Raw genomic sequence first — 57,671 nt, forward strand, 5'->3', positions numbered from 1 at the left:
GTAAACGTCCGAGGAACCCATATCGGACTATTTGGGAGCGTCCCTGTAGTTAGCCCAGTTATTTGGCAGAAGCTGATAGAGGTCCTTTTGCTTATGGGACTGGATTCGCCCGAAGACGTCAGTGAGCCATTCGAGTTCGTTGACATTGTTCTTTTTGCATGTGGCCATAAAGGAGTACATCGCAGCAGTAGCTTCTGCTGCATCATGTGAGCCGGCGAAAAGGTAGTTCTTCCTGCCGATGGCAAGCGGTCGTATCGCGTTTTCCACAAGATTATTGTCGATTTCCAGCTGGCCGTGCTGCACATAAGCGCTTAGCCCCTTCCACCGCGGTAAGGTGTAGTCGATAGCTTTACCCAAGGGACTGCCCGGGAGAGTTTTGAGGGCATGTTCCTTCAGCCAGGTTTCCAGGCGATCTAAAACAGGCGTAGCTTCTTGCTGCCTTCTTTGGGTCCGCGCTTCCCAGCCCAGTCCTTCTTCTCGCATATCTTCCTCCAGTTTGTAAAGCAATTGCATCTCTGAGAGCACATGGTGCGCTTTGGCTTTATCATCCTTGAGTGCATCCACAAACTTTCTTCTGGCATGGGCCATGCAATAGACTAAAGCTACAGAAGGATGATCACCATATAAGGACTCATAGACGCTGTACCCATCGGTTTGGAGGATCCCTTCATACCCTTTGAGCATCTCTCGGGGGCCACTCCTATCACGGCCCTTCCGGTAGTCGAACAGCACCAGCTTGTCAACAGGGGCATGATACACCCACATGTAGCCTTTATGGATCTTGTTGGCCTTTCCCTTATCCTGGACTTTGATCGGGGATTCATCGACTTGCACGTAAGTTTGGTTAGCGATCAACAGGTTGAGTAGTTCCCATAAAGGAACCAGGTGTTTCCATCCTTTAATGATCCAATCTGATGCAGTAGAAGCCGGTAGATTCTCGCCCAACCTGCGATACTTGCTTATTTGACGATGTAATGGTAAACCATATACATATTTGTCCAGTATCATCTGGGCGATCAACCCATCAGAAGGAATCCCTTTGTCAATGACCCGCTCGGGGAGCTGGCCAATGAGGATACCCCCACCGTTGGGACGAGCATACTTCGGGCGTACATAGCGCTTGACATAAAACTCAGCAGGGGTCAGCTCCAATACTTCGGTGACTTCTTCACCGATACAAATACAGTCACTCACATCTTCGGTAGGCTCTATGAGGATGGTCTCCCTTCTCAGATGTTCAGGAAGCTTCATACGCCCGGTACCTTTGGCTCGGGGCTTGGGTGTCTTTTGAGGAGCAGTAGATGCTGCCTGCTCAGAAAGGTCTTCTTGTAGCTGTTGAGGAGTACCCAAGTCGAAGAGACTCATCTGAGAGAGGTCTACCTCTTTGAGCGGGAGCTTTTCACTCTTGCTGCCAAAAATGTACTTCCGGAATTTGTCCAGCTCGAAATTGAGCTGATTGATTTGATCATCTTTCTGGGAAAGTTGCTGCTCTTTTTCCGCCAGGATCTCCTTGGCTTCAGCTAAGGTTTGTTCGGATGTTTCCCGTTCTTTTTCCAGGGTTTTCAGCGACTGCTCGTAGAGTTTTTTGTAGTCTGTCGCTGTGTTTTTCATGAGGTGAAGACACACATAAAAAGTGGCCTCAGGGCTATTTAAAGCCCGTTTTTAATGCCAAAACCACACTTTTTTTACGCCCGTTGTAAGGGGGTATAGCGCCGCCTCATGCGCACGGTTTTCAGCATGACCCCCTCCATGAGAAGGGTCAAATCCCGGCTGGTAAGTCGGCTCTGGTGGCCTGAGGGCCATTCAAAAGTGCCCGCCTCCAGCTTTTTGATGTAAAGCGCAAAACCGTCACGGTCCCACTGCAACAGACGCACCTGGTTGCGGCGCTTACCGATGAACACAAAAACATCGCCACTCAGGGGGTCTTCGCCTAACTGGTTGCGAACCAATCCGGATAAAGAATAGATCCCAAACCGCATATCGGTAGGCTCACGGTATATAAAGTAACGACAGGTCGGGGTTATGGACAGCATAACTTAGTGCAGTAGCGCTTTCATCAAATCAATCTCCAGCGTATCATACCACTCTATGCTCACCCCACTCGGAAAGCGGATGATCGCCGATGGTTGTACTGCGCTTGAATCCACACGGTCAACTTCCATCAAGGCAAAACTGTCCGATGGGTCTGCCGATTCAAAGAAAGGCTCAGCTTCCCGATCGAACTTCCTGGACCAATAGTAGAAGGTGCGGCGGCGGATGCCTTTTTCTGCCGCATAGTCGGCCTTACTCTGTCCTGAGGATCGCCAGCTGCTATACTGCTCACCCATCGTCTTCTCGTCATATCTTTTCATGATACAACGTTAGACCAACGCAACAAAAACTCAAATATGTACTCCCTCGGACGTTTACATACATATTCAGGATTATCCGCAAGTAATATTCAGAAACATAGATCACAACAAAAACAAGAGTCAACTGATGTGATGGTCGTGCACTTGAGCTTATCTTTAAACCTTCCTGATTCTCACTTATTTTCAAAAAAAATAACCCCCATGGCGCACCATGGGGGTTCAGCTGAAAAAATATTGCCATTACAGCACCGGCCAAAAAATTTACAACCAACAACCACTACGAATTTGGAATGTAAGCCGGTTTCAGTGCTGCAATGTCAATCAGTCTGTTTCTTTAATCCACGTTATCATGTAGAAATTTATTATTTCCCAGTATCTGGTTATCATCGTTCAAATTGTATTTAGATACATGCGACTCAGAAGAATGAGGCACATTTTGTAATCGCACATCTTTTCTCAGATAAGCAGGCACATCGAGTTTTTCTTTGAATTCATCTGTATTCATTTCCACCTTGTTCAATCCCCTTAACTTGTTCAGACGCTCTTGTGCTTTCTGCTGTAAACGATCCCGGGTAGTAGTAATATCTCTTGTACTTTCATCCTCCACAGCCTCATTGGTTCTGTCCTCGTTCATTATTTCAAACTCCTCCTCCAGTTCCGAAAACAAGCCGTCCTCACCCTTATCATCTCCATCATTTGCCTGATTCACAGGGCTGGCAAAGGAATAGCCACGATCAGGGCCCATGGGAGATTCTTCTACTTTGGTATCGGCATCACGCGTAGTGATCTCAGAAGATTGATTGACAGAATTATCAATTTCAAAAAGGTCAATTTGCTGATTAGAAGACTCCAGGTTATAAACCTTACGATCATTATCTTCCTTCATCATCGACTGCCTTTTATCATTATCAAAACCAGTGGCTATTACCGTTACCCGAATGCTGTCCTCTAAATTAGGATCCACACCATGGCCGAATATTACTTCAGCTTCATCTCCCGCCTGGTCCTGAATATATTCTGTGATCTCAGTAAGTTCATCCATTTGCAGTTCAGCCTTTTCACCGGAGATGATAGAAAGCAATATCTTTTGTGCCCCTAAAATATCACGGTTATCCAATAATGGTGATGCCAACGCCTCTTCAGCAGCCTTTCGGGCCCTGTTCTCCCCTTTGGTTTGAGAACACCCCATTACTGCAGCACCTGCGTTGTACATCACAGTACGAACGTCCTGAAAGTCTACATTCACATAACCTGCTACGGTGATGATCTCTGCTATTCCTTTGGCCGCTGTAGTTAATATATTGTCTGCCTGAGCAAAGGCACTGCCTATGGACAAGTTGCCATGTATTTCTCTCAGTTTATCATTAAGTATTACCAGTACCGTATCGCAATTGGCTTTGAGTTCACTTATCCCCTGCTCCGCCTGGGCCCTCTTCTTCTTTCCTTCAAAAACAAACGGTGCGGTAATAATGCCAACCGTAAGAATGTCCATTTCTTTGGCAATTTTCGCAATAACCGGTGCTGCTCCTGTACCGGTTCCACCCCCCATTCCTGCGGTGATAAACACCATCTTAGTATCATTTCCCAAGAGATCCCGAATATCTTCTCTGCTTTCCAGCGCAGCATCTTTTCCTACCTCCGGATTGGCACCTGCCCCCAGCCCTTCTGTTAGATTAACTCCTATTTGAAGTTTCCCAGGTACTGCATTAGATTTCAGCGCCTGTGAGTCCGTGTTACAAACAATGAACTCCACATCTTTAATACCTTGATTAAACATGTGGTTAACTGCATTACTTCCACCACCACCAACACCGATCACTTTAATGATCGATTTGTGATGGGTCGGTAAATCGAATTTATATGCATCTTCAGACATATTATGAATATTTAGTGGTTGTCTAATTTTTTGTCAGCTCTTCTTAATAATCGTTTTTCCCGTCAAGGTCATCAATCAGCAAACCTTTCGTCTTGTTAAGGATCTTAGAAAAGAAATCTCCTGTAGATTCTCTTTTTCTACCTGTATGGCTCTTTACGTGTTCTTTGGATTCGTTGTATCTGTTTTCACGTTCATCTAACGCTCTGAATCCTGAAAGCACCAATCCAACTGAAGTAGCATACATCGGACTTTTCACAGCGTCTACTTTACTTCTGCCCAGATGCTCATTAGGGTATCCTATACGAGCATCCATTCCTGTCATATATTCTACTAACTGTTTCAAACTATTTAATTGAGACCCACCGCCGGTAATTACTATTCCACCTGCCAGCCTGTTTTCAAAGCCCGAGGTAATGATCTCCATGTGAGCCAGTTCCACAATCTCTTCCATTCGGGCCTCAATGATATGCGCCAGGTTTTTGATCGATATCTCTTTAGGTGCACGGTTGCGAATGCCCGGAATAGAAACAATTTCATTCGGACTTGCTTCCTCTCCTATGGCCTTCCCAAACTTGGTCTTCAATAATTCCGCCTGGTGCTGCATCACCATACAGCCTTGCTTGATATCTGAAGTGATGATATTACCACCAAATGGAATGACGGCCGTATGACGTATGATATTATCGTGAAAAATGGCAATATCCGTAGTACCACCCCCAATATCGATCAAACATATACCTGCTTCCTTTTCTTCATCGCTGAGTACAGCCAGGCTGGACGCTAGTGGTTCAAGGATCAGGTTCTCTATTTCCAGTCCTGCTCTTCGTACACATTTATTGATATTATTGATGGCGTTTGTCTGAGCAGTGATCACGTGGAAATCCGCTTCCAGTTTTACTCCTGACATACCTACCGGATCTTTAATACCATCTTCATAATCTACCGTATAATCCTGTGGCATAACGTGAATAATTTCACTGCCCGGTGGGATCACAATACGATACATATCATTATTCAGACGATTGATATCTTCAATAGTAATTTCATCTTCGTTGGAATCACGTGTAATACTACCATGATGTATAGAGCTTTTAATATGCTGACCCGCTATACCTACATTTACGACACGAATGTCGATCCCTGCCTCATCTTCAGCCTGTCTGACAGCTTTTTCTATGGCCGCTACTGTTTTGTCAATATTGGTGACGATACCGCGAATCACACCATCGGATTCAGCTTTTCCCATCCCCAGGACCTCAAGTTTACCAAACTCATTTTTACGTCCTACAATCGCGCAGATCTTGGTGGTCCCAATATCAAGTCCGACGACGATTTTTTCATTTTCCATGGTTGCAAATTTTATAGTGTTAGTGGTTGTTAATTTTCTTAATCATTGGTCGTGAGTCTTCCATCAATAGTCCTTAGTACTTTCATTCTGCTATTATTTGATTTTTGTACTTCAGATTAACTCGCCGGTAGCCATTCCATCCTTTTCTGGGTAAGATCTGAGTGTAAAATGTTTTTAACCTTCTGAACTTATCCTCTACATTCTCCGGCTTACCGAACTCTACGATCTGTTTAGTCACCTGGGGATACATCGTTATCTCCAGGTTTTTATCAATGTCTATCTGTGCTACCTGAGCCTTCCAAAATTTATCTTTGTCAATGAAATTCATCAGCTTGAATAATGCTTTACCTTCCGGTGTTTCATTTAAGTCTTGCCTGATCAATTCAGGAACATAATCTCCGGAAACCAATAAGGTACGAGTAGCAAACTTGGAAGAAGGTGGTAAAATAGCGCCATCCAGTGCAATAAACTCACCTGGACGCCCCTCGCGGATCACACGGGCAAATGGTCTTCTCAGTGTCACATTTACCAATATATTTCCTTTCAGGTCTTTGTAGATCTCTGCCTTCTTTATAAAACGCTCTTCTTTGACACGCTGCTCCATTGCCTTTAGGTTTAGATCGTTGAAGCTGGCGCCAATCACTACATAAGCGCCCTGGTCTGTGATCAGATTTGTGACGTCCTGTTCGTCTACGAAAAAATTCTCATGCTGATTATCAATTCGGATCACGACTTCTTTACATAAATCGCTATCATTATCCCGCTCGGAGAAGGCAATTGTGATAATCATCACCGCAGCAATCACAGCCATGGTGATACTTTTATAATTTCTTATGCTACGCCACATGATACCTCCTTTCCAGGTTTTCTTTTAACGGAGCCACTAACTGATCAATATCACCGGCACCTATGGTAGCCACCACTTCCAGTTCTTTTGTATCGAGAAAGTCCATTAACCCGTCTTTTGAAATACATATTTTATTCTCAATCAGGATCTTATCTAAGATCATAGCAGATGTCACTCCTTCAATCTGCTCTTCTCTGGCCGGATAAATATCCAAAAGGATAATTTCATCTGCCAGGCCAAGGCTAACGGCAAATTCATCCACAAAGTCACGTGTTCTGGTAAACAGGTGGGGTTGGAAAATGACCGTTATCTTTTTGCCGGGGTAAAGCGCTTTTAACGACGTCAGGAATGATTCTATTTCGGTAGGGTGGTGTGCGTAGTCATCAATAAAAACGACTTTATCTGATCTAAGCACAAATTCAAATCGTCGCTTTACTCCACGGTAAGATGCGACGCCTGTTTTGATATCATCCGCTGAAACTCCTAATTCCAATGCCACGGCAATAGCTGCGGTAACATTCTCTACATTATGAAAACCGGGAACGCCAAGCGTAATTTTCTCAATTTTGCACTGCTCGTCACAATAGTTGAATATAAAAAATCCATCTGCGATGGTAATGTTGCTTGCAAAAAATTGTCCCCGGTTTAATCCATAAGTGCTTATTAATTTTGAGTTGGTATTATCTGTAATGGCAGAAGCCACTTTTTCGGTCACAAAAAGTCTTCCGTTATTTTTTATTTGACTGATAAACTGCTTAAAAGAGTTTTTCAGGCTGTCTTCATCTCCATAGATGTCCAAATGGTCCGCATCAACAGATGTGATCACGGCTATGTCGGGATGCAGCGTAAGAAATGAGCGATCAAACTCATCTGCTTCTACCACCGCTATGGCATTATTGTCCTTATTTTCTATGAAGTTAGAATCGTAGTTCGTGGCTATCCCTCCCAGAAATGCAGTGATGTCCTTACCTGCTGATTTCAAAATATGTGCCACCATAGAAGAAGTAGTAGTTTTACCATGTGTGCCTGCTACGGCTACCGTAGTAAAACTACTTGAGATCATCCCCAATACTTGTGAACGCTTATACATCGGAAGATCAGCGGCACTTAAATGATTTAACTCCTTATGATCTTTAGGAATGGCAGGAGTAATCACTATCAAACATTTTGTATTGAATACTGTTTTCGGAATCAAAGCAACATCGTCATCATAATGAATATCTATTCCCTCTGCAGTTAATTGTTGTGTCAAAGGTGTGGAGGTGCGGTCATAGCCTGCTACAAAATAGCCATTGGCATTAAACCAACGTGCCAGAGCGCTCATGCCTATGCCGCCAATCCCAATAAAATATGCGCTATCGTATTCTCTGATGTTCAAGCTACGAGTTCCATTAATTCATTTACAATCTCTTCTGTTGCCTTGGGCTTACCCAGCATTTTTATATTCTTTGATAACTCTGCCTTTTTATCTTCATCCTTTAGTAATTCCAATGCCCTGGTGATCATACACTCCCGGGCATTACTATCTTTTATCATTAAAGCCGCATTTTTTGATGTTAATGCACTGGCATTTTTAGTCTGATGATCTTCTGCTACGTTGGGAGAAGGTATAAAGATCACCGGCTTACCCACCAGGCACAGTTCGGAAATAGACAATGCTCCGGCCCTGGAGATGACTATGTCAGCAGCGGCATATGCCAAATCCATTTCCTTAATAAACTCCAGAACATGAATAGATGTCAGGTCAAAGTCTTTGGTCCTTTCTTTCATCTCCTGGTAATAAAATTTACCTGTCTGCCATAAAAGCTGTGTACCGGAGTCAACCACTTTTTGCAAGTGTTCAATGACACTGGCGTTAATCGTTCTTGCTCCCAGGCTACCACCTATCACCAGTAATACCGGTTTCGATGCGTCCAGTTTAAAATGATCATGTGCCGCAGCCTTTTTATCCGAAACGGAAAGAATATCGTTTCTTACCGGATTGCCTGTAAGGACTAGTTTTTCATTAGGAAAATATTTATCCATACCATCATATGCCACGCAAACTTTAGTTACTTTTTTGCCCAGGCGCTGGTTCGTGATACCGGCATGAGAGTTTTGCTCCTGGATCATAGTAGGAAGTTTTCTGGAACCGGCAGCGAGCATAATAGGCCCACTGGCATAGCCTCCAAAACCGATGATGGCATCTGGCTTAAACTTTTTTATTATACGCTTAGCAGATAATACACTCATAATTACTTTGAGTGGGAACAGCAAATTTTGTAAAGTGATCTTACGCTGAAGGCCACTGATCCACAGCCCTACGATCTCAAAGCCTGCTTCCGGAACCTTGGTCATTTCCATTTTACCCTGCGCTCCTACAAACAGTATTTCAGCCTCTTTAAGGCGCTTCTTTATCTCATTCGCCACCGCCAATGCAGGATAAATGTGACCACCGGTTCCACCGCCGCTAATGATAAATCGATATGGTTTTTGCTTTTCTATCGTTCTTTTATTTTATCCTGTTCATACTGCCGCCCGGGCTACATTTTTCATTTCTTTACCGGTTCCTGCCCAAGCCTGGTCTACTTCTCCACGACTTACACTTAATATTATACCAATGGAAATCCCTGTAAAAAGTAGTGAGGTACCTCCCATACTTATCAGAGGCAAGGGCAAACCGGTAATAGGCCCTAATCCTACTACCACCCCCATGTTGACCATGGCTTGCAGTACAATCGCAAAACTGAGCCCCGCCGACAGCAAACCGCCAAAAGCCCTTTCACTATTAACCACTCCCTTCATACCTCTGTAGAGTAGCAGTAAATACAGCATCAATACAATGGTGCCTCCTATTATTCCATACTCTTCAATGATAATGGCATATACAAAATCAGAATAAGGGTGTGGAAGAATGTTTCTTTGTTGACTTTGTCCGGGGCCCTTGCCCACCACACCTCCGGTAGCAATGGCTATACGCGCATGTTTGGCTTGAAAAGGAAGGTCTCTTCCCTGAATAAAGCTTTCTATCCTGTTCTTCGCCGTTTCTCCTCTTACACCAAATTTAATAGCGCCCGCACCGGCTATGGCGCCAACGAATACCAGCATCCCCAGGTATTTCAATGGCACACGACCAATGAACATGATGAGCATACAGGTCAGAAATAACAAGATGGCTGATGATAAATTCGTCAGAGCGATAAGGCCGCAAATAACTCCGCACCATATCAATATTGGGATCAAGGACTCTTTAAAATCAGCAATGTTTTGCTGGCGTTTAGAGAGCATGCTTGCCAAACTGGTGATCAATGCCAAACTAGCCAGGTCAGATGGCTGAAAGGATGCGTTAATCACAGGTATCTGTATCCAACGTGAGGCGTCATTTAAACTTACTCCACTGGTAAATGTGTAGAGAAGAAGCGGAACACTTACCCAAAGTGCTACCCTGGACAATTTGGAATAGTAGCGATAATCTATTCTATGCGCCAGCCACATGGCAAAAATACCGATACCAACCAGTAGCGTATGGCGAAGCAAGTAGATTTCGGGATGCTTCATATTCTTAAACGCAAGTGTGCCTGTAGCGCTATACACAACCAAAATACCAATAAGGGATAACGCCAGCACCACCATCCAGATGACAGGATCACCTTTCAGATTTTCATCCGCCCATATTTTCACCTTCTCCTTCATGACATCACCTGGTTTTCAAATTCTTTTTTCAATTCCCAAACAGCAGCTTTAAACTGCTCTCCCCGATCCTGGTAGTTCTTAAAAAGATCGAAACTGGCGCAGGCCGGTGACATTAGCACCACGTCATGCGCTGTGGCATATCCCATAGCTGATCGTACTGCATCCTTCATATTGTCTGTTTCTAACAGATTGATGATTTCCGTATGGAATGCATCACGAAGTTTCTGATTGTCTTTCCCAAGGCAAACAAGTGCCTTTACTTTCTCATTGACCGATTCCATGATCAGATCATACTCATTTCCTTTATCAACCCCTCCTGCTATCCATACCAGTTGTTCATCGAAGCTGTCCAAGGCGTAGTGCACCGCGTCCACATTCGTAGCTTTGGAGTCATTGACAAAGTCTACCTTATTGATAGAAGTGACATATTCAAGCCTGTGAGGAGCGTTTTCAAAGGTTCTTAAGCCCGCCTTGATCACCTCTTCAGGAATACCACAGAGCAACGCCGATTTCACAGAGGCCATCATATTAATAGCATTATGTTTGCCACGTAGTGTTGTTTCCGCAAGGAGAATGTTTAGTGTATCAGCCCCCTGATCAAAGACCATCTGATCTTTGTCAAGGTAAGCTGATGTTGTATGGTAAAGAGAAATTGAATGAATGTTCGCCTTAAATTCTCTGGATTCCAATTCTTCTCTGATCAGGTCATTATCCTGATAATAGATAAAATGGTCATCCCTACCCATGCTCTGTACAAGTCTGAATTTTGACTGAACATAGTTGCTTAATTTATAGTCATACCGGTCCATATGGTCCGGCGTGATATTCAGAAGCACGCCTATGAATGGTTTAAATGTATAGGTCCCATCCAGTTGAAAACTACTGATCTCTACTACATAGTAGTCAAATTCATCTTCGATAACCTGCTTGGCAAGACTATGTCCTATATTTCCGGCCAGCCCCACCTTACAACCTGCTACCTTAAGTAAGTGATAGGTAAGTAAGGCAGTGGTGGTCTTCCCATTGGTACCGGTTATGGCGATGATCTTAGCAGAGGTATAATGTGAAGCAAATTCAATTTCGTCTATCACACGGACACCCTGCTGAATGGCCTTTTGCACAATCGCCACTTTCTCAGATATTCCAGGACTTTTAATGATAAGTTGCGATTCCAGGACCTTACCTTCACTATGCTGTCCTTCTTCGAAAGGTATATTATGAGCTGTCAGCTCTTGCTTGTACTCATCAGCTATCTCAGAATAGTCAGAAACAAATACATCAAAGCCTTTGGCTTTCGCCAAGAGTGCCGCTCCTGTGCCGCTTTCGCCTGCACCCAATATGGTTAATCGATTGTTGATTTTAGATCCTGGATTTTATTGGTTGAAAAAATTCTTTTAAAAACATGAAAAAAGATACCTTCTGAGGTCTTTGCCACACCTCCAATACTTTTCCTTAAAAGCTCAAATAGACTAGTGTATATGTCACATATATTTATCATCTATCGATGTTTGATCATCTCAGTTTTAATGTTGCTAAACTCAGTATTGCCAAAAGCACTCCCACAATCCAAAAACGGGTCACGATCTTTGATTCATGTAATTCCATTTTTTGATAATGGTGATGAAGCGGAGCCATCTTAAAAATCCGCCTACCTTCTCCATATTTCTTTTTTGTGTATTTGAAGTATCCTACTTGCAGCATTACCGATAAGTTTTCTATCAAAAAAATACCGCATAGCAGAGGGATCATTAATTCTTTCCTTACCACCAACGCCAATACAGCTATGATACCCCCTAACGACAGGCTACCTGTATCGCCCATGAAAATCTGGGCAGGATAATTATTATACCATAGAAAGCCGATACATGCACCTACAAAGGCTGTGCAAAAAATAACGACCTCACTGAGATTCGGAATATGCAAGATATTCAGATATTCACTAAAGTCGACACGGCCTGATAAGTAGGCGAAAATCGCTAATGTAAGTCCTATGATGGCAGAAGTGCCGGCTGCCAGACCGTCAATGCCATCTGTAATATTGGCTCCGTTAGAGACGGACGTAATGATCAGTACCACCACCAGTACATAAATGATCCATGTAAAGTCATGACCAAGGAACGGGAATAGTTTATCATAGTCCAATTCATTGTCCTTCAGGAATGGAACAGTGGTTTTCGTGGATTTAACATCTTCATAAGTAGCTATTACCTCTCCGTCTTGTAACACATGCTCTTCACTATATTCCCTGATCACCACATCATCATTGAAGTAAAGTGTAAGCCCTACTACCAGCCCGATTGTGACCTGGCCTACCACCTTAAACTTACCGGCCAGCCCTTCTTTATTTTTTTTAAAAACTTTAATGTAGTCATCTGTAAACCCTATCAGCCCTAATCCAATGGTAGCTATGAGCAGCAGGACTACATAAACATTATCCAGTTTAGCGAGCAGTAATACAGGGACCAGTATGCCACTAAGTATCATTAACCCGCCCATAGTAGGCGTACCTTTTTTTTCCATTTGGCCCTCCAACCCCAGGTCACGAATGGTTTCTCCCACCTGCTTTCTACGTAAGATATCTATGATCTGCTTTCCTAATGAAATAGTGATGAATAAGGAAATAACAGCTGCCATACCCGCCCTGAAAGAGATATACTGAAATACCCCTGCACCTATCAGGTTAAATTCTTGCTCTAAATAGTCAAACAGATAATAAAGCATGTATTCAGTTGGCAAACAGGTTTAACATTCGTTCTAGTACTTCTTTGTCATCAAAAGGATGACGTACTCCTTTTATTTCCTGGTAGGTTTCATGGCCCTTACCGGCTACCAGTATGATATCCTTTTTATTGGCCAGTACGCAGGCGGTTTTAATCGCTTCCTCCCTATCGGCCAATACCAGTGTCTTTTTATAATCAGCAGGACTTACGCCTGTCTGCATTTCTTTAATGATCTCCAACGGATCCTCATCTCTTGGATTATCTGAGGTGAGCACTACTTTATCACTCATTTTACAAGCAATAGAAGCCATTAAAGGTCTTTTTGTCTTGTCCCTGCTTCCGCCACAGCCTACCACAGTGATCACTTGCTCATTTCCTGTTCGCAATTCCGCTATTGTATTCAACACATTTTTAAGTGCATCAGGTGTATGAGCATAATCCACTATGGCCGTAATATCTGATTCGGAGATAATTTGTTCAAACCTTCCAGGTGCACCATCCATTAAAGAAAGCTGTGTTAGCAACTCATCAGAATCTTCGCCGAGTAATACTCCGGTGGCATACACTGCCAATAAATTGTAAGCATTAAAATCACCGATCAGTTTAAACCATACATTTTTACCGTCTATCTCCATTTCCAGCCCCTGCAGCGTGTTTGCTACAAGTTTGGCTCTGAATTCAGCTACACTTTTCAGCGCATAGGTATTTTTAGATGCTTTCGTATTTTGAAGTATCACTCTGCCGCGCTTATCGTCTACATTGGACAATGCGAAACTCCCTGGCCTCAGATCATCAAAAAGTCTTTTTTTAGCTTTGATATAGGCATCAAAAGTTTTATGATAATCCAGGTGGTCATGTGAAATATTGGTGAATATGGCTCCTTTAAAATTCAAACCTGCCACTCGTCCTTGATCGATGGCATGAGAGCTTACTTCCATAAAGCAGAAATCGCAACCTTCCTCTACCATTTCTGCAATGAGTGCATTCAAACTAATAGCATCAGGTGTAGTATGGGTAGCTTTTATTACTTTGTTGTCAATACGATTATTGACAGTAGACAGAAGCCCTGCTGAGTAACCCATTTGGCGAAACAGATCAAAAAGCAACGTAGCAACTGTAGTTTTTCCGTTGGTACCGGTAACACCTACCAACTTGAGTTTTGTGCTCGGATTACCATAAAAATTTGCCGCAATAATGCCTAACGCATGAGCGCTGTTCTTTACGGCAATGTAGGTAACTTCTTTTTTCGTTTCATCAGGAAGACGCTCACAAACAATAGCTTGGGCACCTTGCTGGATAGCAGTATAAATGTAATCGTGACCATCCACCTGAGTTCCTTTAACCGCTATGAACAATCCACCTTTTGCCACTTTTCGTGAATCAAAGGCAATACTTTCCACCTTTCTTTCCATATCCCCTGAAGTGGAAACCAGTGAAACTTTATATAATATGTCTCTTAATATGGCCATTAACTCAACTTGATCACTATTTCATCTCCTTTTATTATCCTTCTGCCTACAGGTAAAGATTGTTCTTTCACCCTGCCTACCCCTTCAATCCTGACATTCAGCCCTGCATTTTCCAACACATATATGGCGTCACGCAAGGTCATTCCTTTTACATTTGGAGTGAGGTTATCCTGGATAGTATTTGCCTTCCATTCCACAGCATTGCCGATAACACCGGTTCGCACCCAGGGCTCTTCAGTGGAAGAATGATTTGAAACGCCGAGTTCGTTGCACAGAAATTTCAAGTCTTCCTGATAACCGGACCTGATGACAGGGAATATTTCCGGTAAGGCTGTAAACTCAGCCTCCATGGCAGCATGCATTTCTATGTCCCTGGAATAAATGTTATCAGCAATTTCCTTAAAAACAGGTGCTGCTACATTACTACCGTATTGCCTCCAGCCCTTAGGGTTTTTAATAATAATGATGGCACTATACTTCGGATTATCTGCCGGAAAATATCCGGCAAAAGAAGTGTAGTATTTCCTGGTATACCTCCCATTTTCAAGGATTTGTGCAGTCCCTGTTTTACCTGCTATTTTGTAATGCGCGTTGCTGATATTAGAAGCAGTACCATTGGTCACCACCCCTTCAAGCAGTATTCTTAGCTTGACCAATGTCGCATCGGAGCATATTCTTTTCCGAAGCACGGGGGCCTCGTATGCTTTAATTACTTTATCAGCTTTGCGGATGGATTTTACAAATATCGGTCGGATCATTTTACCTCCGTTAGCCACTGCATTGAACATGGCCAATACCTGCATGGGGGTAAGCTCTAACCCATAGCCGTAGGCCATCCATGGCAATGTGATCCCACTCCAATCTTTATCCTGAGGGCGTTTTATCTTTGGGTTGCCCTCTCCTTTGATCTGCAAACCCAATGGTTGTGACAAACCAATATTATCAATGTAATCTAAAAACCGGTCAGGCCGGTCTCCAAAATGCTGATCTACCAATTTGGCCATGGCGACATTAGAAGATTTTTCGAACGCTCTTTTGATCGTAATGGTACCATATCCACCTTCATCATGATCACGAACAGTATTATTGTAGAATTTCTGAATGCCATTACCAGTAGCAATACTGTCGTAAATATTGATATCCGCACCTTCTAATAATGCAATCATTGTGGCGAGTTTGAATGTAGAGCCAGGCTCTATTAACCCACCAACTGCATAATTATATCGTTCATAATAGTAACCTTTGTCATTGCGACTCAGGTTAGCGATGGCTTTCACCTCACCTGTAGCCACCTCCATTACCGCAGCTACACCGTAATCTGCTTCATGATACTCGAGCGCACGTAAAAGGGCTGTTTCACTAACATCTTGCAGATTAATGTCAATGGTGGTCTCAATGTCATAGCCGTCCTCCGTTTTCACCTCGTTTCCATCATAAAGGGGTTTCCACCCTCCCCCAGCCATTTTTTCATATAAGGCCTGACCGTCTTTTCCGGCCAGTTCCTCGTTAAAGCTGTATTCCAACCCGGCACCACGCTCGTTTTCATTAATAAATCCGATCGTTCTATGACCCAGCTGGGTAAAAGGTCTAAACCTCTTATCTACCCGTTCGAAAATGATCCCACCTTTTAAGCGTCCCTCTCTGAATATGGGCCATTCAGACATCACCTTTTTCTGTTGATACCCTACCTGCTTCCTGTTCAAGATCAAATATTGACGCTTGGAAGCACGGGCATTCTTGAGTAACTGCTTATATGCTTTGGTTGACCTGTCCCCAAAATATCCCGACAAATAGATGGCTAAAGAATCGACACCTCTACTAAATACCTCCTCCGATGACTGTGTAGCATCGAAAGCGACTTTATAAAATGGCAGATCAGTAGCGAGCAAACTGCCATTGTCCGAATAGATATTGCCGCGAGTAGCCTTTACCGTTCGTGTTTTAAAGCTGATCTGGTCTGCTATTTCCTTCCATTTATCTCCTTCGGAAAATTGAATACGACTGGCTTTATATGCAACACCCATAGCAAAGACAGCCACCAAAAGGAAAGCCACTCTGACTCTAAGTAATATGGATTTTTTAATGTTCACTTGTACTGATTACAATTTTTTCCGGTGGACGTAAGCTTTCCTTTATTCCCAATGCCCCCACTTTTTTAGCCACTTCTGACTGCTTGCTGGCGTACATATAATCTGCCTTTAGCGTAGTGTAATCCGCTCTGAGGTCTTCCACCTCCTTTTTAAGCAGGTCTATTTTTCTCACATTCTTATCAGCATAATGACTATTGCCTATGTAAAAAATACCGACTGCCATCATAAAGAGCACATAAGGCAGGTACTTCAATGGTAAGCCATAAGCGAACACACCTTCCATTTTCAGCAGGCCCTCAAGACGTGAGAAGATACTGCCTCTGGAAATGCTTTCTTTTAATTTATATGTGTTTACTGCCATCTTATATTTTTTCAGCAATTCGGAGTTTAGCACTCCGAGCTCTGTTATTTTCTTTAATTTCTTTTTCTGAGGCCACCATTGGCTTTCTGCTTATCGCTTTGAAAGATCTATTGATATTTCCGTAGAAATCTTTCTCGACCTCTCCCCTTACCTTTCCTTTAGCAATGAAATTCTTAACCAACCTATCTTCCAGGGAGTGATAAGACATTACTACCAACCTACCCCCTGGCTTCAGAACCTCTGACATCTGTTCAAGTGTCTCTTCCAGTACTTTCAATTCTTCGTTCACCTCTATTCGAATTGCCTGAAACACCTGTGCATAGTACCTATTTTCTTTGGCCCTGGGAGCATATTTTTTCAGTAGTGCTTTAAGGTCGTCAACCGTTTTAACAGGGTGATTTATTCGCTGGGCTACAATAGCATTTGCCAGTGTTTTAGCATTTCTCACCTCTCCATAGCTCCCCAGAATATGCTGAAGGTCTTGCTGCGAATAGGTATTTACCACCTCCTCTGCTGTTAACTCCGCTGACTGATCCATCCTCATATCAAGATCAGCATCGAAGCGAGTGGAGAAGCCCCTGGAAGGTTTATCAATCTGGTGAGATGAGATCCCCAGATCTGCCAATATACCATCCACCTGTCCGACACCATGCATTTTGAGGTACCGTCTTAAGTGCCTGAAATTTGCCTCAATAAATGTGAAAGAACGTTTGTCTAAGTCTATCGCATTTTGACCAGCATCACTATCCTGGTCAAAAGCATATAAATGTCCTGTCTTTAACTTTTTCAGTATTGCTACTGAATGTCCCCCTCCGCCAAATGTCAAATCCACATAAATTCCTTCTCCCTTTATGTCAAGCCCGTCAATACACTCTTCCAACATCACAGGCTTGTGGTAGCTATCTGCCAATTCTTCTCTATTTAGGCGTTAAGCTTATTCAAAGCGCAATTCATATGTTCCCACATCGCCCGGTTCCTTACTCCGTCTGACGTCAATCTCTTCACATCTTTCTTAAAAGCGTATCGCATACCTCTATTCCTCTTATTCATTCAAATACTTTTGGGCCAATGCCGAAAATTCATCAGGATCTCCTATAGAGTACTTTTTATACTCTTCAGGGTTCCAGATCTCTATCTTATTCCCCATACCCACGACTACCGCATTTTTTTCCAACCCAGCGTGCTGCATCATCAACTTAGGAATAAGAAACCTGCCTGTACCGTCTAGCTCCACCACCGAACTCCCACTAAAAAACTGCCTTTGGATCTTCCTGTATTCAGCGTTGAATTCATTCAGTCCTGCAATTTTAGAATAGAGTTTTTTGTACTCTACCATAGGGTACAAAATCAAACAAGGCTCAAAACCTTTGCGTATTACCAATTCACTACCAGAAGATTCCGGCAGAGTTCCTTTGATTTTTGCCGGCAAAACAAGCCTGCCTTTGGCATCAATCTTACATTCGAACTCACTGGTGAAAAAAGTCATACTCAAGGGTATAGTCTTATTCTAATAAACAAACATATGAAAAATATTGACATATTTCACCACTTCATACCACTTTACACCACTTTTTTACATTTTATACCCACAAAGGCCCAACAAGGCCAGTTCAACCCACATCATCGTCGTTAAACCACATGGTCAGGGAATTGTAAAAAGAAGATACAACAGGGTTAGAAAGTGCCCTTATTTATTAAAATATTGATTTCAGAGGTATCCAGGGAAAGAATATCCCGTAATATTTCCTGGGTATGTTCGCCAAATTGAGGCGGTGGGAGAATGTGGGAGGATTTTTCCAGTATCCCCTTTTCAGTGAAAGATCTTACCCCGGAAAAATCATTTTTTTTGAGTAGAAGAGCTGATGCGTAAGGCAATGCCAGAGCCTCTGCTACCGTATTTACACTACCCACAGGAACGTTGGCGGCGTTTAGCTTTTCAATTAACAGGTCCCCCGTCCACATCCTGATTTTCGCAGCCAAAAGTACGAGTAGCTTTTGCCTGTTTTTAACGCGATTCTCATTGGTGTTAAAGTCAATATCTTCAGGTATATGCTTCATATCCAACACCTGGCACAACTGCTTGAACTGTCTGTTTGTGCCTACAGCAAGGATGATCTGTCTGCTATCCCGGGTATGATAAATATCACCATAAGGAGCAATGTTCGGATGGGTGGAGCCCTTTCTTTGCGGATTACTTTTAGCCATGAGCCAATTGGTACCCTGGTTCGCCAGAGAAGCCAATGCAGCATCTAATAAAGAAACGGATACATAAGCGCCATCACCTGTTTGAAGCTTTTGAATATAAGCCAGTAGCATAGCTTCTTTTAACTGATGCGCTGCCAGCAGGTCGATCAAGGCTACCGGCATTTTGGTAGGTGGCCCATCTTCATGACCATTCATTGACATAAAACCAGCCTCAGCCTGGATTACCGCATCGTAGCCTACTTTCAGGTCTCTTTGCCCATAGCCTGTGATTTCACCATATACCAGGTCTTTTTTGTGCCTTGAAAGTGTTTCATAATCTACTCCCAGCCTGACTGCATCTCCGGATTTATAGCTGGTAATAACAAAATCACTGGAAGCAATCAGCTTATACAGTATTTCCTGACCCGGCACCTTGGAGATGTCCAGCGCCAGTGATTTTTTTCCCCAGTTAGTACAGCAGAAATAAGCGGAGAGCGTGTTTTCTTTTTCCCCTTTTCCTCTCCAGCTTCGTGTTACATCCCCATGAGTGCCTGGGTTTTCCACTTTGATAACTTCTGCCCCCAGCTCTGCAAAAAATTGCCCTACGCTTGGACCCGCCAATACTGATGCAAGTTCTATCACCCGACAGCCTTTGAACAAATCATGTGATATCATCGTTCTTATCTCTTTGTATGAATACCTGGCACTTTCAGTCCCGGACAAACTAACCGTTAAATGTTTATTTTACAAAAAATCATGGCAACCATTACTACCATTTATTCATGAACAGTTCATTTAGCATTTCGCTTCTTTTTTCCATAATAATCATACTATTTTCAGGATGTACAACACCTGAAAAGACAGCTACATTAAAACCAGGCATGTGGCGGGCAACGATCAATGTTCAGGGGAGTGACCTACCATTCAATTTTGAAGTAAGGCATGAAAAAGGGCTGGAGATCTACCTTCAAAATGGTGAAGAACGCATACAACTGGATGAGGTAAGGATAGAAAAAGATTCTTTTTACATTCCAATGCATATTTTTGACGCTGACCTCAAAGGGACCATCAAAAACAACCGTCTGCAAGGTCGGTGGACAAAAAACTACGCAGAGGACTACTCCCTGGATTTTACTGCCACCTACGGCCAATCCCATCGCTTCGAACCTACCGAACTAAAGCCACAGGATTTTAACGGCAAATGGAGAGTAACGTTCATACATGCAGACGACCAGGATACTACGGAAGCCGTAGGCATTTTTGGTCAAACCGGTACGGCAATAACTGGTACCTTCTTAACGCCTACCGGTGACTATCGCTACCTGGAAGGTACTGCTTATGGAAAAGAGTTGAAGCTAAGTACTTTTGACGGCGGACATGCTTTCCTGTTTTCCGCCAGACTCAACGCACAAAATGAATTGGTAGGTGATTTTTGGTCGGGAAAACGCTGGCATGAAACCTGGAGTGCCGTCAGAGATGAGGCTGCAGCGCTTCCGGACCCTGATTCGTTGACCTACATAAAAGAAGGACATGATGGACTGACATTCAGCTTCCCTGACCTGGAAGGGAAGATGGTTTCGTTAGATGACTACAAAGGAAAAGTAGTGATACTGGATATTTTCGGCACCTGGTGCCCTAACTGTATGGATGAAACCAAATTCCTGAAAAAGTGGTATGATGACAACCGGCATCGCGGGGTAGAAGTACTGGGATTGGCCTATGAAGCCAAAGATGATTATGAATATGCTAAAAGCCGGGTGGAACATATGAAAAACAAGTGGGACATACAATATAATATGTTAATCGCAGGCACTCTGGATAAAAAAGAAGCCGCCAAAACGCTGCCTATGTTAAATCATGTGCTTGCTTTTCCTACTACTATTTTTATTGATAAAAATGGTGAGGTCAAACGCATTCATACGGGGTTTACAGGGCCCGGGACCGGGCATTATTATGAACAATTCATTAAGGAGTTTAATGAAACTGTTGATGAATTAGTAGCTCAGAATTGAAGGAATAATCTAACGCTGATCACCATCACCCCAATATTATCACCGTGTATATTAAAATAAATGAGTTGAATAACCCTATTCGGGGTCTTTCAAATTCCATTGAACGGCGTGTTTGTTAGTAAAATACCCTATTCCATAACATCATTCAAACCGTCGTTAACTTTATTCACGCTAACAAGAGGCATTAAAACGGATCAAAGTGAATTATACATGGTGAAATACAATCACCGAAGGTATCTTTTGGCTGAACATTGTCTACTAATCTCTACTTTTGCAATATGAAACGTGTAGTAGTAGGAATGTCCGGTGGAGTAGACTCTAGTGTAGCTGCTTATTTATTAAAAGAGCAAGGTTACGAAGTCATAGGTATGTTTATGAAAAACTGGCATGATGACAGTGTGACCATAAGTGATGAATGTCCCTGGGTGGAAGACAGCAATGATGCTATGATAGTGGCCCAGAACCTGGGCATACCCTTCCAGGCCATAGACCTTAGCAAGGAATATAAAGAGCGCATCGTCGATTATATGTTCGAAGAATACCAAAAAGGCAGAACACCTAACCCGGACGTATTATGCAACCGGGAAATTAAGTTTGATATCTTCTTAAAAGCCGCCTTAAAGCTGAAAGCAGACTTTATTGCTACAGGACACTACTGCCGAAAGGAAACAATTGACCAACATGGACAAGCAATACATCGGTTACTGGCCGGTATAGACCCTAACAAGGACCAAAGCTATTTTCTATGTCAGCTGACGCAAGACCAACTCGCTAAGGCACTTTTCCCCATTGGTGAACTTACCAAGCCTCAAGTAAGAGAAATTGCCAAAGAAATAGGGCTGGTAACCGCGGATAAAAAAGACAGCCAGGGGCTGTGCTTCGTAGGAAAAGTACGGCTACCGGAATTTCTACAACAAAAGCTGGCTCCCCAAAAAGGCACAGTGATAGAAGTTACTTCCTCAGGTCGGCCCTTTGAGAATAACCCTGTTGATATAGCACTTAATGACGCCGAAATAACCACTTTAAGAAAATTAACAGCTCCCTTCTCTTATACCATAGAAGACGGTAAAGCTGTTGGAGAACACAACGGGGCACATTACTTTACTATTGGCCAGCGCAAAGGTCTGAACATAGGTGGTACACCGGAGCCATTGTTTATCATTGACACTGATACAAAACAAAACATCATTTATACCGGGCAGGGCGAAGATCATCCCGGGCTATACAGAAAAGGGCTATTTGTCACTAAAGAGGAAATACATTGGGTTCGTCAAGACAAAGCGCTGCTAGAAGACGAATCAAGAGAATACCAGGTACGTATACGTTATCGGCAAGACCTGGAATCCGCCCGGTTATTTATGAAAGAAGATGGGCTTTACGTTATCTTTAATCATCCGCAGAAAGCCATAGCTGCCGGACAGTTTGTGGTGTGGTATGACGGAGATGAACTGATAGGCTCAGGAGTCATTGCTTAATTACAACCCTATACGTTATCGAAAAAGACCCGTTAGAAAATCGTATCCAGGAACTTGATCAGCAATTAGATGAGCTGCTGGAAGAGAAGTATTTTCTCGAGCAAAAGCTTGATAAAGAGCGCCTGATAAGAACAGAACTTCAGGAATTCCTGGGCAACATTTATTATAGCTGCCAGAGTTTGCTGGAAGATGACAGTAATAAAATAGAAGCGGGCCAGCTCATTCGCAACCTCACTAAGAACATCAAGGATTTCACCCGGACCTATAAAATCGATTTATAAGTCCCGAATATTATGCTATTGGATAGAATCTGTTGTCACCGGTGATGGATAGGCCACCACTCTGTTAAAGCCTGTACTTTCTCCATCATAGTCTCTCAAAATCTTTTTAACTTCTCCTTTTTCATACATATCTCTTAACTCGTTTTTATGTATTGCATAAGAGAAATTATAAAAGCCATCTTCCGGTTCAAGTTTGGTGGGTATCCCGTCATAAGAATATGAACTAGGAGATACAAACACACTGTCGTTCTCAACTTTAGCTACTTTCCACAAGTAATATTTATAAGTTGTTTCTTCGGTTTTATCAATGTTTTTGTAAATGTCACCTTCCATCGGCTCTTCGAGAAAAGCCTGCTCCATTTTCTTAGCCTGGCTTCCTGCAAAACTAAAGTAGCCTATCGCTAATACTATGATAATAAGTCCGCTGTATAAGTATTTAGGAGTTGATACACTATTTTTCAGTTGCTTGATCTTTTCCTTGAAATCCGGAGTCATTTGCTTTTCCTCAGTGGCTTTCTGGCAATGACCGCAATGCATCAGCGCAGACTTTTTAAAAGGAAACAACGGGATCCAAAAGATATGCACATATTTTGAATAGATCGTCAGAAACAGGTTTTGTTCCTGACAATTATCACATGCCATATTTTCCAATGGAGCTTGTTTGATCGTCTTATTATTCCAACCGTAAATGATCATAGGGCAGTTATTTTTTAACGATTAAAGCTATTTAATTCATAGATCATTACCAAGTACCCTCACAATCTACTATCCCGGTCAGACAATATCAACCTTTAGGCTTGAGAGGCCTCACCTCAATATCTACGTGGTGGTAGTTAGGGTGAGATTGGATACAATGTACTATAGTCTCCGCGATATCTTCGGGACGCATCATATTTTCATTGGCTGTGATGGAATCAATGGCATCGAAAAAACTGGTGTTGACAGAACCCGGATAGATGCAAGTCACTTTTACTCCATCATTACGCACCTCTTTATACAAAGAATGGGAAAGTCCCCGTACCGCATGCTTCGTAGAACAATAGGCTGCAAGTCCGGGAAGACCTGTGGTACCGGCTATAGAAGATACATTGATAATATGGCCTTCATCATTTTTCCTCATTTGAGGGATCACCAACTGAGAGCAATAAAAAACACCATCTACATTCACTTTGAACATCTGCTGCCAATGTTTATGGTCCAATGTTTCTAACGGGCCTTCGTATCCCAGCCCGGCATTATTGATCAAAATGGCTACATCACCCTCCAGGTCTTTAACGGTCTGGTTGTAGGCTTTTTTTACTGATTCGCTATCACCTACATCCACTGAATAGTAATTGAAATCCGGATGGTCAATGGCTACTTCACTACGACTCCATCCGGCTACCTTACACCCTGCTTCTAATAAGGCCCTCACAGTGGCATATCCTATCCCTTTACTAGCTCCGGTTACAATAGCTACTTTTCCTTCTGTATTCATTATCGGTTCCTTTCTATCGTAAATTGAACAAGGTCAGCTAATGATTTTTTGTAGACAGAATCTTCAAATGTATTAAGTACACTCATAGCTTCTTCATAGAATTGCATCATAACCCTTTTGGCATATTCCAACCCTCCGGCATTTTTTACAAAATCAATAACCTCATTAATATTTTGTTTGCTCTTCTTATCACTCCGGATGATCTTTTTAATATGCCTTCGGTCTGACCATGAAGCCGTTTCCAAAGCTTTTATCAAGGGCAGGGTCATTTTCTTTTCTTTTATGTCTATGCCCAATGGTTTACCAATCTCACTTTTCCCATAGTCGAAAAGGTCATCTTTTATCTGGAAGGCCATGCCCACTTTTTCTCCAAAATCTCTCATTTTGGTAATATCTCCGTTCCCACTTCCTGATGAGCTGGCACCTACTGCACAGCAAGAAGATACCAGCGACGCCGTTTTCTGGCGTATAATTTCATAATACACTTCTTCTGTAATATCCAGGTGTCTTGTTTTTTCCATTTGAAGGAGCTCTCCTTCACTCATCTCTTTAACCGCTGAAGAGACTATTTTGAGCAGGTCATAATCCTCATTATCCACCGATAAAAGTAACCCGCGCGACAAAAGATAATCGCCAACGAGAACGGCAATCTTATTTTTCCACAATGCGTTTACCGAAAAGAACCCTCTGCGATAATCTGCGTCATCTACTACATCATCATGCACCAGGGTAGCCGTATGCAATAATTCAATCAATGAAGCACCTCTATAGGTTGACTCTGAAATATTGCCGCAGGCTCCGGCACTAAGGAAAACAAACATGGGACGCATCTGCTTGCCTTTGCGCTTTACAATGTAACTCATTATTTTGTCAAGAAGGAGTACTTTTGTCCTCATAGAGGCGCGGAATTTTTTTTCAAATTCCTCCATTTCAGAGGCAATGGGCGCCTTTATGTCTTTTAAGCTTGAGGTCATTCTGAATAATGAGTTACAATTATAATCAGCAAAAACCCCTAATCAAAATATAATATGTCATCACAAATTAAAACCATTAACAATATACCACTAATAAGCGCACATAGTTCAAGGCCCTTTATTGCAGACATACGCTATGTCAAAGATCACGTGAAGAAGCCAATCATTATTTTTATACATGGCTTTAAAGGCTTTAAAGATTGGGGTCATTTTAATCTTATTGCCGACCATGTTGCCAAACAGGGCTTTGTATTTATCAAGCCGAATTTATCTCATAATGGCACCACTCCTGACCATCCTATGGACTTTGCAGATCTTGAAGCTTTTAGTGAAAATAACTTCTCCATTGAGCTGGATGACCTGGCAGTACTTATCGACTTTTTATCAGGTGCTCAAAATATCGTGCCAGCGGAAGAGATCAATATGGATCAACTATTCCTGATAGGTCACAGTCGTGGCGGAAGTATTGCACTGCTCAAAGCATATGAAGATACCCGTGTTAAAAAAGTAGCTGCGTGGGCACCTATACATAATTTATTTCAACGATGGCCTGAGGAATTGGTAGAGAAGTGGCGCTCCAATGGTACTCATTACATTTTCAATAGCAGGACCGGGCAGGACATGCCTCTTAAATATCAACTGATAGAAGACCTCCAAAAAAATAAAGTAAGACTGGATGTGTCCGGAGCAGTTCAACAAATAAATAAGCCTGTACTATTGATACATGGCACAGAAGATGAAACATTACCCTATCAACACACAGTAGAACTTGCTACAATACAACCTTTGGCAGAATCTTTCATTGTTGAAGGCGCTAACCATGTATTCGGTGGAAAGCATCCTTATGAAAACCCGGAATTACCAGAGGCTTCATTAAAAGTACTGAACAAAACACTGTCTTTTTTTCAAAAAGGTTTATAAACCACAAAACATCCCGCTTATTATGAAAACGATATTAACTTCTTTTATGCTGCTGTTAATAAACCTGCCTCTACTAGCACAAAAATCTGCAACAGACCTGGCTCAGCAACAATTAGATGCCTATAACCACCGGGACATCGAAGCTTTTCTACTGCCCTATAGTGACACCGTTAAGGTGTTTAACTTCCCCGCCGCATTTTTGTACCAGGGAATAGAAGAAATGCGTAAAAGATACAGCCCTATGTTTGAAAAGCAGAAGGACCTGCATTGCACATTGGTGAACAGAATGTCTTTGGGCAATATGGTGATCGACCAGGAGAGTGTAATATTTGATAAGACAAAGCCTCCGGTGGAAGTATTCGCCATTTACAAAGTTGCTGCAAACAAAATACAGGAAGTTTATTTTATGAGGCCGGATTAAATCGTCCCTTCAAATAGCGGGCGAAGAACTTGTAGTAATTAGGTGTCCATCGCTAAATAAGGTTGACCGATTGTACTCACCTATTTACTGTCGGACAATTATGCACCAGAGGTCTTGTTCCGATTAGATGTTTTATCATCTCTTTAATTTTTAGAGTAGATCTACTTAAAGTCGTCCGGGGAAATGATTTTTGCGTTAAGTAATTCGCGCATGACCATTTCAGTCATATCACTTTTAAAAGCAAATTCATTCCGGATATCAGCTACATAGGCTTTCAGTCTCATTTTAAGGTAGGACTTACGGTCCTTCACCTCATTGAAAAACAAAACGACAATAGGCTTATTCAGATAAACAAATCGTGAAACCTGGGCGACTTCCATCGCAACATGTCTGGCCTTCTCCGTATCCACCGTAATGGGTAAATAAATTTCAGCCACCACCTGACAATTCGCTTCTCCGGCATTGGCATTAGAAACAGACTGGTTCATAATCTCACTATTAGGCACACTTACCAATGAGTCGTCTGCCGTAACGATCCGCGTAGAGCGTAAACCAATTTCCAACACTTCACCATAATGGCTTCCAATTTCTATTTTATCTCCTACTTTAAAAGGCCTGTCGAACAATATCATTATACCGCCAAAAACGTTTTTTAATACATCCTGAGCGGCAAAGCCTACCGCAATACTCACAGAAGCTGTGACTGCCACTATCGTTTCCAATGGTGGATGAAATATCCCGGCGATGACTACAAATAATATGAACACCCATCCCAGAATATTAAAAACAGGAATAATTCCCTTAATGGTGATCCTATACCGGGTACTTCGTTCAGCAATGGATCCAAGCACAGAGCCAATGAAACGAATGAAAAAATAGCCTATCGTCAAAAAAATAATGGACCAAAATATCTTGCTGAATGAAATGACCTCAGAAATAGGCGGCGGTTGCAGATTACGCCTGGCCTTTTCTACAACATCTTCGGAATCTGTTGAAAGCTGCGCTGAATCAGTCACAACTGCTTTCTCCTCATCTTGTAAGACCACAGTATCTGCTTGTGCAAAGCCCGGCCCTGAAAATAACGTCAACAAGACCAGATATATAAAGCGCTTTTTCATCAGTGAATAATATTCCTGGATTTAAGTAACGTTACCACCTGACGGTAAAGCAACGGATTGATGCAATAAAAACCATTCTCAAGTACCAGAATTCCATCCTCATACAAGGGATGAAGTACCGTCCTGCTATCATATGAACTTCTGCCGGTAACTTGCACAAAATCATCTTCACTCATTCCGTCATGAAGCAGAAGTTGTGTTAATCCATACAACTTATTTGGCGAATAGCTCTTAAGAAACGAAAAATCAATATCTCGCAAGCAGCTGATGGAAATTGTGTTATCGGACGTCTCACTGGTAGAACGTAGCCAATACAATAACGCCAGACTGGCATTCCCTTTGGCAATTTTATTCAAATCATTAAAGTACTGTTTCTGCAATAGTTCTTGTCGGGCCTCCTCAGACAGCTTCTTAAATTTCTTACTATTCATATTTATACCGGAAGGCTCGAATACCATGTTGTAACCACTGACTTTATGTCTTCTTTTGATCATATCAACCATTTGTTCATTATCAAATTCGTCCAGCTTCACCACATAACCGAAGTGATCGGATAGACCCAGTGTTTTATCCAGGTAGTCCCAGGCATATTGCGTACATCCTACGATCCAAAACACATTCTTACTGGTAAGCGAAATCATCCGGATCAATTGTTTCAAGCCCTCAAACCCATGCACCTTTTTTAGGTAAAGTCGTTGAATATTTTCTACGATGATCACCCTTTTAATTCCCTGATTAAGGTAGTTGACAATATCCGCCGAACTCACAAACTTTTGATCCAGGGACTTTGAAAAAAATGCCACTATCTCATTCGGTCTTAAGACCCTCGATGCGGGTGATATCCTGATCACTTCTTTCGAACTGGCCAGTTCCTTTAAATAGAAATTGAATAGTGTAGTAAGCCCACTTCCCTTTTCACCTACAACGACTGAAGCTGCAAAACGCTTTTTCATCCAGTTATTATAAGCCGTTGTTAATTGTCGTATTTCTTTAGGACGGGTCTGATAAAAATTTTCGTCCTCTAACGGCTGCGCCCTGAAAAGTCGTTGATAAACAAAAGGCAGTTTATTAATTGAATGTTCCGTTTCAGCCAGAAAATCTGCCAACTCTGTAGAAATAGCTTCTGACTCAGTAGAAATGCCATAACGTTTAAATACCTGATGAACAAATTCAGTTGTTTTCCGGTAACGTATCCTACTCAAACGGGCTACCGTGGGAAATATATTTCGAATGCCTTCAAGAACACGGTCCCGTAAAGCCCTGCTTTGCTCTATCGCCTTTGCACGCGCAATACGAACACGTATTTCAAAGATGTTTTCGTTGTTCGTGAATTTTACCAGACTCTTATTGAACAGTTCTACTGCGTTGTAGAGATCTTCGCCCACCCCTTGTTGCATTTTTCGGAAGCTCTCGCGAATCTCTTCTAATTTCTGCAGCGTCCTTTGCAGTCCTTCAAAGGCTATTTTACGAGGGTCATCTTTGCTGTCTTTTTCTTCAAACAGCGACAATGCAGAAGCCAAATTAAATTCCGCAATCTTATCCAGTTCAGTTAACTGGTGAAGTATTTCACTAATTTGAGTCGTAGTTTTTACCTTCACATTTCTGGCCACTTTCTGAAACTGCGGCCACGATTCAAAATTGATCAGCTCATAAGGTGAGATCGTATTCACCGAAGACGAACGCAACGGCATATTGTATTCAAATTTATTAACTACGGCCCTATTTTCGCTAATGGAGTTAATACGATGGTCCATTCGCGCTTCCACTTCATTAACAATATCCGGGATATCCTGTGACAAAATGAGTTCACCAATCTCTTCTGCCGTTTTGCCCAGATCACCCTTTAGAAGACTTTGATGCTCCGCTATTAATACTGCCTGCAGGTTTTCTGCATTTGTCTGATTTATACCATTCACATGCTTCTGTACCAACACATTCAGGCGATCGAATTCCGGTATAATAACCCCTTGAATCCGCTCTCTCAGTTTTCGATCAGAAACATAAAATTGTGCCAGTGCAGCATATATAATGGAATATAACTCTATATCTATCTCCCAATCATCTGACATTACTCTTAACGTGTTATGCCATCCCTTTGTAAGCACATCATATTTTCTAATAACACGTTGTCGTTTTTTCTTCAGATTACGTGGATTAAAGCGATTGTTGGTCAGTTCAATAGTACCTGCCTTGACGTATGCCCCGGCATAGTCGCTAAAGAGGGTTTCAAATACATTTCTTACCGCTATCCGGAATTCCTCTTTTTTCCGGGCTAAGTCGACCTTGAGTTGATCAAAACGTGAAACCCAATCCGCCTGGAATTGGAATTTTTTCTCTTCTGATATACATTGATCAAAGGCATGGTCTATGATTTCATCTAATTTCCATACTCCTTTTGAAACATCGCAAAGGGATAAATAGTAATTGGAAAGTTGTGGCACCAGCCGATTAAATAGTTCCTCTTCAAGATAAAATCGTGACAAGCGTCGGAAGTATATTTTGTGATACCAGGGTTTGAGTGGTTTAACCGGTTTTTTAAATAACCTCCTGAATGAATTGGTCATTTTCTCGGGCCACTTGGAAATACTATAAAACAATCGTTTAAACCATTTCCCTAGTTTTATAGCCTTCCCGTCACTTTGCTGGCATTCAAACCGCTCCATATCCTGAGCACGACGCAGATGCATGTCAAAGGTCTGTACATAGTCATGCAGCGCTTTGCTAAAAGGAGCAAACTCTTCATGAAGTGTCCTGACTTCGAAAGCTTTAAAATAGCCCCCTACCGACTTTAGCCATTCCGACTTGGCCATGGCTATATAGCGAAGTTCCTTAGCCACTTCATTTTGCTGTTGTTGCAGCTTTTTAAGCTTACCAAGGTATTGAAAGTATTGGTCCAGGAAAGAGGCATAAGCATCAAACCGGGCATCCATTGCGGTCAGAAAATGTGACTCCAGCATAGAGCCTACCTGCTGCTTATGATTTTCTAATTCTTCGGGCATGGAAAGGTAAGTTAACTTTCTATGCTCATATGTAAAAATACAGGGTGCATAATTGCCAATTTAAGGCATTGCAAAACGTATTTCTCTATCTTTAACTGCAAAGAGGGCATAAAAAAAGTCGAAGCGCAAGCTCCGACTTTAAAACGTCATTATGTATTCTCAAAGTCTATTGGACCCCCACTTTGACAAGGGATTTTTCCCAGGCCAATACTACACCATCTTTTTCTACACTAATGTCAAACGTTTCAACATGATCAGCAGGTTTTCCGGCTGCCACTTTAACACGTAAAACATCCTTGGATTCATCGTATTTGTAAGCTCCCCATTGTTCCGGTTCGCTGTTAAATATGATGGTCCATTCCTTCTCTCCGGGGATAGTAAAAAAGCTGTATTTTCCTTTTGGTAGTTTTTTACCTTCCACCTTAATGTCCTTGCTTACTTCAAAAGTGGTAGCATTGTTAGCACCTGTTCTCCATACTTTGCCATAAGGTACTTTATCACCGCCAATCATGGTCCTGCCTCTTGCTGAGGGTTGATGATAGTTAATCTTTATTTCTGCACCACTTATCGTTCCTTTTGCTTCAGCCGGTGGACTTTCCTGCCCATAAGCACAAGATATCAGTAGTAAAAGCGCAACAGAAAATAAAATGTTCAATTGTTTCATGTGAATAGTTTTAATTGGTTGGCATATATAACGCAAAGCGTTATCAAGAGTTGACATCAAAGGTTAAAATACCTGTTATGTCGTACGGACAACATTTAGGCATATATTCCGTCACCAGTGTTTTTACTGGCTTATCGCTTAAAACGATTCAGAAAGACCAAAGTATAATCCGCTGGTATCCTTACCTATACCATAATCAACCCTTACATTCAACCGGTCTTTTTCATTGATCATTAGCCGAAGACCTCCACCTCCGGCCCATTTGAAGTCCCCTAAAGAGAATGAGTCTACCGAACGGGCAACATCACCCATAGCGCCAAAAACAACCACTCCAAGCCAGGTAATAATCTGTCGACGATATTCAACCTGGGCTGCTAACTGATTTTTATCTCTGAAACGCCCACGGTAATAGCCTCTCATTATCTGATCACCACCTAACAGTGCTATCTCTCGAAATGGAACGTCACCTTCTGTAAAAACGCCAAGGAATTGTGCCGCAAGAATGTGATCATCTTTAAGCTTCCAATATTTTCTGGCATCCAATCGATACCTGGCAAAGGTAAAATCACTACCCGTCAAGTCACCGTTAAATAAAGTTGAGACTTCCAAAAAGTTCCCTTCAAATGCATTCAACAGATTATCACGACTATCATAAATATAGGAAAGGCCAAGGCCTGAGTAAAGTCCGACGTCTGATTCCAGTTGCTCCAGATCTTCAATAAGAAATTGTGGTTCAAACTTTAGGTCAAACACACGTACACCGCTGTAGTTAAACCCTGCAAAATGGTATTCCGTGATCTTTTTCAAAACACGTTGCTCAAAGCTAATTACCTTGTAGTCAAGATCCTCCTCATTTTCTTCTTTGCTATCATTACCAATACCGTAGTAAAAGATCGGAAAATCGAAATAACTCAACTCTCCGAAAAAAGCATAACTTTCGTCTTTCAGGAATATGTTGTTTTTTACCTGAAAAATCACCTGATCATTAATAGTATAAGCCCCCAAAGTCTGAACATTTGATACACGCGTGTCTTTCGGATCTCCCAGGTTAAAAATACCTGTGGCCAAAGCCCCAAAGCCAAAACGTGACTCAGGAGAGTAAAAAGCTACTGGAAAAAGATTGATCTTTACTTTTTTGTCGACATGTGTAGAATCTTGACTTTGTGCTTTTACAGTGAAGCTACCTGCAAGACAAAGTAACCCTAAAGAAATCTGTCTTACCATTTTTCAACGTTTTGAAGCAGGATAAGCCAGGCCTCGCTTACATCTCCTTTCTCTAATACCTCTTGGGCTTTGCGATGTAATTCATCACTACTGCGGCCGGATAGCTTATGGGTGGTATTGTAATTCTCCACTTCTTTCCGGGATGGAAGAGCTTCCACATTACCCAACCTACCGAGATTATTACCTGTCAAAATCGTGCTGTTGCGTATTGCTTCAGGCATTCCGTCCACCCCAATACCAAGCGTGGTCAGGGGTTTGGTAATTTCAAAAATCACATCCCGGGAAATTTTACTGTACCAATTACCTCCCATACGGGCCACAGCATCGAGTTTAAAGGGATCAACAAGGCCATCATTGGTCAACATATTATCTTCCAGATGGACCAATATAACTTCGCATATTACCAGGTTACCTGCACCACCTTCTTTACCCAGTCTTTTGACCTCGATCACCTTGCATTCAAAGGAAGCAGGGGACTCTTTTACACGTGGTGGTTTTACTCTTTCGGAAGGAACTGGTGTTAACCCAGATTTGATAAACTCATTCACCCCACGTGGGTATTCGGTACTTGCCAATGACATTTGTTCTACCATCGGATAGTTTACCATATTAATGACCACCTCGGGTACTTCAAGTACATTATCATAACTATGCTTGGAAGTATTATCCCTGCCTCTGCGTGCAGGAGAAAAGATCAAAATGGGTGGGTTGGCACTGAAAACATTAAAATAGCTGAAAGGACTGAGGTTAACATTGTCCTCACTATCTATTGTACTGGCAAAGGCTATAGGTCGTGGTACTATCGCCCCCAGCAGGTAGGCATGCAGCTTTCCCAGTGAAACTTCTTTAGGATCTATGGTCATTTAACTTTTCTCGCTGTTTAAAACATTAATTAGTCTGCCGGTAAAACTTTAGACCGTACTTCTCCAAAACCGATACGTACACCTTCATTTTCCGCAAATCCGCGTATGATTACCGTATCTCCATCTTCAATGAATTTGCGCTCCGAGCCATCTGATAGTTTTATGGGTCTGGTACCCTTCCAGGCCAATTCAAGCATTGACCCGTAAGAATCAGGAGTAGGTCCGCTAATGGTACCCGATGCATACATATCGCCAACCTGTATATTACACCCGTTCACTGTTTGATGAGCAAGTTGCTGATTTACATTCCAGTACATGTATTTAAAATTACTCTTACTTACCAGGTCCTCATCCCCCTGTTCTGGTTGTATGAATACCTGAAGATTAATGTCAAAATTCTTTTGCCCTTCGAATTTTAAATAAGGCAGCACTTCGGGCTCTTGTTCAGGTCCGTCCACCCTGAAAGGTACCAGTGCATCCATGGTAACAATCCATGGTGATATGGAAGAAGCGAAGCTCTTGGCCAAAAAAGGGCCCAGTGGCACATATTCCCATACCTGCACATCCCGGGCAGACCAATCATTGAACAAAACGAATCCGAAAATGTAGTCCTCAGCTTCGGAGGTGCTGACAGCATTCCCTAAGCCGTTTTCTTTGCAAGTGATAAAAGCCATTTCAAGTTCAAAATCAAGTCGTTTGGATGCTCCGAAACTTGGTTTATCAGCATCAGGCGCTTTGGTTTGTCCTTTTGGCCGTTTAATATCTACCCCCGAGGGTATGATCGAAGAAGCTCGTCCGTGATATCCTACCGGAAGATGACGCCAGTTAGGCAACAAAGCATTATCAGGATCACGAAACATCGTACCGACATTAGTGGCATGCTCGATGCTGGAGTAAAAATCCGTATAGTTTGCCACACTTACCGGCATCAGCATTTCTACTTCTGCCTGAGGTATTAGTGCTAGTTCGCGGGCAGGCTTATTTTGCTGTAGCTCATCGTTGTCATGCTGAAGCAATTCCGATACTCTCTCCCTTACGGAAGAGGTGATCTTTTTCCCAAGGCCAATAAAGGAGGTAAGACAAGATTGATTAAAAATGCCCGGAGGTAACTCCAGCCCATCCAGGAACCCATTTTCATGCAGGTACGTCAGATCAAGCACATATTCTCCTATGGCCACCCCGGCTGCGGCCTCCAGGTATTCCGTTTTAAATACTCCGAAAGGTAAATTCTGAATAGGAAAATCTGAATCGTCCGGTATTTTTATCCACGATTTTAAGGATGGGTCATTTGCTTTGCTCATGTAATTTTCGTTGAATGAATTTGATAAAGCTTTAGATAAGTCAATCCACTAAGTACCTCTCAAAATATAACCGATTTCAACAGGAAATGTCTCATTGTCAGGCACAATCTTTTGAAGTGCGAAGTTAATATGAAATGCTCATTTATTTGTATCACCGGAAGGCTGGCTTATGGCAAATGTCATCAGTCCCAGTAATACGTAAATGCCGCCTGAAATATATTGGTGTATACGACCGTATAAGGGACTATTTTTGAGCCATCCGGCTATTTTAGCAGATAAAAAAACATAGATAAGATCACTTATTACAGCGATCCCAATAAACAAAAATCCTAAAAAGATAATTTGAGAAGAAACTCCCCCTTTCTCAACGCTTATGAATTGTGGTAAAAAGGCCAGAAAAAAAATGGCTGTTTTGGGATTAAATACGTTTAAGATCACCCCTTCAAAGAAAAGTCGTGAAAGCGGAGTTTTACTATGGGTTACTAGTACCTGCTGATTATAACGCTTTTTCTCCAGCAGCTTTTTCACTCCTAAAAAGATCAAATAAAAGGCCCCCAGGTATTTTAATATGGCAAACGCCGTAGCCGACGCCACCAATAAGGCTGAAAGGCCAAACCCGGCGGCAATAACATGAACCAATCCGCCTATGCTAATCCCTAGTACAGACACTACACCTGCTTTATGGCCTCGCTCCATGCTTTTAGCTACAATATAAAGCACTGCAGGTCCGGGCATAATGATAAGTAGCCCGGCTGCTGTAGTGAATAACAGAATATTTTCCAATATAGGTATAGTGATCATATGAGTAGTTTAATACGTGTACATAGTACGAATAAGAAAATTAGCAAAAAATCAGAAAACATCATTAGCGCCTTGCAATAGATAAACTTAATTCTCTTTCCATGACGGATACCAACCATCTTTCAGACCTCATATGGTTTTACTAATTTTGCGCTCTTAAAAAAATTATACGCGCAGCAAGATCTATGGCACTTTCTACAAAATACGACCCTACACAAGTAGAGGACAAATGGTACAAAATGTGGATGGAAAAAGGTTTCTTTCATTCGGAACCAAACCCCGATAAAGAACCTTACACCATTGTTATCCCTCCTCCTAACGTCACCGGGGTGCTACATATGGGCCATATGCTGAACAATACGATCCAGGATGTGCTGATCCGAAAAGCACGAATGGAAGGTAAAGAGGCCTGTTGGGTACCAGGCACTGACCATGCTTCCATCGCCACCGAAGCCAAGGTGGTAAGGATGCTACGTGAAAAAGGGATCTCTAAAGGTGACCTGACGCGTGAAGAGTTCATGAAGTATGCCTGGGAATGGAAAGAGAAATACGGTGGCATCATCCTGGAACAGCTTAAAAAGCTGGGGGCATCCTGTGATTGGGAAAGAACGAGCTTCACTATGGATGAAGGGTATTATAAAGCTGTTATCAATGTATTTGTAGACCTGTATAAAAAGGGTTATATCTATCGCGGACTACGTATGGTAAACTGGGACGTTGAAGCAAAAACAGCTGTTTCGAATGAAGAGGTTATATATAAAGAAGGAGGCGAGGTATCTAAACTCTATTCTGTAAAATACAGCATCAAAGATTCTGAAGATGTTGTAGTAATAGCCACACAGCGGCCTGAAACTATCCTGGGGGACACTGCCATAGCTGTCAATCCGAAAGATGAACGACATAAACACCTCATCGGTAAAAAGGCCCTGGTTCCTTTTATTAATCGTGAGATACCTATTATTGGCGACGACTATGTAGAGCTTGACTTTGGAACAGGATGCCTGAAAGTAACACCGGCACACGACCCAAATGACTACGAAATAGGCATACGACATAACCTGGAGGTGATCGACACCATTGATAATGATGGTAATCTCAATGAAAAATGTGAGATACCTGCTTACATAGGCAAAGATCGTTTTGCCATACGTAAGCAGATTGTAAAAGACCTGAAGGAGGCAGGGCTGTTGGTAAAAGAAGAAGATTTTACTACCAGGATAGGACGCTCCGAACGAACGAATACGGTTATTGAACCTAAGCTTTCGCTACAATGGTTTATCAGGATGAAGGACATCTCCAGGAAGGCTCATGCTGCAGTAATGGATGATGAAGTCTTATTGCATCCTGCCAAATTCAAGAACACCTACAACCACTGGATGGAAAATGTTCGTGACTGGTGTATTTCACGCCAACTTTGGTGGGGACAGCAGATCCCTGCCTACTACTTTGATAAAGGTGAAGACGACTTTGTGGTGGCAGAAACCAGGGAAGAGGCATTAGCACTGGCAAAAGAAAAATCCGGCAATGACAGTTTAACGGCTGATGATCTTACTCAAGATCCTGATGTATTGGATACCTGGGCATCTTCCTGGTTATTTCCCCTCACTGTTTTTAATGGTTTTGACAATGGTTTCTTTGATAAAGAAAGTGGCCGGATCTTAGAAGGAGCAAATAAGGAGCTGGATTATTATTATCCCACCAACACGTTGGTAACTGCCCCGGAAATATTATTTTTCTGGGTGGCCAGAATGATAATAGCAGGATACGAATACAAAGGTGAAAAACCTTTTAAAGATGTTTACCTGACCGGTATCGTTCGTGATAAGCAACGTAGAAAAATGTCCAAATCACTGGGTAACTCACCTGATCCTCTGGATTTGATCAAGCAATACGGAGCGGATGGAGTACGTACCGGAATGCTATTTAGTTCTCCTGCTGGTAATGACCTTTTATTCGATGAAAAGCTATGCGAGCAGGGCCGGAATTTTGCCAATAAAATATGGAATGCTTTCCGCCTGGTCAAAGGCTGGGAGGTAAAAGAGGGCAATAACCCGGAAAACAGTAAGCCTGTTTCATGGTTTACCACTCGTTTCAACCAGACACTAATAGAAATTGAGGACCACTTTGCCAAATTCAGGATCTCAGACGCACTAATGTCGATTTATAAACTTATTTGGGATGACTTCTGCTCCTGGTACCTGGAAATGATCAAACCGGCATATGGTGATCCTGTAGACAAGGCCACTTTAGACCAAACCATTGGTTTCTTTGAAGAACTGATGCGTGTATTGCACCCCTTCATGCCGTTCATTTCCGAAGAAATATGGCATGAATTAAGCGACCATTCTGAAAATGATTGCCTGATCGTTGCTGCCTGGCCTAAAGCTACGAAAGTGGATGACAGCATTACCGCTAAGGCGGGCCTCGCTTTTGAAGTAATAACAAATGTTCGCAACATCCGTAACGCAAAACAGATCTCCCCTAAAGAGTCCCTGGAATTAGCGATCAAAACCGTTGACTTCTCAAAGTTTGCGGACTTTACACCTAGCATAAAAAAATTGGCTAACCTGAGCTCATTGACCGAAACCCAGGAAAAAGTGGATAATGCCGCCAGTTTTGTACTTAAAGCTGATGAGTTTTTCATTCCACTGGAGAGTGCAATAGATGAGGAAAAAGAACTTGAAGAGCTGAATAAGCAGCTAGAATATACCCGGGGCTTTTTAGCCGGAGTTGAAAAGAAACTGAGTAATGAACGTTTCGTAAACGGCGCTCCTCCCCAGGTAGTAGAGGTAGAAAAGAGGAAAAAAGCCGATGCTGAGGCCAAAATAAAAGTGCTGGAAGAAAGCCTGGCTGCACTTAACAGGTAATCGTCGTAAATACGGATGAACAGAAACGATATCTAGTGTCGTGTCAAGCCTCAACTGATGTTTAGAGTTAGATTATGAACGCTATTTGCCGTGTTGGAACGTTCTCTATCAGTTAGCAATAGTCAAGGGGCAATAAGCAAAAAAGAGTAGAGGGTAAATTGAAGTAATAAAAGCAGGAGATTGCCTACTGATTTTTGCCTACTACCGACTTTAAGAATGAGACCTAAAAAAATAATGTAACCGCCATTTGAGCCGTGTACACTAGAACCTGGCGGCCATAAGCAAACCAAGGTCTTTGTATTTCAGTCCTAATTTACGGGCTACGTGTTCATTGGTAAGGCTACCACGATAGGTATAAACTCCTTTCATAAACCAGCTATGTGCAAAGATCATTTCTTCCAATCCTCCTTCTTCTCCTGCACGCAATATAGTGGGGGTGAAGATATTGCTCAAGGCAGTAGAAGCAGTTAGCGCTACCCTGGAAGCTATGTTGGGAACACAATAGTGGATGACACCATATTTTCTGAAAATCGGCTTACTTAATGAGGTCAATTCGGAAGTCTCCACACTTCCTCCCTGGTCGATACTGAGATCAATAATGATAGAATCCTGCTGCATATTAGCGACCATCTCTTCCGTCACTACATACCTGGTCCGGCCTTTTTCGGCCCGTAAAGCACCAATGACCACATCAGCTTGTATAAGAGAATCTTCAAGCGTACGTGTGTCAATGGTAGAAGTATACACCTGCTTACCTAGTGCATGTTTGATCCTGCGTAATTTATAAATATGATTATCAAATATCTTGACTTCTGCTCCCAGTCCCAAACAGGCCCGTGCAGCATATTCAGCAACGGTACCCGCTCCAATAATGACCACATTGGTAGCCGGCACCCCTGTGATACCTCCCAGGATCACTCCTTTGCCATCTTTTACCGTACTCAGGTATTCCGAAGCAACCGACATGACCAGGTTACCCGCGATCTCGCTCATAGCCCGAATAATAGGCATGCCACCTACTTTATCTTCAATAAACTCATAGGCAAGGGCTGTTATATTTTTTTTGTTGAGCGCTCTAATGTATTCCGGACTTTGATTACCCAATTGCACGGTTGAGATCAGCGCCTGCCCCTGCTGCATCAGATCAATCTCTGCCATTGTAGGAGGTTCAATTTTAAGGATGATCTTCGCTTTGTAAACTTCCTCCGGGCTGTAAACAATTTTCGCTCCAGCTTCGCTATAATCCTGGTCTGTAAATTTGGACCCCTCACCCGCCTTCGTTTCTACCCATATTTCGTGACCGTTATTTACCAATAGCTCCACCGAATCCGGCGTCAGGGTGATCCGCTTCTCCTGCATTGATATTTCGTTGGGCAAACCTATAAAAAAGGAATGATTGCCCTGCTTATAAGGCATCAGCTTTTCCTGTGGATATAAGCTGGTTTCTTGCGCAAGTTTTGCAAAACCCGACTGTTTCTTAGTCATATGTAGTAAGTTGGATAGATCGTCGTTCAGCGTCCGTTACAGAAATTTTCACTTCCATATATTGATCCGGTATGAGGTTAGTTACTTTCGATGGCCATTCGATAAAGCAATGATCGCCAGAGTAAAAATAGTCTTCCGTACCAATATCCCGAGCTTCTGTTTCATCTTTTATCCGGTAAAAGTCAAAGTGGTAAAATACCTCTCTCCGGTTATTTTGGTATTCATTAACCAATGAAAAAGTGGGACTACTCACATTGTCTGTAACACCAAAGTGTTTGCACAAGCTACGAATGAAGGTCGTTTTGCCAGCCCCCATTTCACCTTGAAAAGTCCAAACTTTCACGTCTCCGGCAAATTCAATGATCCGCCGTGCTACCTCGTCAATTTCTTTTAACCCATCGCAATCCAACCGTAAGGATCGCCATGTATTATCGGCCATATTTCGAATTTAGTAAAATTATTGGTATAATCATTTCTTCCATCGAAACGCCTCCATGTTGAAAGGTGTCCTTATAATAATTTACATAGTAGTTATAATTATTAGGATATGCAAAGAATTGATCTTCCGTAGCGAATACATATGAGGTAGATACGTTCACTTTGGGCAGATGCATGCGTTCCGGACGTAATGCCTCTACCACCTTATCCGACGCTTCATATCCCAGGTTCTTCCCTTGTTTATACCTGAGGTTAGTATTGGTATTTCTATCGCCAATGATCTTAAAAGGTTTTTTCACACGTATAGTACCGTGGTCCGTTGTAATGATCAGGCGTGAGCCCGTTTCCGCAATGATACGGAGCGCATCAATTAAGGGAGAGTGCTCTATCCATGAACGGGTTATAGAACGGTAAGCAGACTCATCCGGAGCCAGTTCGCGGATCATCGCCATGTCTGTACGGGCATGTGAAAGCATATCGACAAAATTATAGACGATCACATTCAGATCATTGGCGGCGAGGTTACGTATTTTATCAACCAACTGTTTCCCTTCATTGGTATGCTTGATTTTGTGATAGCTGAATTTGTAGTCCAGGTTATTTCTTCGTAGTTGACGCTCTAAGAATTTATCTTCGTTGTTGTTTTTACCTTCTTCTACGTCTTCTCCCACCCATAAGTCAGGGTGTTTCTTAGCCATTTGGTCCGGTAACATGCCGGAGAAAATAGCGTTCCTGGAGTAAGCAGTGGTAGTAGGTAAGATTGAATAGTAAGAATCTTCATTTTCTACTGTAAAAAATTCCTGGATAGCAGGCTCAATAATTTTCCACTGGTCATAGCGCAGGTTATCAATCACCAAAAAGAAAAGTGACCTGTCGCCAGGAGTCACCTCAGGAAAGACTGTGTTTTTCATCACCTGGTGGCTTAGTAGTGGCTTATCGGCATCCGGATCATTTAACCAGGACTCATAATTCTCATCAATAAAACGGGAAAACTGGCTATTGGCTTCGTCTTTTTGCATATCAAATACCTCACCCATACTCCTGTTATCTGTCCCATCTATCTCTAACTCCCAAAAGACCAGCTTTTTATACATTTCCGCCCATTCCTCGTGCGACATATCATCCTGGAATGCCATGCTTATGTTACGAAAGTCCTGCTGATAGTTCAGGTTGGTTTTTTCGGTAACCAGACGTTTATTGTCCAATATCCGCTTTATAGAAAGTAATATTTGGCTCGGATTGATCGGCTTGATCAGATAATCGGCTATTTTGGCCCCTATAGCCTCCTCCATGATCTGCTCTTCTTCACTTTTTGTGATCATGACCACAGGTAGCATTGGCTTCATGGATTTGATCTGGGTCAATGTTTCCAGACCAGACATGCCAGGCATATTCTCATCCAGGAAAACGACATCGAAATGTCCTTCTTCACATTTTTCTATGGCATCCGTACCACTGTTGACTGGTGTAATATCGTATCCTTTATTTTCCAGAAAAAGGATGTGCGGCTTAAGTAAGTCAATCTCATCATCAGCCCATAAAATGTTATATCTTTGCATGCTTTATAATTTGCCTGAAAATTAGTTATAATCCATAAACCCTAACGCAATAATCGTCCCAATAGGTTGAATAAAAAGAAAATATTTAACGATCCTGTTTATGGTTTCATTCATATCAAAAGCGATCTGGTTTTTGATATCATTGAACACCCCGTATTTCAACGCTTAAGACGTATCCGGCAACTCGGTTTGACGGACCTGATCTATCCGGGTGCTTTGCATACGCGTTTCCATCATGCTATAGGCGCCATGCATTTGATGACCTCCGCGCTCGATAGCCTGCGCAGCAAAGGAATTGAAATATCACAAAAGGAATATGAAGCATGTCAGGCGGCTATATTATTGCATGACATTGGCCATGGTCCATTATCGCATGCCTTAGAATACAGCTTATTGCAAGGCATAAATCATGAAAGCATTTCTTACCTGATGATGAAATTTCTTAACCGGGAATTCAACCATCAACTGGACCTGGCTGTAAAAATATTCCAGGATACGTATGAAAGGCGTTTTTTCCACCAGTTAGTGTCAAGCCAGCTGGACATGGACCGTCTCGATTATCTGAAGCGCGACAGCTTTTTTACCGGAGTATCAGAAGGTACTATAGGTATGGAACGCATCATTAGTATGCTTAATGTGGTAAAAGATAAAGTAGTCATAGAGGAAAAGGGGATTTACAGTATAGAAAATTTCCTGAATGCCCGAAGGTTGATGTACTGGCAGGTATATCTTCATAAGACTTCTGTGAGCGCTGAAAAGATGATGATCAATGCCATATTACGGGCAAAAGAGTTGACGCTCTCCGGACAGCAGGTTTTCGGATCAAAAGCTTTAACCACTTTCCTGGAATGTAAGATAAGCCTGGAAGACTTTCAAAACAGCCCTGACTTACTTATGTGCTTTGGTCAGTTAGATGACTATGACATTTGGGGCGCCATTAAGGTTTGGAAAGACCACCCGGATGATATCTTAAGCTATTTGAGTAATAGTTTGCTGGATCGAAAGCTTTTTAAAATATCGCTAACCAATGATCCTATAAAAAAACAAACCGTAGATGATATAAGAGGCTCTCTGGCTAAGGAATATAAAATATTACAGGCCGATACGCGTTTCCTTTATTCTTATGGAGAGGTCACCAACAAAGCTTACATTGCAGAAGGGAGTTCTATCAATATTCTGAAGAAAAACGGAGGTGTAATAGATATAGCAAATGCCGTTGATCTGCCAAATATTAAGGCCATAAGCAAAATCGTCAAAAAACATTATCTATGCTGCCCCAAAAATGTATATTTGAGGCATTTAAAAAAATAATCCAATCATAACTGAATGGAATTTACCGTTGAACAAATAGCGCTTCTTCTTGGCGGTGATGTAAAAGGAGACGGAACGGCTAAAATAAACATGTTAGCCAAAATCCAGGAGGCAAAAAGCGGTCAGATTTCTTTTCTTTCCAATCCAAAATACGAAAACTTTATTTACGAAACGGATGCCAGCGCCGTCATTGTAAACAAAGGTTTTGAAGCTAAGAAGGCGCTAAATACTACGCTCATATTAGTAGAAGATGCCTATTCTGCTTTTACGGTATTGTTAGAAGAATACTATAAGTTTATCAGCTTTCAAAAAACAGGAGTAGAAGATCCGGCCTTTATAGGTAAAGACAGCACTTATGGGGAAGACGTATATCGTGGAGCTTTTTCGTATATCGGCAATAATGTTAAAATTGGTAATAACGTAAAGATCTATCCTCATGCTTACATTGGTGATGGTTCGGAAATTGGGGATAACACTATCCTACACTCCGGAATAAAACTTTACAACAATACCAAGGTAGGCTCCTACTGTGTCATACATTCCGGTGCCGTCATAGGGAGTGCAGGCTTTGGCTTTGCTCCCCAGGATGATGGCTCGTATAAAAATATCCCCCAGATGGGCAATGTAATCCTGGGTGATCATGTAGATATTGGTGCAAACACTGTTATTGACTGCGCCACCTTCCATGGTGATTCTACCAAAATAAGTGACGGTGTTAAATTGGATAACCTGATCCAAATAGCACACAACGTGACCGTTGGAAGCCATACCGTTATTGCAGCACAAAGCGGTATTAGCGGCTCTACGTCTCTTGGAAAACATAGCGTGATCGCCGGACAAGTGGGCATAGCCGGACATCTGGAGTTTGGAGATAAAACGTCTATAGGGGCACAATCAGGCATTGGAAAGTCCTATCCGAAAGGTAATATAAAACTCATGGGAAGTCCTGCCTATGAGCTACTTGCCTATCATAAATCTTATGCCGTCTTCAAGAATCTCCCCGATTTAAGCCGCCGTCTAAAGCAACTTGAAGAAAAAGTACTAAATTTGCCCTCTTTTCAGGAAAAATAATGAAAATAAAGCAGCACACGATCAAAAAATCGGTGACATTGTCAGGGGTTGGTTTGCACACCGGCGTACAAGCCAATATGACTTTTTTACCTGCCAAACCAGGACATGGCATTAAATTCCAGCGCATAGACCTGGAAGGTCAGCCTACAGTAGACGCAGACGTGGACAACGTGGTAGACCTTTCAAGAGGTACTACGATCGAGCAAAGCGGAGCAAGGGTAAATACAGTAGAACATACGCTGGCTGCCTTGGTAGGACTGGAAATAGACAATGTTTTAATACAACTGGACGGTCCGGAAACCCCTATCATGGATGGTAGCTCCAAGCAATTTGTAGAGATACTGAATGAGGCGGGCATGGAAGAACAAAATGCTCTGCGTGATTTTTTCGAACTGCAGGATGGTATTTTCTACCGTGATTCTGCCAGAGATGTGGAAATCGGGGCATTACCTTTAGATGACTATCGTGTAACGGTGATGATCGACTACAACTCACCGGTTTTGGGAAGTCAGCATGCTTATCTCAATGATATAAGCATGTTCGAAAAAGAGATTGCTTCCTGCAGAACCTTTTGTTTCCTGCACGAACTGGAAATGCTCCATAAAAATAATCTCATCAAAGGTGGTGATCTGAATAATGCCATTGTGGTAGTGGATCGGATAGTGGAAGACCATGAACTGGATAGCATTGCCAAGCTTTTCAACAAGCCAAAAGTTGAGGTTAAAAAAGAAGGAATACTCAATAACGTTGAGTTACGCTATAAAAATGAGCCTGCACGTCACAAATTATTAGACGTAATAGGTGATCTGGCACTGGCAGGCAGACCTATAAAAGCTCAAATACTTGCCGCCAGACCCGGACACGCGGCCAATGTGGCCTTTGCAAAGAAGCTCAAAAGGGCGATGGAAAAATCTTCCAAGCATAACCTGCCGAAGTACAATCCTAATTTACCCCCTGTTCTGGACATTAACCAGATCATAAATATTTTACCTCACCGATATCCCTTTCTTTTAATAGATAAGATCATACATCTAGATGATGAAAGTGTTTCCGGTGTGAAAAATGTGACTGCCAACGAAAACTTTTTCCAGGGTCATTTTCCAGGTAACCCTGTGATGCCTGGCGTATTGCAAGTAGAAGCCATGACACAAATAGGCGGCATACTGGTATTAAATACGGTACCTGATCCGGAAAACTATTGGACCTACTTCCTGGCCATAGAAAATTTCAGATTTAGGAAAATGGTCCTGCCTGGTGATACCATGGTCATCAAATGTGACCTCCTGGGACCTATTAAAAGAGGGATCGCCAAAATGGCCGGGCGTGCCTATGTGGGTAATACTCTCGTATGTGAAGGAACAATGATGGCCAGTATCGTTAGAAAAGATTCATGAATCAACCTTTAGCTTATATACATCCTCAAGCTCAGATCGCCCGAAATGTGGTTATTGAGCCATTTTCGGTGATCCATGCCAATGTTGTCATTGAAGAAGGCACATGGATCGGTCCCAATGTGACCATTTTTGAGGGTGCACGAATTGGTAAAAACGTAAAAATCTACCCTGGAGCATCTATTTCATCGGTACCCCAGGACCTCAAATATAAAGGAGAAGAAACCGAAACATTCATCGGTGACAATACGGTGATCAGAGAGTTTGTAACCGTCAGCAGAGGTACTGATGATAAGTACAAGACCGTCATTGGTAAAGATTGTCTTTTGATGGCCTACGTTCACATAGCCCATGACTGTGCCATTGGCAACAATTGTATTCTGGCCAACGCAGTACAGTTGGCAGGGCATGTTATTGTAGACGATTACGCTATCATTGCAGGGTCGAGTGCCATACATCAGTTTGTCAAAGTCGGTTCCCATGTGATGGTTTCAGGAGGTTCACTGGTTAGAAAAGACGTTCCGCCATATACAAAAGCAGCACGTGAACCACTCACTTACTGTGGCATCAACTCCATAGGCTTACGCAGAAGAGGCTTTTCTTCAGAAAAGATCAATGAGATCCAGGAAATATATCGTTATATCTTCCTGAGAGGCCTTAATAACTCTAAGGCCATAGACCTGGTAGAGTTAGAGCTTTCTCCCTCCAAAGAACGTGATGAGATCATTAACTTCATCCGAAACTCCGACAGAGGGGTTATGAAAGGGTACACGTACTAAGATGAAAGGCCGGGGTAAAGCGGTTATCCGATGTTATGCTCCCCGGTGTGAAGGACTACCTTCGGCCCTTGCCTGAATTGAAATGTTTCGGATAGAACTCCATCAGCTCGGTAAACGCTTTAATAAAGAAGTAATTTTCAAAGGACTGGACTATGAATTTGAATCCGGCCGGTCCTACGCTCTTACCGGGCCTAACGGAAGTGGGAAATCCACATTACTACAGATCATATCAGGCTTTACATTACCTACTGACGGAAAGGTCAAATACAGTTACAATGAGCGGGAAGTGGAAGCTGAAAATGTGTTTAAACACCTGGCTATAGCGACCCCCTATATGGAACTGATCGAGGCCTTCACATTATATGAGCTACTGGATTTCCATTTTAAATTCAGAGTCCCGCGAGAAGGCTATAGCATTGATACCGTAATGGAAACGGCTTATCTGTCAAATGCTCGTAATAAATATGTAAAGAATTTTTCTTCCGGCATGAAACAACGGGTAAAGCTGGCGCTGGCGTTTTACTCACAAAGCGAAATAGTACTATTGGACGAGCCTACTACGAACCTGGACCGGCAAGGAATGGACTGGTACCAGGAACAGCTACTTACATTAGGGCCATGCCTCACGATCATTGCGTCCAATCAACAGGCTGAGTATGAAAAGTGCTCAAACGTGCTCTCTATTTCTGATTATAAATAACAATGACTAAAGCGCAAACCTATGCGCGCAAGATACCATAAATGTATGGTTCAAATAGGTTACCATTACGTTTAAATTGTGATTTATAGTAATACTATTTAAAATTAATCGACTATTTTAGTGTGTTAGTCTAAAAGAAGACTGATTTAGAAAGACATTATAATCATAAGATCATATTAAAATGAAAAAGTTACTCTATTTATTAAGCGTTGGATTGGTATTAAGCTCACTTGCATTGGTAGGATGCGGCGATGACGGCGGAGACGGTCCAACTATTCAGGAACAACAGTTAACAGCCATTGTAGGAACATGGTCCACTAAGGATGGAGATGGTGGAGTAACCCAAAATGACGCCGATGCACCTGGAGATTGGGCTTCAACAACATTTACATTTGCAGCGGGACAGAATAATGCAGGTAGTTATACTATATCAGGCCAGCCTACTGACGATATCACTGTCTTTAATGACGGTGGTGGAAATTTCACTATCGCAGGCACTACAGCTGAAAATTTTCAGCTTGTTTTCAGTGGTGGTGGCACTGTCGATGTAAAGGTCAATAGTGCGACGGAAATTGAACTTTCTACGACTATTGAGCAGGACCAGGTTATTGGTGGAAGAACCCAAAGTATCAATGGACCATGGAAATTCGTTTTGACAAAATAATAATAGTTTTAGAAAATCCTAAACCTATTTAAAAAGTAAAAACCTGTGGAGCGTGCTCTACAGGTTTTTTTTATGTTTAAAGATAGAATCTAGGCTCCCGGAGATTGGCAAGATAGTAAACAGAATGTCCTTAATCTTTTCTATCTGCCGTTCAGCAAATACTGGTGCCGGAAAATCAGATAGAGCTTATTTATAGGCCTCTCTCGAAAATTCCATTTTCAAGGTTTGTTTCTGGATGCTTGTCACTGGGCCACTGGCAATACAGTGCACAATTTATTGATTATCAATATATTAAAAATACACTTGAAAAATGATATTGCTCAGTCGCTTATTGCAAATCAGACCGTGACAGAAGACAAAAACCTCGAAAATGGCATAATACCAATGATTTTGAGATTCAAAACACCAAAACCTCCCATAAAAAGGTGCATTTAAACGTCAAAAACACACTTTTTGAGCTAAAACTATTTTTCATGAGTGGCCTTTATAGTTTTGGCCTTATAACACCCGCAATTATTAAAGCTAAATAGGGTTTTGAAAATTCCTTGCCCGCTTTTGGTGCTGGCTACTGGGTTACTGACAATACAGCCTGTAGCTTTATGATTATCAATATATTGCAAAATGCTTAAAACGCGCTATTGCTCAACAGTTTTAATATGATGTGCTATGGTAGCGAGGTGCAAACTGACCAAACATTCGGCAAAAAGCACACCTAATCATTAAAAGAGAACTTTTTGAGTCCAAATCTTTTTTCATGAGTGGCCTAAATAAGGTATTCAAATGGCCTTCCCAATAAATGATCTCTCCCTTTATTTCAACAAGCCTGAGACCCCTTCTTTCAGGATCACTCTAACACCCTCCGCTACCTTACTACTCAATCCCGACATCCCGGTCAGGTTTGTCGCCCAGAACGATTCGTTGCTAAGCACCGCATGGACCAATGCCTTAACAGCATCGTCCGACCCATCACAAGCTTGCCACTGGCCGTTCATAAAGTCAATGACGGTTGATTCATCATTTAAAGGAATTTGATCACCCGATCGCTGGCCTTTGTAAAAACATATTAATGCTGCAAAAGCAATGGATAACAGTTCCGGAGCTGATCCTTCTTTCTCATGGTAACTGAGTATGGAGGGTAAAACCCTGGTTTTAAATTTGGAAAATGAATTTAATGAGATACTGATCAGTTCGTGTTTTACAGAGGGGTTTCTAAACCGGTCAATGACCTGATGTGCATACACTTTGAGTTCTTCCTTATCACCGGAAAGCGAAGGAATGATCTCTTCAAAAATCAGCTTTTTCACAAATCCTCCAGTCAGTTCGTCCTCCACGGCTTCTCTCACAAAATTTAACCCGTAGAGATAGGCCACCGGTACCATAGACGTATGGGCACCGTTCAGGATCCTGACTTTTCGTGTACGGTAGTAGTCCAGGTCATCCGTAAAAACTACATTCAGCCCCGCTTTGCCAACAGGCAATTCTTCTTGAATACGTTCGGGACCTTCAATTACCCACAAGTGAAACACTTCTCCCTTAACCATCAGTTCATCACGATATCCCAAATCTGTCCACTTTTCATCGGCATCTTCTTTAGGGTAACCCGGCACAATACGGTCTACCAGGGTATTGCAAAATGTCATTTTTGTATCCAGCCACTGCACAAAATCAGCCCCCAGGCTCCAATGGTCTGCATATTGGTATATAACGTCTTTTAGCTTTTCTCCATTTTTATCAATCAGTTCACATGGAAGCACGATCAAATCGGTGCAATCCGGTATTACCTGGAAGCGGCGGTAGAGCAGTTGGGTAAGTTTCCCTGGAAAAGATGATGCAGGCCTATCCTCTACCCGGTCTGCTCCATTAAACTGAATGCCGGCTTCTGTGGTATTGGAAACGATAAATTTCAGGTCCGGATTCCCGGCTTCAGAAAGGTAAGCTTCAAACTGAGCATAAGGATCAATGGCCTTTTGGATCACATCGATCAGTGAACGGTCGGAAACGAACGAACCGTCTGTTATACCACTCAGGTACAGATTATATAATCCATCCTGATCATTCAATTTATTGATAAGCCCTTTTTCAATAGGTTGTACTACCGTTACTCCGGCATCGAAATCTGTAGCCTGGTTCATTTCATAGATCATCCAGTCAACAAATGCACGTAGAAAGTTACCTTCACCAAATTGAAGTACCCTGTTTTTTAGTGAGGCAGGCTTTGAGGACAGTTTGCTTTTGTTTAATAAATCGAATTGCTGCATTATGTTTCTTTATTAATTATGACTTTCAAAATAACACTTACCCTTACTTTGAGTTAAGCACCCCAAGAATAGAATAGCACTTCGGGTATTTCTCCGTTCCATAGGCTGTAGCTTTCCATTTTATCCGTGATTGAGATACCTTATGAATCTATCCGCCAAGGTACTATGAATATCTTTAAACCTCGTATTCACAGATTGGCAAACCTTTGCGTAGCTTTTAGTGAGCCTTTGACAAAACTGGTTTCTCCATTGTATTTCGCCATCAAAATAAAATTTAAACCGTAAATTAGTTAGATTAAAGCTGTATTCACCGTAAGGTGAAATTACTGTCGCTTCGATGAAAGTCATTATTAATCAAACCTTTATGATGTGAATTAGTTAATTTGATGTTTACCTGCTCTTTATTGACGGTAATCGTTGTTTTGTCTATATTGAATTGATTTTTTCAACTATCCAATATGCATTAATGCTGATCGATAACCTAAACCTAAAACAAAAGCTTACTGGTTCTTTTGCCATTGTATTCCTTTCTTTTTTGATCATCGGATTGGTTATCTACAAAGGTATTTTAGATATCCAGGAAATTAACAGATTGATGGAGGGAGAGAACAAAGCCCTGTCTTTTGTTCATCAAACCCGTCAAAACAACCTTTCCCTTCGCTTCCGCGCTACACGTATGTTTACGGCAAACAGGATAAAGGATGCAAGGAAATTTCAAAAGCGTTATGAAGAAGATGCGGCTGAGATGATCAATGACCTCGCCGCAATGGACAGTATTTATTCTTCTATTGCTGATGAAGAACCGGAAGAATTAGACCGGATCATTTTTGGGTCGAAAGACAGTACCATAGTCTATTTGGACCAGGTCATGTTACCCAACCTTCACCAGGGAGCAGTACCATTGGATCAATTCATAAGCAAAACAGACGAGTTGAACAACCACCTTAAAAAAGATTCGCTGGACAGTGAACGAATACACGAATTGACTGCTGAAATTAAAGACCTGAGAAGTGAAGCATTGGATTACGCCCATATTGTTTACTCCAATTACGGTGAAGTAAATCGTATCATAAAAAATATGAGGGATAGTCTTCAAGATTCCATTGCTATGCGTCAGGCAAGAATACAGCGGGTAATCAACCAAACACTTATTATAGTACTGGTGGCCATAGGCCTTGCACTGGCAATCATTTTAGGTATTTCCTCTTTCCTGAACAGAATAATTGTTCCACCTGTAAGAAAAGTAGCCCAATTCCTGACAGAGTTTGCGGCTGGTCAGTTTCCGGATATCAAGCTACGAGAAAGCCAGGATGAGATAGGTACAATGGGTAAGGAGATCAATAAGCTAAAAACTAACCTGGAGTTATCCACCAATTTTGCCAATGCCATGGGGAAAGGAAATTTCGAAATGGACTTTGAAGCCAAAGACGCGCTGGGACAAAGCTTATTGGGTATGCGTGACAGCCTTAAAGTATCTTATGAACAGGAACAGTCAAGAAAATTCCTTTCCGAAGGACTTGCTCAGATCAACAATGTGTTACGGAAACAAACAAAAAGTCTTGAAGAATTCGGGGACAACCTGTTATACAGTATCATTAAGTACCTTAATCTGCAAATAGGTGCTTTTTATGTAGCCAATGAGGACAATGATGAGACGATACTGGAAATGAAGGCCTGTTATGCCTATGACAGAAAAAAATTCATTAAAACCACTGTCAGGTCCGGTGAAGGAATAGTAGGGCAGGCATTTAATGAACGTGCTCACATATTCCTTGCTAATGTACCGGAAAGTTACATCAAAATACGTTCCGGACTGGGGGATACGCCTCCCGGTTCCGTTTACTGTACACCTCTTATACATAATGATGTCGTAGTCGGTGTTCTTGAGTTTGCTTCTGTCAAGCCCATGACTGATTTGGGGAAAGAATTTATAGAAGGGGCAGCAGAGGTCATTGCTTCCGACCTTTCTGCTCAGAAAATCAACAACGAAACCAAAAGGCTCCTGGACGATTCTCAAAAACGTACACAACAGATGCAGTCCCAGGAAGAAGAATTGCGGCAGAATATGGAAGAGCTTCAGGCCACTCAGGAAGCTATTACCAGAAGTGAAAGCCGTACCCAGGCCATCCTGGAAAATATACAGGACGGGATTATTACGCTGGATGCTACCGGGGTAATAGGAAGTGTAAATAAAGCGACCACCCGAATGTTTGGTTATGATCAGCAAGAATTGGAAGGCGCAAACGCCAGCGCCTTATTTGGTAATAACTACAATGAAATACTGGAATATGCGGCATCGGAGATCGCCAATTTGCCTGAAAAAACCATCCGGGCAGAGGGACGAAAAAAGAATGGCTCCAGGTTTAATGCCCAGGTACGGCTGGACGATGCCATGGTAGGGTCTGAAAGGTTGGTCATCGCACTGTTGAAGCCAATGGATTGATCCACTGATACAAGACTTTAAGGAATAATAAAATGCACTGAAGGTAGTGCTATTTTGGATGAGGCACATCTCAAATTAGAAGAGTTCGGATCCTGGGTAAACATGAAAAATCACTTTTTCTGATATCAAAAGTTAAAGGGATAAAACCTTAGAAAAAGTAATAAAGCGCCTTTTTCTGAGGTTTGTCTTAGTATTATCACATTGTAAATTGATGAAAATCAATATTTTATATCATAATAGTTTTGCTTATAAATAGAACACTAATTCCTACTATGAACAAAATCAGATTACTTAATACACTCTTTATTCAAAAGTCACAATAAGTTCAGAAACCGCATCTCCTTCAAATGTCTCAGCTTCCCTGCCCCCGGTACTGCTTGTAACTCCTACACTCACTCCGGAATGTTTCATAATTATGTTCAAACTATTGCCTGACGCCCAGTCCACGTGGCCCACAATCTCCTGGATAATAGCAGCCAGATCTACGGTTTTTTGGGCATCCAGTTTATCGCCGATCGTTACCCATTCAGGAATGCTCCAAACCGCATTGGCCGTAGTCAACGCCCTGTTGGACAAATCACTTGTATTTACAGTGTACTCTGCTGAGTTCCCAACATTCTCACCGAAGATGGTAAGCTCTACAGGGTCTGCACCTATATTATCAGCCGTAAATTGAACACTGGCGCTGAGAATTGTAGCATCTTTTGGTATTTCAACATTTCTAAACCGGAGACCGATATTCTGAAGCCCTCTATCAGGCGTGCTGGAAGTATCAAACTCACCCAATTCCTGATCATTGCTATCTAACCACATTCTTCCATCAGCTTCACTCTCTTCCACATCATCTATGTCAACGGTAATTGGAATTATCAAGGTAATTGGCCCTGCCAAAGTAAAGTCTGAACTGGTGGCTATTTCATCTTCAATTTCAACGGTTATTGGACCCGTATCTGCCACCTCAGGCACTTCAACAACGAGTGAGGTATTAGTAGCTATCGTAACAATCGCTTCAACACCGTTAAACTTTACTACATTATCTTCAAGAATAGTACTAAAGTTTTTTCCTGTGATCGTCACCAGCGTTCCTACTTCCCCTGTCGTAGGTTCAAATGATGTGATTTCCGGTGTCAGGACAAAACTAGCTTCGCTGATGGCCGTCTGCCCAAATACGGTCATAGAAATCTCCCCCGTTTGAGCGCCCTCAGGCACCGTCACCGTTAGCGAGGTGGTAGTAGCATTGATCACCATGGCGTCCACCCCATTAAAACTAACTGTGTTATCCCCGGCTGTAGGACTAAAGTTCGTTCCGGAAATAGTAACCGTAATGCCGACCTTTCCACCTGTAGGGTCAAAAGATGTTATAGTAGGCGCTGGTATTATTGTAAAAACAGGGCCCGTAGCTGTAAATCCACCATGGAACACCGAAATACTACCTGTGGTAGCATCATCAGGAACAGTCACCGTCAGAGTAGTATCGGTCGCTTCGGTAACCTCTGCTATTGCACCATTGAAATTGACCTTATTATTTGAAAGTGTCCGACTAAAGTTGGTTCCGCTAATGGTCACCGTTGTCCCAATGTCACTGCCAACAGGCTCTATCCCGGTAATCGTCACGGGTTCAATAGGGTCTGCTTCAAATGTATACTCCTGGTCATTACAGGATGTAATCATTGCTGCGAAAAAAACTATTATACCTATATCCGGGAGAAACAGCCTTTTTGTAATTTCCACTATCTTTTTCATATGATATTTTTTATTTAAGTAAGCCTGAAAGCTTATAATTTTAAGATAATTACAGGTACGACAACTTGCCGTAGTCAAGTGATGGATAGCTTATCATTCATCCGGCACGTACACCAGCATCTCGTCAAAATAGATTTCTTCACTTCCGTTGTTAATTTCAGAATCTATGATCAGAGTATAGGAAGTAACACCATCAAAAAAAACCCTGAATCAGCTAAATTCCACCGCCCTTCCATAGCATTGATGTCAGCACCATTTGCACTCATCAGTTCAATGGTCTCCGGTGATCCGGACCTTTCTATCTCTGCATAGATCCGTATGGTATCATCATCATCCCAGGATGTTTCTCTAAAAAATATCTGGATACGTACTCCTGTCCTTGGCGTACCATCAGGAATATCTACTTTATCAAAGGTTAACCGAAACAGGCCGTCAACGTCTTCCAGTTGAAAGCCTTGCACGCCGTCGACATATGCACCTACATCTTCAGTCTTCCGTGTAACTCCTATTTCTTCGTTTTCAAAACCACTTCCTCCATTGTCAAAGAATTCGGACTTAAATCCGATTTCATCATCAACACCTGTACCAACAGCCACATGTATCACATGACGCTGCCCATCAATATTCAGTAGTTCACCCTCATCTGTCGGTCCTCCCGTTCTGATGTAATCGGCACCATCTGAAGGTGCGGCAAAAGGCTCTTCAAATGAGGTGCCTCGCAGTTTCTTTGGAGGGGGCACAAAAAATGTCATGGTAAAATCCATGGCATCGTTCAAGCCCCGTCTAAACAGGTTAACCGCAGTATTCCCCCCTTCCTGTGTATTAGACGAAGTATTAAAAGACGGGGCAGACCCTGTATAAACACCTGTTGGAGTGGTTACAATGGCCACAAAACTAAATTCAGTACTGGGTGTAATGTCATTGATGGTCAGTCCCGCCGCATCCAAAAGCATGTCTCCTGTAAAAATGATCGTCCCGGGAAAACTGTTTACCGTAACGAAATTGTCCACTGTTAGAGTTCCAAAGACCAGGGCAAGCGAATAACTCGTTGCATTATTGTTGGGGTCTGAAATTTCATTGGAAAACGTAAGGTTGTCAAATTCCAATAAATTAAACCTGAGCTCCGGATCTCCGGCAAATTGTATGAAACCTCCGCGTTCTGTTATTATTATCCTCCTGGCAGGATATACAAACCATGCACAGTATCCCTATAAATATTTTCTTCATAATCTGTAAGATTTAAGTCTAGTTAATAAATCCGCCTGGATTTGTATCCCAAAATACCTGATTCGTGATCGGCCTTGGTTTCAGGGAAGTATTAGCATTCACTGCTTCTTCGGGCAAGGCAAATGTTCTTGGGAAAGGAACATTTTCATTGATTATAGGCTCCTGAATGCCTTCAGGAAATCCGGTGCGCCGATAAGCTTTATAGGACTCAACAGAATTTCCAAGCGTAGCAATGTAAAGTTCCCTGATCACAATATTCAATCTTTCATTGTCAGATCCGGCCAGTGCATATTCATCCATAACGTTAGTGACATAGGCTTCTACATCATCTTGCTTAGGCACGAAAGCAGTATCCACACCTATAGTGCTAAAATTCAACACCTTGTTTATTGACTCCCTAACACCGGCTTCTAATGACGCTGCTGCATCGCCATTTGCACCAAGCCTTAACACGGCTTCCGCCTTAAAAAACTCTACATGAAATGACATTAATATGGGTAAAATACCGGCCCCTCCCATATTAGTACTTCTTGAACCCCTGGAAGGATTATCTCCATCAAAAGCCCCTCCGGCAGGATACATGCCATAAACCGTTTTCAAAAACCGGTCAGCAGCCCTGGGAGTGTCATCTCCATGATCTCTACCCCAATAAAAGTCTCCGGTATAACAAAAATCATGTACAGAAGAGCCTATACATCCCAATAAGTTTGCCGGAGGGTCTGTATTAGTTTGACGAAAGAGATAGAACCTCAACCGCGGATCTATCACTGATTTTGATTCTTTGAGAAGCCATATGAAATAGTTCCCTATGTATTCGCCCTGACCATCCTCACCATCGTAGCCACGGTTAAAATACGCATGCCTGCTTTCTACCGGATTAGCTGCAGTAGAATAAGGAAATTGGAAGTCATCCTCTTCTTCGCTAACCAAATTGTCCTCATCCAGTAACTCATTCAGCGCTGTTACGTCCCCGGTGTTTAATAATAACTTAAACTTAAGGGTATTCGCCAATCTGATCCACTTTGTGGTGTCTCCATTGTAAAACAGGTCTTCCGTAGGAATGCGGTCAGCATTACGAAAATCATCGATGGCAATATTGATCATTTCCAATAAGGCCGGGTAAATGATGGCATCATCCTCTACTTTAGGGCTAAGATTCTCCACCCCTTTATTGGACTCGGAAAATGGAATGTCCCCCAGGTAATCTACCAACGTTGCGATACTGTAAGTACTCAGAAGTGTGCCTATACCTTTATGAAAACGTAATGCCTCATCCTGAGCAGCCAGATCTTCAAGAATCCTTAAATTCTCCCTTATACTGAAGGTATTATTCCATTCATTGTCCATCTCAGCCGGTTCGGCTTCATCCGTGTATGTGTCGTTCATGGCTTCATACCTCATGATTTCGTCCCCTGCCAGGTTGAACCCGTTCATTGCTCCTTCAAACCGAATTTGAATAGCATTCAACAAGAAATCCGGGTCGATATGATCCGGCAATAACCGGTTAGGATCATTTTGTAAATCAAAGTCTATTACCTCACAGGATGCGAAAAACGCACTTACTATTACGCTTAGATATATAATTATTTTTTTCATACGATTGTCTTTTAAGTATGATTAAAAAGTAACGGCTACTCCAGCTGCAAACCTTTTTGTAGTAGGTACAGTAGTGCCCTCCTGCGTATCAACAGCAGGATCTATATTGGTATACTTCGGAAAGCCGGGAGCATAGAAAAATATATTTCTACCGCTCACAGTAAACGTAACATCCTGGAAAGGGAGCTTTGCTACCTGACCTTTGGTCAGCCTGTAAGAGAGTGCTATTTCCCGTACTCTGAACACAGAGGTATCGAACGTGCTCAAGTCATCCGCATCAAAATAGTTAGAAAAAGCAGTTCTGTTACCATTTGCCTGGATGGTATTTGGGATGGTCCGCCCGCTTTCATCCAGGTAAGGAAGCCCTGTACTTGGATCACCCAGCACCCCTGGGATAATAAAAGACCCTTCCCGGTTTTCCGTATCACGTGTAACCCCTCTTCCGATCAGGTCCTGTGCCAGGTCAGAAAAATTTTCACCACCATGCGTATATTCAAACTGCAGAAGAAGTGAAAAACCTTTGTAGTTAAAATTATGGATGTTAGTAAGTCGCCAATCCGGGGTGGGATTAGCAATCACACGATTCTGCAAGCCAACTGCCTCACTGGTAATTAACTCACCATTCGTAGGGTTGATCAAAAAATTACCCTGAGGGTCTCTCATCGCAAAACTGCCCCACAATACCCCAAG

Annotated in this window: 48 protein-coding genes (1 of these 48 running past the window's edge); 12 read left to right on the forward strand and 36 right to left on the reverse strand. The window is 42.2% G+C overall.

Annotated elements, in window-relative coordinates; all coding sequences use genetic code 11:
- Positions 1 to 27: 27 nt before the first annotated feature.
- The 18 genes from FNH22_RS19270 to FNH22_RS19350 form a co-directional block, all read right to left on the reverse strand.
- Positions 28 to 1,611: an IS66 family transposase gene (locus tag FNH22_RS19270; protein ID WP_143400074.1), complete on the reverse strand. Its 1,584-nt coding sequence runs from the start codon at positions 1,609 to 1,611 to the stop codon at positions 28 to 30.
- A gap of 74 nt (positions 1,612 to 1,685) precedes the next feature.
- Positions 1,686 to 2,033, reverse strand: coding sequence for an IS66 family insertion sequence element accessory protein TnpB (tnpB, locus tag FNH22_RS19275; RefSeq protein ID WP_143400075.1), 348 nt, complete (start codon positions 2,031 to 2,033; stop codon positions 1,686 to 1,688).
- A 3-nt stretch (positions 2,034 to 2,036) separates the two neighbouring features.
- Complete coding sequence (locus FNH22_RS19280; RefSeq protein WP_143400076.1) at positions 2,037 to 2,351, reverse strand: hypothetical protein; 315 nt, start codon at positions 2,349 to 2,351, stop codon at positions 2,037 to 2,039.
- A 334-nt stretch (positions 2,352 to 2,685) separates the two neighbouring features.
- Positions 2,686 to 4,227 (reverse strand): cell division protein FtsZ, encoded by a 1,542-nt coding sequence (gene ftsZ, locus FNH22_RS19285; RefSeq protein WP_143400077.1) that lies wholly within the window; start codon positions 4,225 to 4,227, stop codon positions 2,686 to 2,688.
- Positions 4,228 to 4,270: 43 nt separating this feature from the next.
- Positions 4,271 to 5,575, reverse strand: coding sequence for a cell division protein FtsA (gene ftsA, locus FNH22_RS19290; RefSeq protein WP_143400078.1), 1,305 nt, complete (start codon positions 5,573 to 5,575; stop codon positions 4,271 to 4,273).
- 82 nt (positions 5,576 to 5,657) lie between these two features.
- Positions 5,658 to 6,386 (reverse strand): cell division protein FtsQ/DivIB, encoded by a 729-nt coding sequence (locus FNH22_RS19295; protein ID WP_255518101.1) that lies wholly within the window; start codon positions 6,384 to 6,386, stop codon positions 5,658 to 5,660.
- Positions 6,387 to 6,411: 25 nt separating this feature from the next.
- Positions 6,412 to 7,800 (reverse strand): UDP-N-acetylmuramate--L-alanine ligase, encoded by a 1,389-nt coding sequence (gene murC, locus FNH22_RS19300; protein WP_143400080.1) that lies wholly within the window; start codon positions 7,798 to 7,800, stop codon positions 6,412 to 6,414.
- Positions 7,797 to 8,906, reverse strand: coding sequence for an undecaprenyldiphospho-muramoylpentapeptide beta-N-acetylglucosaminyltransferase (murG, locus tag FNH22_RS19305; protein WP_143400081.1), 1,110 nt, complete (start codon positions 8,904 to 8,906; stop codon positions 7,797 to 7,799). Before murG ends, murC begins: the two co-directional genes overlap by 4 nt.
- A 21-nt stretch (positions 8,907 to 8,927) precedes the next feature.
- Positions 8,928 to 10,094 carry an FtsW/RodA/SpoVE family cell cycle protein gene (locus FNH22_RS19310; RefSeq protein ID WP_143400082.1) on the reverse strand — a complete coding sequence of 389 codons (1,167 nt, stop codon included), beginning with the start codon at positions 10,092 to 10,094 and terminating at the stop codon, positions 8,928 to 8,930.
- On the reverse strand, positions 10,091 to 11,431 hold the full coding sequence (murD, locus tag FNH22_RS19315) for a UDP-N-acetylmuramoyl-L-alanine--D-glutamate ligase (RefSeq protein WP_255518102.1): 1,341 nt from the start codon (positions 11,429 to 11,431) through the stop codon (positions 10,091 to 10,093). Before murD ends, FNH22_RS19310 begins: the two co-directional genes overlap by 4 nt.
- A gap of 175 nt (positions 11,432 to 11,606) precedes the next feature.
- Positions 11,607 to 12,815, reverse strand: a complete 1,209-nt coding sequence (gene mraY / locus FNH22_RS19320) for a phospho-N-acetylmuramoyl-pentapeptide-transferase (RefSeq protein WP_143400212.1) — start codon at positions 12,813 to 12,815, stop codon at positions 11,607 to 11,609.
- A 4-nt stretch (positions 12,816 to 12,819) separates the two neighbouring features.
- A complete protein-coding gene (locus FNH22_RS19325) occupies positions 12,820 to 14,283 on the reverse strand; it encodes a UDP-N-acetylmuramoyl-L-alanyl-D-glutamate--2,6-diaminopimelate ligase (protein WP_143400084.1) in 1,464 nt (487 codons plus the stop codon).
- A complete protein-coding gene (locus FNH22_RS19330; protein WP_143400085.1) occupies positions 14,283 to 16,373 on the reverse strand; it encodes a penicillin-binding protein in 2,091 nt (696 codons plus the stop codon). The genes FNH22_RS19325 and FNH22_RS19330 overlap by 1 nt, the downstream gene beginning before the upstream one ends.
- Positions 16,363 to 16,734 carry an FtsL-like putative cell division protein gene (locus FNH22_RS19335; protein ID WP_143400086.1) on the reverse strand — a complete coding sequence of 124 codons (372 nt, stop codon included), beginning with the start codon at positions 16,732 to 16,734 and terminating at the stop codon, positions 16,363 to 16,365. The genes FNH22_RS19330 and FNH22_RS19335 overlap by 11 nt, the downstream gene beginning before the upstream one ends.
- A gap of 1 nt (position 16,735) precedes the next feature.
- Positions 16,736 to 17,644: a 16S rRNA (cytosine(1402)-N(4))-methyltransferase RsmH gene (rsmH, locus tag FNH22_RS19340; protein WP_143400087.1), complete on the reverse strand. Its 909-nt coding sequence runs from the start codon at positions 17,642 to 17,644 to the stop codon at positions 16,736 to 16,738.
- A gap of 11 nt (positions 17,645 to 17,655) precedes the next feature.
- Positions 17,656 to 17,784 (reverse strand): hypothetical protein, encoded by a 129-nt coding sequence (locus tag FNH22_RS32690; RefSeq protein ID WP_255518103.1) that lies wholly within the window; start codon positions 17,782 to 17,784, stop codon positions 17,656 to 17,658.
- Positions 17,777 to 18,220 carry a division/cell wall cluster transcriptional repressor MraZ gene (gene mraZ / locus FNH22_RS19345; RefSeq protein ID WP_143400088.1) on the reverse strand — a complete coding sequence of 148 codons (444 nt, stop codon included), beginning with the start codon at positions 18,218 to 18,220 and terminating at the stop codon, positions 17,777 to 17,779. The genes FNH22_RS32690 and mraZ overlap by 8 nt, the downstream gene beginning before the upstream one ends.
- A gap of 188 nt (positions 18,221 to 18,408) precedes the next feature.
- Entirely contained in the window at positions 18,409 to 19,560 is a 1,152-nt protein-coding gene (locus FNH22_RS19350; RefSeq protein WP_255518104.1) for a CaiB/BaiF CoA-transferase family protein, read from the reverse strand.
- A 140-nt stretch (positions 19,561 to 19,700) separates the two neighbouring features.
- Here FNH22_RS19350 and FNH22_RS19355 point away from each other — a divergent pair, with 140 nt between their 5' ends.
- Positions 19,701 to 20,930 (forward strand): peroxiredoxin, encoded by a 1,230-nt coding sequence (locus FNH22_RS19355; RefSeq protein ID WP_143400089.1) that lies wholly within the window; start codon positions 19,701 to 19,703, stop codon positions 20,928 to 20,930.
- Positions 20,931 to 21,208: 278 nt separating this feature from the next.
- A complete protein-coding gene (mnmA, locus tag FNH22_RS19360; protein WP_143400090.1) occupies positions 21,209 to 22,405 on the forward strand; it encodes a tRNA 2-thiouridine(34) synthase MnmA in 1,197 nt (398 codons plus the stop codon).
- 296 nt (positions 22,406 to 22,701) lie between these two features.
- Here the strand turns inward: mnmA and FNH22_RS19365 are convergent, their stop codons facing one another.
- The 3 genes from FNH22_RS19365 to FNH22_RS19375 all read right to left on the reverse strand — a co-directional run bounded on the left by FNH22_RS19365 (position 22,702) and on the right by FNH22_RS19375 (position 25,137).
- Entirely contained in the window at positions 22,702 to 23,382 is a 681-nt protein-coding gene (locus FNH22_RS19365; protein WP_143400091.1) for a zinc-ribbon domain-containing protein, read from the reverse strand.
- A gap of 88 nt (positions 23,383 to 23,470) precedes the next feature.
- A complete protein-coding gene (locus FNH22_RS19370) occupies positions 23,471 to 24,163 on the reverse strand; it encodes an SDR family oxidoreductase (RefSeq protein ID WP_143400092.1) in 693 nt (230 codons plus the stop codon).
- Positions 24,163 to 25,137: a polyprenyl synthetase family protein gene (locus FNH22_RS19375; protein ID WP_143400093.1), complete on the reverse strand. Its 975-nt coding sequence runs from the start codon at positions 25,135 to 25,137 to the stop codon at positions 24,163 to 24,165. The genes FNH22_RS19370 and FNH22_RS19375 overlap by 1 nt, the downstream gene beginning before the upstream one ends.
- Before the next feature lie 54 nt (positions 25,138 to 25,191).
- On the opposite strand from FNH22_RS19375, the gene FNH22_RS19380 reads away from it, so the two are divergent.
- Both FNH22_RS19380 and FNH22_RS19385 read left to right on the forward strand, forming a co-directional pair.
- The gene (locus tag FNH22_RS19380) at positions 25,192 to 26,058 is read left to right on the forward strand and encodes a S9 family peptidase (protein ID WP_143400094.1); all 867 of its coding nucleotides are present in this window, start codon (positions 25,192 to 25,194) and stop codon (positions 26,056 to 26,058) included.
- A 22-nt stretch (positions 26,059 to 26,080) separates the two neighbouring features.
- On the forward strand, positions 26,081 to 26,479 hold the full coding sequence (locus tag FNH22_RS19385) for a nuclear transport factor 2 family protein (RefSeq protein WP_255518105.1): 399 nt from the start codon (positions 26,081 to 26,083) through the stop codon (positions 26,477 to 26,479).
- Positions 26,480 to 26,640: 161 nt separating this feature from the next.
- On the opposite strand, the gene FNH22_RS19390 is transcribed toward FNH22_RS19385, so the two are convergent.
- From FNH22_RS19390 to FNH22_RS19420, 7 genes are all read right to left on the reverse strand, one after another.
- The gene (locus FNH22_RS19390; protein ID WP_143400095.1) at positions 26,641 to 27,597 is read right to left on the reverse strand and encodes a mechanosensitive ion channel family protein; all 957 of its coding nucleotides are present in this window, start codon (positions 27,595 to 27,597) and stop codon (positions 26,641 to 26,643) included.
- A complete protein-coding gene (locus FNH22_RS19395) occupies positions 27,597 to 30,596 on the reverse strand; it encodes a hypothetical protein (protein WP_143400096.1) in 3,000 nt (999 codons plus the stop codon). Before FNH22_RS19395 ends, FNH22_RS19390 begins: the two co-directional genes overlap by 1 nt.
- A 166-nt stretch (positions 30,597 to 30,762) precedes the next feature.
- Positions 30,763 to 31,260, reverse strand: coding sequence for a DUF2911 domain-containing protein (locus FNH22_RS19400; RefSeq protein ID WP_143400097.1), 498 nt, complete (start codon positions 31,258 to 31,260; stop codon positions 30,763 to 30,765).
- Positions 31,261 to 31,398: 138 nt separating this feature from the next.
- A complete protein-coding gene (locus FNH22_RS19405; RefSeq protein WP_143400098.1) occupies positions 31,399 to 32,484 on the reverse strand; it encodes a BamA/TamA family outer membrane protein in 1,086 nt (361 codons plus the stop codon).
- On the reverse strand, positions 32,478 to 33,347 hold the full coding sequence (locus FNH22_RS19410; RefSeq protein ID WP_143400099.1) for a flavin reductase family protein: 870 nt from the start codon (positions 33,345 to 33,347) through the stop codon (positions 32,478 to 32,480). Before FNH22_RS19410 ends, FNH22_RS19405 begins: the two co-directional genes overlap by 7 nt.
- Before the next feature lie 29 nt (positions 33,348 to 33,376).
- A complete protein-coding gene (gene fahA / locus FNH22_RS19415; protein ID WP_143400100.1) occupies positions 33,377 to 34,648 on the reverse strand; it encodes a fumarylacetoacetase in 1,272 nt (423 codons plus the stop codon).
- 138 nt (positions 34,649 to 34,786) lie between these two features.
- Complete coding sequence (locus tag FNH22_RS19420) at positions 34,787 to 35,449, reverse strand: LysE family translocator (RefSeq protein ID WP_143400101.1); 663 nt, start codon at positions 35,447 to 35,449, stop codon at positions 34,787 to 34,789.
- A 185-nt stretch (positions 35,450 to 35,634) separates the two neighbouring features.
- On the opposite strand from FNH22_RS19420, the gene FNH22_RS19425 reads away from it, so the two are divergent.
- A complete protein-coding gene (locus tag FNH22_RS19425) occupies positions 35,635 to 38,316 on the forward strand; it encodes a valine--tRNA ligase (protein ID WP_143400102.1) in 2,682 nt (893 codons plus the stop codon).
- 261 nt (positions 38,317 to 38,577) lie between these two features.
- Here the strand turns inward: FNH22_RS19425 and FNH22_RS19430 are convergent, their stop codons facing one another.
- Genes FNH22_RS19430 through FNH22_RS19440 form a run of 3 tightly spaced genes read right to left on the reverse strand, consistent with a single transcriptional unit; the run spans position 38,578 to position 41,798 of the window.
- A complete protein-coding gene (locus FNH22_RS19430) occupies positions 38,578 to 39,801 on the reverse strand; it encodes an alanine dehydrogenase (RefSeq protein ID WP_143400103.1) in 1,224 nt (407 codons plus the stop codon).
- Complete coding sequence (gene tsaE, locus FNH22_RS19435) at positions 39,794 to 40,240, reverse strand: tRNA (adenosine(37)-N6)-threonylcarbamoyltransferase complex ATPase subunit type 1 TsaE (RefSeq protein WP_143400104.1); 447 nt, start codon at positions 40,238 to 40,240, stop codon at positions 39,794 to 39,796. The genes FNH22_RS19430 and tsaE overlap by 8 nt, the downstream gene beginning before the upstream one ends.
- A complete protein-coding gene (locus tag FNH22_RS19440) occupies positions 40,230 to 41,798 on the reverse strand; it encodes a bifunctional response regulator/alkaline phosphatase family protein (protein ID WP_143400105.1) in 1,569 nt (522 codons plus the stop codon). The genes tsaE and FNH22_RS19440 overlap by 11 nt, the downstream gene beginning before the upstream one ends.
- A 66-nt stretch (positions 41,799 to 41,864) precedes the next feature.
- Between FNH22_RS19440 and FNH22_RS19445 the strand changes: the two genes are divergently transcribed.
- From FNH22_RS19445 to FNH22_RS19470, 6 genes are all read left to right on the forward strand, one after another.
- Positions 41,865 to 43,109, forward strand: a complete 1,245-nt coding sequence (locus tag FNH22_RS19445; RefSeq protein WP_143400106.1) for an HD domain-containing protein — start codon at positions 41,865 to 41,867, stop codon at positions 43,107 to 43,109.
- A 15-nt stretch (positions 43,110 to 43,124) separates the two neighbouring features.
- Positions 43,125 to 44,180, forward strand: coding sequence for a UDP-3-O-(3-hydroxymyristoyl)glucosamine N-acyltransferase (gene lpxD, locus FNH22_RS19450; protein WP_143400107.1), 1,056 nt, complete (start codon positions 43,125 to 43,127; stop codon positions 44,178 to 44,180).
- On the forward strand, positions 44,180 to 45,574 hold the full coding sequence (locus tag FNH22_RS19455; protein ID WP_143400108.1) for a bifunctional UDP-3-O-[3-hydroxymyristoyl] N-acetylglucosamine deacetylase/3-hydroxyacyl-ACP dehydratase: 1,395 nt from the start codon (positions 44,180 to 44,182) through the stop codon (positions 45,572 to 45,574). The genes lpxD and FNH22_RS19455 overlap by 1 nt, the downstream gene beginning before the upstream one ends.
- A complete protein-coding gene (gene lpxA / locus FNH22_RS19460; protein ID WP_143400109.1) occupies positions 45,571 to 46,350 on the forward strand; it encodes an acyl-ACP--UDP-N-acetylglucosamine O-acyltransferase in 780 nt (259 codons plus the stop codon). Before FNH22_RS19455 ends, lpxA begins: the two co-directional genes overlap by 4 nt.
- A gap of 82 nt (positions 46,351 to 46,432) precedes the next feature.
- Complete coding sequence (locus FNH22_RS19465; protein WP_143400110.1) at positions 46,433 to 47,050, forward strand: ABC transporter ATP-binding protein; 618 nt, start codon at positions 46,433 to 46,435, stop codon at positions 47,048 to 47,050.
- A 181-nt stretch (positions 47,051 to 47,231) separates the two neighbouring features.
- Entirely contained in the window at positions 47,232 to 47,714 is a 483-nt protein-coding gene (locus FNH22_RS19470) for a hypothetical protein (protein ID WP_143400111.1), read from the forward strand.
- 809 nt (positions 47,715 to 48,523) lie between these two features.
- Here FNH22_RS19470 and FNH22_RS19475 read toward each other — a convergent pair.
- Positions 48,524 to 49,972, reverse strand: a complete 1,449-nt coding sequence (locus tag FNH22_RS19475) for a tagaturonate reductase (RefSeq protein ID WP_143400112.1) — start codon at positions 49,970 to 49,972, stop codon at positions 48,524 to 48,526.
- Between the two features lie 466 nt (positions 49,973 to 50,438).
- Here FNH22_RS19475 and FNH22_RS19480 point away from each other — a divergent pair, with 466 nt between their 5' ends.
- Positions 50,439 to 52,415, forward strand: a complete 1,977-nt coding sequence (locus tag FNH22_RS19480; RefSeq protein ID WP_143400113.1) for a GAF domain-containing protein — start codon at positions 50,439 to 50,441, stop codon at positions 52,413 to 52,415.
- Between the two features lie 303 nt (positions 52,416 to 52,718).
- Here the strand turns inward: FNH22_RS19480 and FNH22_RS19485 are convergent, their stop codons facing one another.
- From FNH22_RS19485 to FNH22_RS19500, 4 genes are all read right to left on the reverse strand, one after another.
- A complete protein-coding gene (locus FNH22_RS19485) occupies positions 52,719 to 54,158 on the reverse strand; it encodes an IPT/TIG domain-containing protein (protein ID WP_143400114.1) in 1,440 nt (479 codons plus the stop codon).
- 170 nt (positions 54,159 to 54,328) lie between these two features.
- Complete coding sequence (locus FNH22_RS19490) at positions 54,329 to 55,264, reverse strand: hypothetical protein (RefSeq protein WP_143400115.1); 936 nt, start codon at positions 55,262 to 55,264, stop codon at positions 54,329 to 54,331.
- Between the two features lie 139 nt (positions 55,265 to 55,403).
- Complete coding sequence (locus FNH22_RS19495; protein ID WP_143400116.1) at positions 55,404 to 56,981, reverse strand: SusD/RagB family nutrient-binding outer membrane lipoprotein; 1,578 nt, start codon at positions 56,979 to 56,981, stop codon at positions 55,404 to 55,406.
- A 21-nt stretch (positions 56,982 to 57,002) separates the two neighbouring features.
- Positions 57,003 to 57,671: the end of a SusC/RagA family TonB-linked outer membrane protein gene (locus FNH22_RS19500; protein WP_143400117.1), read on the reverse strand. The gene runs 2,793 nt beyond the window's last position; the window shows 669 of its 3,462 coding nt (coding positions 2,794–3,462); its start codon lies beyond the right edge, outside the window; the stop codon is at positions 57,003 to 57,005.

It is taken from the genome of Fulvivirga sp. M361, from assembly GCF_007097395.1.
Taxonomy (GTDB): Bacteria; Bacteroidota; Bacteroidia; order Cytophagales; family Cyclobacteriaceae; genus Fulvivirga.

Excerpts from the sequence above, each read along its gene's own strand:
- FNH22_RS19430 (WP_143400103.1), bottom strand. The coding sequence starts at position 39,801 with ATGACTAAGAAACAGTCGGGTTTTGCAAAACTTGCGCAAGAAACCAGC.
- FNH22_RS19380 (WP_143400094.1), top strand. The coding sequence starts at position 25,192 with ATGTCATCACAAATTAAAACCATTAACAATATACCACTAATAAGCGCA.
- FNH22_RS19440 (WP_143400105.1), bottom strand. The coding sequence starts at position 41,798 with ATGCAAAGATATAACATTTTATGGGCTGATGATGAGATTGACTTACTT.
- tnpB (WP_143400075.1), bottom strand. The coding sequence starts at position 2,033 with ATGCTGTCCATAACCCCGACCTGTCGTTACTTTATATACCGTGAGCCT.
- lpxA (WP_143400109.1), top strand. The coding sequence starts at position 45,571 with ATGAATCAACCTTTAGCTTATATACATCCTCAAGCTCAGATCGCCCGA.
- FNH22_RS19335 (WP_143400086.1), bottom strand. The coding sequence starts at position 16,734 with ATGGCAGTAAACACATATAAATTAAAAGAAAGCATTTCCAGAGGCAGT.
- mraY (WP_143400212.1), bottom strand. The coding sequence starts at position 12,815 with ATGCTTTATTATCTGTTTGACTATTTAGAGCAAGAATTTAACCTGATA.
- FNH22_RS19385 (WP_255518105.1), top strand. The coding sequence starts at position 26,081 with ATGAAAACGATATTAACTTCTTTTATGCTGCTGTTAATAAACCTGCCT.
- FNH22_RS19475 (WP_143400112.1), bottom strand. The coding sequence starts at position 49,972 with ATGCAGCAATTCGATTTATTAAACAAAAGCAAACTGTCCTCAAAGCCT.
- FNH22_RS19355 (WP_143400089.1), top strand. The coding sequence starts at position 19,701 with ATGAACAGTTCATTTAGCATTTCGCTTCTTTTTTCCATAATAATCATA.
- mraZ (WP_143400088.1), bottom strand. The coding sequence starts at position 18,220 with ATGACTTTTTTCACCAGTGAGTTCGAATGTAAGATTGATGCCAAAGGC.
- FNH22_RS19295 (WP_255518101.1), bottom strand. The coding sequence starts at position 6,386 with ATGGCTGTGATTGCTGCGGTGATGATTATCACAATTGCCTTCTCCGAG.
- FNH22_RS19470 (WP_143400111.1), top strand. The coding sequence starts at position 47,232 with ATGAAAAAGTTACTCTATTTATTAAGCGTTGGATTGGTATTAAGCTCA.
- FNH22_RS19425 (WP_143400102.1), top strand. The coding sequence starts at position 35,635 with ATGGCACTTTCTACAAAATACGACCCTACACAAGTAGAGGACAAATGG.
- FNH22_RS19270 (WP_143400074.1), bottom strand. The coding sequence starts at position 1,611 with ATGAAAAACACAGCGACAGACTACAAAAAACTCTACGAGCAGTCGCTG.
- FNH22_RS19495 (WP_143400116.1), bottom strand. The coding sequence starts at position 56,981 with ATGAAAAAAATAATTATATATCTAAGCGTAATAGTAAGTGCGTTTTTC.
- FNH22_RS19395 (WP_143400096.1), bottom strand. The coding sequence starts at position 30,596 with ATGCCCGAAGAATTAGAAAATCATAAGCAGCAGGTAGGCTCTATGCTG.
- FNH22_RS19280 (WP_143400076.1), bottom strand. The coding sequence starts at position 2,351 with ATGAAAAGATATGACGAGAAGACGATGGGTGAGCAGTATAGCAGCTGG.
- fahA (WP_143400100.1), bottom strand. The coding sequence starts at position 34,648 with ATGAGCAAAGCAAATGACCCATCCTTAAAATCGTGGATAAAAATACCG.
- FNH22_RS19365 (WP_143400091.1), bottom strand. The coding sequence starts at position 23,382 with ATGATCATTTACGGTTGGAATAATAAGACGATCAAACAAGCTCCATTG.
- lpxD (WP_143400107.1), top strand. The coding sequence starts at position 43,125 with ATGGAATTTACCGTTGAACAAATAGCGCTTCTTCTTGGCGGTGATGTA.
- ftsA (WP_143400078.1), bottom strand. The coding sequence starts at position 5,575 with ATGGAAAATGAAAAAATCGTCGTCGGACTTGATATTGGGACCACCAAG.
- FNH22_RS19310 (WP_143400082.1), bottom strand. The coding sequence starts at position 10,094 with ATGAAGGAGAAGGTGAAAATATGGGCGGATGAAAATCTGAAAGGTGAT.
- FNH22_RS19410 (WP_143400099.1), bottom strand. The coding sequence starts at position 33,347 with ATGACCATAGATCCTAAAGAAGTTTCACTGGGAAAGCTGCATGCCTAC.
- FNH22_RS19370 (WP_143400092.1), bottom strand. The coding sequence starts at position 24,163 with ATGAATACAGAAGGAAAAGTAGCTATTGTAACCGGAGCTAGTAAAGGG.
- FNH22_RS19325 (WP_143400084.1), bottom strand. The coding sequence starts at position 14,283 with ATGGCCATATTAAGAGACATATTATATAAAGTTTCACTGGTTTCCACT.
- ftsZ (WP_143400077.1), bottom strand. The coding sequence starts at position 4,227 with ATGTCTGAAGATGCATATAAATTCGATTTACCGACCCATCACAAATCG.
- tsaE (WP_143400104.1), bottom strand. The coding sequence starts at position 40,240 with ATGGCCGATAATACATGGCGATCCTTACGGTTGGATTGCGATGGGTTA.
- FNH22_RS19465 (WP_143400110.1), top strand. The coding sequence starts at position 46,433 with ATGTTTCGGATAGAACTCCATCAGCTCGGTAAACGCTTTAATAAAGAA.
- FNH22_RS19455 (WP_143400108.1), top strand. The coding sequence starts at position 44,180 with ATGAAAATAAAGCAGCACACGATCAAAAAATCGGTGACATTGTCAGGG.
- FNH22_RS19400 (WP_143400097.1), bottom strand. The coding sequence starts at position 31,260 with ATGAAACAATTGAACATTTTATTTTCTGTTGCGCTTTTACTACTGATA.
- FNH22_RS19375 (WP_143400093.1), bottom strand. The coding sequence starts at position 25,137 with ATGACCTCAAGCTTAAAAGACATAAAGGCGCCCATTGCCTCTGAAATG.
- FNH22_RS19420 (WP_143400101.1), bottom strand. The coding sequence starts at position 35,449 with ATGATCACTATACCTATATTGGAAAATATTCTGTTATTCACTACAGCA.
- FNH22_RS19405 (WP_143400098.1), bottom strand. The coding sequence starts at position 32,484 with ATGGTAAGACAGATTTCTTTAGGGTTACTTTGTCTTGCAGGTAGCTTC.
- FNH22_RS19480 (WP_143400113.1), top strand. The coding sequence starts at position 50,439 with ATGCTGATCGATAACCTAAACCTAAAACAAAAGCTTACTGGTTCTTTT.
- FNH22_RS32690 (WP_255518103.1), bottom strand. The coding sequence starts at position 17,784 with ATGAATAAGAGGAATAGAGGTATGCGATACGCTTTTAAGAAAGATGTG.
- FNH22_RS19390 (WP_143400095.1), bottom strand. The coding sequence starts at position 27,597 with ATGAAAAAGCGCTTTATATATCTGGTCTTGTTGACGTTATTTTCAGGG.
- FNH22_RS19485 (WP_143400114.1), bottom strand. The coding sequence starts at position 54,158 with ATGAAAAAGATAGTGGAAATTACAAAAAGGCTGTTTCTCCCGGATATA.
- mnmA (WP_143400090.1), top strand. The coding sequence starts at position 21,209 with ATGAAACGTGTAGTAGTAGGAATGTCCGGTGGAGTAGACTCTAGTGTA.